General features: G+C 72.0%; 47 protein-coding genes, 1 tRNA gene and 1 pseudogene (1 of these 49 running past the window's edge). 27 read left to right on the top strand and 22 right to left on the bottom strand.

What is annotated here, in order from left to right; genetic code table 11:
- The 3 genes in view from ACFYWM_RS01975 to ACFYWM_RS01965 are tightly spaced (each overlapping or abutting the next) and all read right to left on the bottom strand, a layout consistent with a single transcriptional unit that may run on beyond the window.
- Positions 1–788 carry the 5' portion of an acyclic terpene utilization AtuA family protein gene (locus ACFYWM_RS01975; RefSeq protein WP_389907390.1) on the bottom strand. Its footprint begins 598 nt before the window's first position, so the window shows 788 of its 1,386 coding nt (coding positions 1–788); it begins with the start codon at positions 786–788; the stop codon falls past the left edge of the window.
- Complete coding sequence (locus ACFYWM_RS01970) at positions 785–1,822, bottom strand: phosphoglycerate dehydrogenase (RefSeq protein WP_389907388.1); 1,038 nt, start codon at positions 1,820–1,822, stop codon at positions 785–787. The genes ACFYWM_RS01975 and ACFYWM_RS01970 overlap by 4 nt, the downstream gene beginning before the upstream one ends.
- Complete coding sequence (locus ACFYWM_RS01965) at positions 1,819–3,246, bottom strand: MFS transporter (protein ID WP_389907386.1); 1,428 nt, start codon at positions 3,244–3,246, stop codon at positions 1,819–1,821. The genes ACFYWM_RS01970 and ACFYWM_RS01965 overlap by 4 nt, the downstream gene beginning before the upstream one ends.
- Before the next feature lie 99 nt (positions 3,247–3,345).
- On the opposite strand from ACFYWM_RS01965, the gene ACFYWM_RS01960 reads away from it, so the two are divergent.
- From ACFYWM_RS01960 to ACFYWM_RS01950, 3 genes are all read left to right on the top strand, one after another.
- Positions 3,346–4,080 carry a GntR family transcriptional regulator gene (locus tag ACFYWM_RS01960; protein WP_389907384.1) on the top strand — a complete coding sequence of 245 codons (735 nt, stop codon included), beginning with the start codon at positions 3,346–3,348 and terminating at the stop codon, positions 4,078–4,080.
- Complete coding sequence (locus ACFYWM_RS01955) at positions 4,077–5,168, top strand: tartrate dehydrogenase (protein WP_389907382.1); 1,092 nt, start codon at positions 4,077–4,079, stop codon at positions 5,166–5,168. Before ACFYWM_RS01960 ends, ACFYWM_RS01955 begins: the two co-directional genes overlap by 4 nt.
- A gap of 92 nt (positions 5,169–5,260) precedes the next feature.
- Positions 5,261–6,934 carry an FAD-binding dehydrogenase gene (locus ACFYWM_RS01950; protein ID WP_389907380.1) on the top strand — a complete coding sequence of 558 codons (1,674 nt, stop codon included), beginning with the start codon at positions 5,261–5,263 and terminating at the stop codon, positions 6,932–6,934.
- Positions 6,935–7,465: 531 nt separating this feature from the next.
- Here the strand turns inward: ACFYWM_RS01950 and ACFYWM_RS01945 are convergent.
- Complete coding sequence (locus ACFYWM_RS01945; RefSeq protein ID WP_389907378.1) at positions 7,466–7,834, bottom strand: hypothetical protein; 369 nt, start codon at positions 7,832–7,834, stop codon at positions 7,466–7,468.
- Positions 7,835–8,238: 404 nt separating this feature from the next.
- Here ACFYWM_RS01945 and ACFYWM_RS01940 point away from each other — a divergent pair, with 404 nt between their 5' ends.
- Positions 8,239–8,916, top strand: a complete 678-nt coding sequence (locus tag ACFYWM_RS01940) for a sulfotransferase domain-containing protein (RefSeq protein WP_389907376.1) — start codon at positions 8,239–8,241, stop codon at positions 8,914–8,916.
- An 8-nt stretch (positions 8,917–8,924) separates the two neighbouring features.
- On the opposite strand, the pseudogene ACFYWM_RS01935 reads toward ACFYWM_RS01940, so the two are convergent.
- A pseudogene (locus tag ACFYWM_RS01935) lies at positions 8,925–9,161 on the bottom strand (transposase family protein); the annotation flags it as partial.
- Between the two features lie 218 nt (positions 9,162–9,379).
- Between ACFYWM_RS01935 and ACFYWM_RS01930 the strand changes: the two are divergent.
- Positions 9,380–9,814, top strand: a complete 435-nt coding sequence (locus ACFYWM_RS01930; RefSeq protein WP_389907374.1) for a lamin tail domain-containing protein — start codon at positions 9,380–9,382, stop codon at positions 9,812–9,814.
- Between the two features lie 69 nt (positions 9,815–9,883).
- Here ACFYWM_RS01930 and ACFYWM_RS01925 read toward each other — a convergent pair whose 3' ends face one another.
- Entirely contained in the window at positions 9,884–13,342 is a 3,459-nt protein-coding gene (locus ACFYWM_RS01925; RefSeq protein ID WP_389907372.1) for a hypothetical protein, read from the bottom strand.
- Positions 13,343–13,598: 256 nt separating this feature from the next.
- Here ACFYWM_RS01925 and ACFYWM_RS01920 point away from each other — a divergent pair, with 256 nt between their 5' ends.
- Both ACFYWM_RS01920 and ACFYWM_RS01915 read left to right on the top strand, forming a co-directional pair.
- Complete coding sequence (locus ACFYWM_RS01920; protein ID WP_389907370.1) at positions 13,599–14,216, top strand: DUF6461 domain-containing protein; 618 nt, start codon at positions 13,599–13,601, stop codon at positions 14,214–14,216.
- A 456-nt stretch (positions 14,217–14,672) separates the two neighbouring features.
- A complete protein-coding gene (locus ACFYWM_RS01915; RefSeq protein ID WP_389907368.1) occupies positions 14,673–15,047 on the top strand; it encodes a hypothetical protein in 375 nt (124 codons plus the stop codon).
- Positions 15,048–15,407: 360 nt separating this feature from the next.
- On the opposite strand, the gene ACFYWM_RS01910 is transcribed toward ACFYWM_RS01915, so the two are convergent.
- Positions 15,408–15,484, bottom strand: a tRNA-Pro gene (locus ACFYWM_RS01910).
- A gap of 111 nt (positions 15,485–15,595) precedes the next feature.
- Between ACFYWM_RS01910 and ACFYWM_RS01905 the strand changes: the two genes are divergently transcribed.
- From ACFYWM_RS01905 to ACFYWM_RS01890, 4 genes are all read left to right on the top strand, one after another.
- Positions 15,596–16,099, top strand: coding sequence for a hypothetical protein (locus ACFYWM_RS01905; RefSeq protein WP_389907366.1), 504 nt, complete (start codon positions 15,596–15,598; stop codon positions 16,097–16,099).
- A gap of 202 nt (positions 16,100–16,301) precedes the next feature.
- A complete protein-coding gene (locus ACFYWM_RS01900; protein ID WP_389907364.1) occupies positions 16,302–17,009 on the top strand; it encodes a hypothetical protein in 708 nt (235 codons plus the stop codon).
- 6 nt (positions 17,010–17,015) lie between these two features.
- Positions 17,016–17,867, top strand: coding sequence for a hypothetical protein (locus ACFYWM_RS01895; RefSeq protein WP_389907362.1), 852 nt, complete (start codon positions 17,016–17,018; stop codon positions 17,865–17,867).
- Between the two features lie 2 nt (positions 17,868–17,869).
- Positions 17,870–18,067, top strand: a complete 198-nt coding sequence (locus tag ACFYWM_RS01890; RefSeq protein WP_362870854.1) for a hypothetical protein — start codon at positions 17,870–17,872, stop codon at positions 18,065–18,067.
- A gap of 469 nt (positions 18,068–18,536) precedes the next feature.
- Here the strand turns inward: ACFYWM_RS01890 and ACFYWM_RS01885 are convergent, their stop codons facing one another.
- On the bottom strand, positions 18,537–19,037 hold the full coding sequence (locus ACFYWM_RS01885; protein ID WP_389907360.1) for an ATP-binding protein: 501 nt from the start codon (positions 19,035–19,037) through the stop codon (positions 18,537–18,539).
- 74 nt (positions 19,038–19,111) lie between these two features.
- Complete coding sequence (locus ACFYWM_RS01880; protein ID WP_389907358.1) at positions 19,112–19,888, bottom strand: SigB/SigF/SigG family RNA polymerase sigma factor; 777 nt, start codon at positions 19,886–19,888, stop codon at positions 19,112–19,114.
- A 195-nt stretch (positions 19,889–20,083) separates the two neighbouring features.
- Between ACFYWM_RS01880 and ACFYWM_RS01875 the strand changes: the two genes are divergently transcribed.
- The gene (locus ACFYWM_RS01875) at positions 20,084–20,455 is read left to right on the top strand and encodes an STAS domain-containing protein (RefSeq protein ID WP_329093567.1); all 372 of its coding nucleotides are present in this window, start codon (positions 20,084–20,086) and stop codon (positions 20,453–20,455) included.
- A 110-nt stretch (positions 20,456–20,565) separates the two neighbouring features.
- On the opposite strand, the gene ACFYWM_RS01870 is transcribed toward ACFYWM_RS01875, so the two are convergent.
- Positions 20,566–21,285, bottom strand: a complete 720-nt coding sequence (locus ACFYWM_RS01870) for an ANTAR domain-containing response regulator (RefSeq protein WP_389907356.1) — start codon at positions 21,283–21,285, stop codon at positions 20,566–20,568.
- Between the two features lie 125 nt (positions 21,286–21,410).
- Between ACFYWM_RS01870 and ACFYWM_RS01865 the strand changes: the two genes are divergently transcribed.
- From ACFYWM_RS01865 to ACFYWM_RS01855, 3 genes are all read left to right on the top strand, one after another.
- Positions 21,411–23,270 (top strand): SpoIIE family protein phosphatase, encoded by a 1,860-nt coding sequence (locus ACFYWM_RS01865; RefSeq protein ID WP_389907354.1) that lies wholly within the window; start codon positions 21,411–21,413, stop codon positions 23,268–23,270.
- A gap of 93 nt (positions 23,271–23,363) precedes the next feature.
- Positions 23,364–24,317, top strand: a complete 954-nt coding sequence (locus tag ACFYWM_RS01860; RefSeq protein WP_389907352.1) for an anti-sigma factor RsbA family regulatory protein — start codon at positions 23,364–23,366, stop codon at positions 24,315–24,317.
- Between the two features lie 140 nt (positions 24,318–24,457).
- Positions 24,458–25,615 (top strand): glycosyltransferase, encoded by a 1,158-nt coding sequence (locus ACFYWM_RS01855; RefSeq protein WP_389907350.1) that lies wholly within the window; start codon positions 24,458–24,460, stop codon positions 25,613–25,615.
- A 232-nt stretch (positions 25,616–25,847) separates the two neighbouring features.
- On the opposite strand, the gene ACFYWM_RS01850 is transcribed toward ACFYWM_RS01855, so the two are convergent.
- Positions 25,848–26,798 carry a hypothetical protein gene (locus tag ACFYWM_RS01850; RefSeq protein ID WP_389907348.1) on the bottom strand — a complete coding sequence of 317 codons (951 nt, stop codon included), beginning with the start codon at positions 26,796–26,798 and terminating at the stop codon, positions 25,848–25,850.
- Positions 26,799–26,909: 111 nt separating this feature from the next.
- Between ACFYWM_RS01850 and ACFYWM_RS01845 the strand changes: the two genes are divergently transcribed.
- Positions 26,910–27,659 carry a glycoside hydrolase family 16 protein gene (locus ACFYWM_RS01845; protein WP_389907346.1) on the top strand — a complete coding sequence of 250 codons (750 nt, stop codon included), beginning with the start codon at positions 26,910–26,912 and terminating at the stop codon, positions 27,657–27,659.
- Between the two features lie 7 nt (positions 27,660–27,666).
- Here ACFYWM_RS01845 and ACFYWM_RS01840 read toward each other — a convergent pair whose 3' ends face one another.
- Positions 27,667–28,737: a PucR family transcriptional regulator gene (locus ACFYWM_RS01840; protein WP_389907344.1), complete on the bottom strand. Its 1,071-nt coding sequence runs from the start codon at positions 28,735–28,737 to the stop codon at positions 27,667–27,669.
- A gap of 93 nt (positions 28,738–28,830) precedes the next feature.
- Between ACFYWM_RS01840 and ACFYWM_RS01835 the strand changes: the two genes are divergently transcribed.
- The 5 genes from ACFYWM_RS01835 (at position 28,831) to ACFYWM_RS01815 (ending at position 33,427) form a co-directional block, all read left to right on the top strand.
- A complete protein-coding gene (locus tag ACFYWM_RS01835) occupies positions 28,831–29,757 on the top strand; it encodes a proline dehydrogenase family protein (RefSeq protein ID WP_389907342.1) in 927 nt (308 codons plus the stop codon).
- A complete protein-coding gene (gene pruA, locus ACFYWM_RS01830) occupies positions 29,757–31,382 on the top strand; it encodes an L-glutamate gamma-semialdehyde dehydrogenase (RefSeq protein WP_389907340.1) in 1,626 nt (541 codons plus the stop codon). Before ACFYWM_RS01835 ends, pruA begins: the two co-directional genes overlap by 1 nt.
- A 251-nt stretch (positions 31,383–31,633) precedes the next feature.
- Positions 31,634–32,203 (top strand): NAD(P)H-dependent oxidoreductase, encoded by a 570-nt coding sequence (locus tag ACFYWM_RS01825; RefSeq protein WP_389907338.1) that lies wholly within the window; start codon positions 31,634–31,636, stop codon positions 32,201–32,203.
- On the top strand, positions 32,200–32,640 hold the full coding sequence (locus ACFYWM_RS01820; protein WP_389907336.1) for a MarR family winged helix-turn-helix transcriptional regulator: 441 nt from the start codon (positions 32,200–32,202) through the stop codon (positions 32,638–32,640). Before ACFYWM_RS01825 ends, ACFYWM_RS01820 begins: the two co-directional genes overlap by 4 nt.
- Before the next feature lie 22 nt (positions 32,641–32,662).
- Positions 32,663–33,427 (top strand): SDR family NAD(P)-dependent oxidoreductase, encoded by a 765-nt coding sequence (locus tag ACFYWM_RS01815; protein WP_389907334.1) that lies wholly within the window; start codon positions 32,663–32,665, stop codon positions 33,425–33,427.
- Positions 33,428–33,527: 100 nt separating this feature from the next.
- On the opposite strand, the gene ACFYWM_RS01810 is transcribed toward ACFYWM_RS01815, so the two are convergent.
- Positions 33,528–33,776, bottom strand: coding sequence for a hypothetical protein (locus tag ACFYWM_RS01810; protein ID WP_389907332.1), 249 nt, complete (start codon positions 33,774–33,776; stop codon positions 33,528–33,530).
- Positions 33,777–34,097: 321 nt separating this feature from the next.
- Between ACFYWM_RS01810 and ACFYWM_RS01805 the strand changes: the two genes are divergently transcribed.
- Entirely contained in the window at positions 34,098–34,859 is a 762-nt protein-coding gene (locus ACFYWM_RS01805; protein ID WP_389907330.1) for an MFS transporter, read from the top strand.
- 228 nt (positions 34,860–35,087) lie between these two features.
- On the opposite strand, the gene ACFYWM_RS01800 is transcribed toward ACFYWM_RS01805, so the two are convergent.
- From ACFYWM_RS01800 to ACFYWM_RS01760, 9 genes are all read right to left on the bottom strand, one after another.
- Positions 35,088–35,264, bottom strand: coding sequence for a hypothetical protein (locus tag ACFYWM_RS01800; protein WP_389907328.1), 177 nt, complete (start codon positions 35,262–35,264; stop codon positions 35,088–35,090).
- Between the two features lie 46 nt (positions 35,265–35,310).
- Positions 35,311–35,478, bottom strand: coding sequence for a hypothetical protein (locus tag ACFYWM_RS01795; protein ID WP_389907326.1), 168 nt, complete (start codon positions 35,476–35,478; stop codon positions 35,311–35,313).
- Positions 35,479–35,509: 31 nt separating this feature from the next.
- Positions 35,510–35,683 (bottom strand): hypothetical protein, encoded by a 174-nt coding sequence (locus ACFYWM_RS01790; protein ID WP_389907324.1) that lies wholly within the window; start codon positions 35,681–35,683, stop codon positions 35,510–35,512.
- A 90-nt stretch (positions 35,684–35,773) separates the two neighbouring features.
- Positions 35,774–35,950 (bottom strand): hypothetical protein, encoded by a 177-nt coding sequence (locus ACFYWM_RS01785; RefSeq protein WP_389907322.1) that lies wholly within the window; start codon positions 35,948–35,950, stop codon positions 35,774–35,776.
- A gap of 64 nt (positions 35,951–36,014) precedes the next feature.
- Positions 36,015–38,180: a peptidase domain-containing ABC transporter gene (locus ACFYWM_RS01780; protein ID WP_389907320.1), complete on the bottom strand. Its 2,166-nt coding sequence runs from the start codon at positions 38,178–38,180 to the stop codon at positions 36,015–36,017.
- Positions 38,180–41,605, bottom strand: a complete 3,426-nt coding sequence (locus ACFYWM_RS01775; protein ID WP_389907318.1) for a type 2 lanthipeptide synthetase LanM family protein — start codon at positions 41,603–41,605, stop codon at positions 38,180–38,182. The genes ACFYWM_RS01780 and ACFYWM_RS01775 overlap by 1 nt, the downstream gene beginning before the upstream one ends.
- Before the next feature lie 197 nt (positions 41,606–41,802).
- Positions 41,803–44,736 carry an AAA family ATPase gene (locus ACFYWM_RS01770; protein ID WP_389907316.1) on the bottom strand — a complete coding sequence of 978 codons (2,934 nt, stop codon included), beginning with the start codon at positions 44,734–44,736 and terminating at the stop codon, positions 41,803–41,805.
- Positions 44,737–44,776: 40 nt separating this feature from the next.
- Complete coding sequence (locus tag ACFYWM_RS01765; RefSeq protein WP_389907314.1) at positions 44,777–45,022, bottom strand: hypothetical protein; 246 nt, start codon at positions 45,020–45,022, stop codon at positions 44,777–44,779.
- On the bottom strand, positions 45,012–48,191 hold the full coding sequence (locus tag ACFYWM_RS01760) for a type 2 lanthipeptide synthetase LanM family protein (protein WP_389907312.1): 3,180 nt from the start codon (positions 48,189–48,191) through the stop codon (positions 45,012–45,014). Before ACFYWM_RS01760 ends, ACFYWM_RS01765 begins: the two co-directional genes overlap by 11 nt.
- A 261-nt stretch (positions 48,192–48,452) precedes the next feature.
- Between ACFYWM_RS01760 and ACFYWM_RS01755 the strand changes: the two genes are divergently transcribed.
- The 5 genes from ACFYWM_RS01755 to ACFYWM_RS01735 all read left to right on the top strand — a co-directional run bounded on the left by ACFYWM_RS01755 (position 48,453) and on the right by ACFYWM_RS01735 (position 56,534).
- Positions 48,453–51,509: a pyridoxal-dependent decarboxylase gene (locus tag ACFYWM_RS01755; protein WP_389907310.1), complete on the top strand. Its 3,057-nt coding sequence runs from the start codon at positions 48,453–48,455 to the stop codon at positions 51,507–51,509.
- Positions 51,510–51,516: 7 nt separating this feature from the next.
- Positions 51,517–52,833: a cytochrome P450 gene (locus tag ACFYWM_RS01750; protein ID WP_389907308.1), complete on the top strand. Its 1,317-nt coding sequence runs from the start codon at positions 51,517–51,519 to the stop codon at positions 52,831–52,833.
- Between the two features lie 6 nt (positions 52,834–52,839).
- The gene (locus tag ACFYWM_RS01745; protein WP_389907306.1) at positions 52,840–54,399 is read left to right on the top strand and encodes an anthranilate synthase component I family protein; all 1,560 of its coding nucleotides are present in this window, start codon (positions 52,840–52,842) and stop codon (positions 54,397–54,399) included.
- Positions 54,396–54,968 (top strand): anthranilate synthase component II, encoded by a 573-nt coding sequence (locus ACFYWM_RS01740; RefSeq protein WP_389907304.1) that lies wholly within the window; start codon positions 54,396–54,398, stop codon positions 54,966–54,968. Before ACFYWM_RS01745 ends, ACFYWM_RS01740 begins: the two co-directional genes overlap by 4 nt.
- Positions 54,969–55,112: 144 nt before the next feature.
- Positions 55,113–56,534: a class II 3-deoxy-7-phosphoheptulonate synthase gene (locus tag ACFYWM_RS01735; RefSeq protein ID WP_389907302.1), complete on the top strand. Its 1,422-nt coding sequence runs from the start codon at positions 55,113–55,115 to the stop codon at positions 56,532–56,534.
- The last annotated feature ends 115 nt before the right edge of the window (positions 56,535–56,649 follow it).

The raw sequence follows: 56,649 nt of genomic DNA, 5'->3' as shown, positions 1-56,649 counted from the left end.
ATCTCGAACGGGTTGACCGTCTCGTAGAGCATGTGCGCCGCCACCGACGTCGTCGTGCACGCGGCGGCCGGGTCGAGCGGCTCGATGGTGAAGCCGTCCCGGTCGACGGTCGCGAGGACACCGCCGGTGCGCGGGTTGGTGGTGCACTGCCCGCCGCATTCGATGATCTTGGACGCGTGCCAGGTGGGACCGGCCGGCATGCCCTTCATCAGCGGGTACGCGGCGGCGACGGCGGTGTCGGTGGCCCGGCCGGCGAGCACCACGTCGGCCCCGGCCTCCAGGGCCGCCACGATGGGTTCGTGGCCCATCATCCCGACGATGTGGCTGCAGCCCTCCAGTGTGGCGGCGTCCAGGTCGCCCATCGGCGCCAGCGGGTGGATCCGTCCCTCGTCGAGCCTCTCCTTCAGGACGGCGGCCGTCTGCTCGCTGTAGACGCGGGCGACCCTCAGGTCCAGGCCCTCCTCCCGCAGGATCCCGCCGACGATCCCGGCGACCCAGTCGACGCCGGAGTCGGTGCCGCTCGTGCCGCACGAGCCGACGATCAGCGGGATGCCCGCGCCGGCCGCGGCCCGCAACAGGATCCGCAGGTCACGGGCGACCGCCGCGGCGGTCGTCTTCGCCGTCCCCGAGCCCAGGTAGTACGGCCCGGAGTCGGTGGAACCGCCGTCGACGGCGATCACGTCGGCCCCGAGCCCGATCCCCCGATCGACCGTCTCCGGCGGGAACCCCGCCCCGAGCATCCCGCTGGGGACCAGGATCCTGACCTCGGTCCCGGGCGTACCCGTCATGTCGTCCTCATCTCTGTCTCTTCGGTGATCACTGGTCGTACGGGCGGGAGTGCGGGCGGGAGTGCGGGCGGGAGCAGGTGGGCGTTGAGCGAGGACCGGGGACGTCCCCGCAGGGCGGCCACCAGCTCGCGGGCGCCGTCGAGACCGGCGGCCCGCCGGGCCTCGGCGGTCTGCCCGGCCAGGTGGGAGTAGACCGTGATGCCCGGCACGTCGCGCAGCGGGCTGTCCGCCGGGAGCGGTTCGGTGCCGGTGACGTCGAGGGCGGCACCGGCGAGCCTGCCCGCGCGCACCGCGTCGGCCAGTGCCGTCTCGTCGACGACGGCACCGCGGGCGGTGTTGATCAGGTGCGCCGTCGGTCTCATCCGCGCGAGCGCGGACGCGCCGATCAGGTGCCGGGTGGCCGGGGTGAGCGCCGTGTGCAGGGAGAGGAAGTCCGACGCGGCCAGCAGTTCGGGAAGGTCCACGAACCGTACGGAGGCGTCGTGGCGCCCGCTCTCCGGCACGCCGGTCGTGCAGAGCACCGACAGCCCGAACGCCTGGGCGAGAGGCACCACGGCCCGCGCCGTCGCGCCGTACCCGAGGAGCCCGAGCGTCCTGCCGCGAAGCTCGTGGCCGTCCTCGCGCGGCCAGTGACCGGCCCGGACACCGGCGGCGACGGGCACCAGCCGCCGGGCCTGGGCCAGCAGCAGGGCCATCGTGTACTCGGCCACGGCGTTGGCGTTGACGCCGGGCAGGTTGCTCACCGAGACGCCCGCGCGGGTCGCGGCCTCGACGTCGACGGAGTCGTGTCCCACGCCGGTGCGTACCACCGCGCGCAGGGCCGGGACGCGCGCGAACACCTCGGCCGTCATCGGCTCGTGGGCGATCAGCGCGCCCACGCAGCCGTCCAGGATCGCGACGAGCTCGTCGCGCTCGCGGGCTCCCCGCAGCGGGCGGTGCCGGGTGGCGAGGCCGGCCTCGCGCAGGAGGCCGTCCACCTCGTCGCCGGGTACCAGGTAGTCGGTGGTGACGAGGACGGTGGGCGGGGTGCTCATCGGGCGCCCTCCCCCGCCACGCCCGCGCGCCGGAGCCGGTCGACCCGGACGACCAGCAGTACGGCGACGGCGGCCAGGACGGCGATGTGCAGGAGCATCAGGTGCCATCCCGTGACGTCGACCGCCAGGCCGACGAGGGCCGGTCCGGCGAATCCCCCGCCGGCCCAGCCGACCGTGTACAGGCCGGTGTACGTGCCCAGGACGCGGCTCGACGGGGCGAGGTTCCACAGCACGACGACCGCGTTGATCATGAACCCGGCGGCGCCGGCCGTCGCGAGGCACAGCGCCACGACGGTGGTCGTCGGGGTCTGGAGGACGGCCCCGAGGATCGCCCCCGCGCAGAAGACCGTTATCCCGGCGAACATGACCCGCAGCCGCCCGAAACGCTCGGCGAGCAGCGCGGCGGGGAAGGCGGCGAGGATGAAGACGATCCCGCTCGGCAGCGTCAGCCCGCCCGCCTCGCCGTCGGACAGGCCGAGGACCTCCACGCCGTAGGGGGTCATCAGGGAACGCGAGGCGAACCACGCTCCCCCGAAGACGAACACGGCGACGATCAGCAGCAGCCGGCTCCGGTCGGGAGCGAGCACCAGGTCGCGGACGACGGCCCCCAGCCCGACCTTGACGTCCGCATCGCGCGCCCCGCCGCCCTCCGGCGACGCCCCGCCCCCGGATGCCCGGTCCCCCGAAGCCTTCGAGTCCCCCGAAGCCTTCGAAGCCTTGCCCGCCGACGCTTCGTCCCCTGCCGCTTCGTCCTCTGACGCTCTGTCCCCTGACGTTTTGCCCGCCGACGCCGCGTCCTCCGCGAGGGCGGCCTTGTACGCCGGCGACCGGCTGTCGCGTACCCGCCAGACGAGCACCGCCGCCGCCACCAGCATGAGGCCGGACGGAACGGCGAAGGCCAGCTCCGGGTGGTCGTCGACCAGCAGCAGGCTGACCAGCGCGGCCACGATGGTCGTCAGCGCCGACGCGATCTTCACCACGGCGTTCGCCCGGCTCCGGCGCGCGGGCTCGATGAAGTCGGGCATGAGCGATTCGCTGACCGGCTTGAAGCTGTTCATCACCAGCGCGTAGAGGAAGATCACCAGGATCAGCCAGGTCAGCGACGTCGCGTACGGGATGAGCAGGAACAGCACGGCGCCCAGCGGCATCATGACCGCCAGGTACGGGATCCGGCGCCCCCAGGCGGTCCGGGTGTTGTCCGAGCGGTTGCCCATGTAGGGCTGGATGAAGATTCCCAGCAGGTTGTCCATGCCCATGAGCAGGCCGATCACGGCGACGCTGGCGACGTGGTCCCGCAGCAGTTCGGGCACCCGGTTGTCGTAGAAGTTCCAGGTCGACTCCTGGGCGAACACCGCCAGGGCCACGTAGAACGTGATCCTCCCGGTGCCCGCCGAACGGCTTTCGGCTCGCGTCGCGCTGGCCATGGCGTCCTCCTCGGTGTGGCAGCAGTCACACTATTTGCCATAGCAAAAATGTCAATACATAGCATCGAAATGTGCCATTGCGACTGTTATCGTGAGCCCATGACGGTCAAGTCGACGACGGACCAACCCCACGCGCGCGGCGAGACCCGGGCCGACCTCGCCTACCAGACCCTCCGGGAGGCGATCGGGACCGGCACGCTGCGCCCGGGCCAGAAGGTGACCGAGCGGGGCCTGGCCGAGCGGCTCATGGTCAGCCCGACACCGGTGCGCGAGGCGCTGCTCCGGCTCGAACACGACGGGCTCATCCAGCGCACCGGGCCCCGGACGGTCGTCGTGGCCGACATCGCCGAGCGCGCCATCGACGACCTCGCCGAGGTCGAGATAGGCCTGCGGGGCCTGGTGGCCCGGTTCGCGGCCCGCAACGCCACCCCCGAACAGCTGGACGTCCTCGACGCGATCCTCGACGCCGCCGATGACCTGCTGATCGTCCTCATCACCCGGCACCGCAACGGCGAGAGCGTCGACCGGCACCTCACCGCGCTGCTCGACCGGATGCAGGAGTTCAACGAGGCGGTGAACGCGTGCGCGGCCAACCCGGTGCTGATCCGGCTCCTCGAACAGTCCCAGGTCTTCTCCCAGCCCGAGCGCCGGGCCCTGCGTCTTGAGAAGATCGCCATGGACGACCGCTTCGGGCTGGACCGCTACGCCGGTCACCGCGCGCTGGTGCGCGCCCTGCGGCAGGGCGACTCCGCGACCGCGGAACGGCTGGTCATCGAGGACGCCCAGGGCGGTCTGGACGCGTTGAGAGCACACCCCCGCGGGAGGAACCGATGACAGCACCCTCGTACCGGATCGCCGTGATCCCCGGCGACGGGATCGGCACGGAGGTCGTCCCGGAGGGGCTCCGGGCCCTGGAGGCGACCGCCGAGGTGTTCGGCCTCGACCTGCGGTTCGACCACTTCGACTTCGCCAGCGCCGCGTACTGGCAGCGCCACGGGACGATGCTGCCGCCCGGCTGGCAGGAGATCCTCGGCTCCTACGACGCCATCTTCTTCGGCGCCGTGGGCTGGCCGGAGGTCGTGCCCGACCACGTCTCGCTGTGGGGCAGCCTCCTGCAGTTCCGGCGCACGTTCGACCAGTACGTCAACCTGCGCCCCTGCCGGCTGATGCCGGGTGTCCGCAGCCCCCTGGCGGGCCGCGAGCCCGGCGACGTCGACTTCGTCGTCGTCCGGGAGAACACCGAGGGCGAGTACTCCAGCATCGGCGGCCGGATCTTCGAGGGCACCGAGCGCGAGACCGTCCTGCAGGAGACGGTGATGACCCGCGTGGGCGTCGACCGCGTGCTGCGCTACGCCTTCGAGCTCGCCGGACGGCGGCCGGCCCGGCACCTCACCTCGGCGACGAAGAGCAACGGCATCTCGATCTCGATGCCCTACTGGGACGAGCGGGTCGAGGAGATGGCGAAGCGGTTCCCCGATGTCACCTACGACAAGAGCCACATCGACGCGCTGGCGGCGAACTTCGTCCTGCACCCCGACCGGTTCGACGTCGTCGTGGCCAGCAACCTGTTCGGCGACATCCTCTCCGACCTGGGCCCCGCCTGCACCGGCACGATCGGCATCGCCCCGAGCGCGAACATCAACCCCGACCGGACCCACCCGAGCCTCTTCGAACCGGTGCACGGCTCCGCGCCCGACATCGCCGGCCGGGGCGTCGCCAACCCGATCGGGCAGATCTGGTGCGCCTCGATGATGCTCGACCACCTCGGCCACCCCGACGCCGGCGCGCACCTGCTGGCCGCGATCGAGGACGTCCTCGCGGCGGGCCCGGAAGAGGCCCCGCTCACCCCCGACCTCCACGGCCGCGGCACCACCCTGGAACTGGGCCGGGCGATCGCCGCCCAGGTCGCCGCCGCGCGGTGATCAGGCCGGTTACGTGGTGATCAAGCGGTCGCCTTACCATCGACACGCCCCCTGACGGGACCGACGGGGTGCTTGAGCAAGGGAGTACCGCCATGGACGCGGACGTCATCATCGTGGGCGCGGGCCTGTCCGGACTGGTCGCGGCGCAACAGCTGACCGCCCAGGGCCGGAAGGTGGCGCTGGTGGACCAGGAGAACGCCGCCAACCTGGGCGGGCAGGCGTACTGGTCGTTCGGCGGGCTCTTCCTCGTCAACTCGCCCGAGCAGCGCCGCCTGCGGGTCAAGGACTCCTTCGAGCTGGCGTGGAGCGACTGGCGGGCGAGCGCCGGGTTCGACCGCCTGGAGGACGAGGACGTCTGGGCGGAACGCTGGGCCCGCGCGTACGTCGAGTTCGCCGCGGGTGAGAAGCGGTCCTGGATAGACGCCCACGGCATCAAGCTGACGCCCGTCGTGGGCTGGGCGGAGCGCGGTGGCCTGCGCGCCGACGGCCACGGCAACTCCGTGCCCCGCTTCCACGTGGCCTGGGGTACGGGAACGGGCGTGGTGGGCCCGTTCATGCGGGCCGCCGAGCAGGCGGCCGAGGCGGGACTGCTGACGTTCCACCACCGTCACCGGGTCGACGAGCTCGTCGTCCAGGACGGCGCGGTCACCGGGGTACGCGGAAGCGTGCTGAAGGACGACCCCTCGCCGCGCGGGGTGGCCTCCAACCGCGAGGTGACGGGCTCCTTCGAGCTGACGGCGCAGGCGGTCATCGTCACCAGCGGCGGGATCGGCGCCGACCACGACCTGGTGCGCCGCTACTGGCCCCAGCGGCTGGGCACCGCCCCGCAGAACATGATCACGGGTGTGCCGGCCCACGTGGACGGCCGGATGCTGGCCATCAGCGCCGCGGCGGGGGCCCGGCTGGTCAACGAGGACCGGATGTGGCACTACACCGAGGGCGTGCAGAACTGGGACCCCGTCTGGCCAGGACACGCGATCCGGATCCTGCCGGGGCCGTCGTCGATGTGGTTCGACGCGCTGGGCCGCCGCCTGCCGGCCCCGTACCTGCCCGGTTACGACACCCTCGGCACCCTCAAGTACCTGCGCACCACCCCCGACATCGCCGGGTACGACCACTCGTGGTTCATCCTCACGCAGAGGATGCTCGAGAAGGAGTTCGCGCTGTCGGGCTCGGAGCAGAACCCCGACATCACCAGCGGCGACCGGAAGGCGGTACTGCGCAACCGGCTCCTCGGCAAGGGTGCGCCCGCTCCGGTGGACGCCTTCAAACGGCGCGGCGCGGACTTCGTCGTCGCCACCACGCTGGAGGAGCTGGTGGCGAAGATGAACGGCCTGACCGACGAACCCCTGCTCGACGCCGCCGAGCTGCGCCGCCAGATCGTGGCCCGCGACCTGCAGATCGGCAACCCGTACAGCAAGGACGCCCAGGTGCAGGGCATCCACAACTCACGACGTTTCCTCGGCGACCGGCTCAGCCGCACCGCCACCCCGCACCGTGTCCTGGACCCGCAGGCCGGCCCGCTGATCGGGGTCAAGCTCCACATCCTGACGCGTAAGAGCCTCGGCGGCATCCAGACCGACCTCGACTCCCGCGTCCTCGGCGCGGACGGCACCCCCATCGACGGCCTGTACGCGGCCGGGGAGGCCGCCGGGTTCGGAGGCGGCGGCGTCCACGGCTACAACGCCCTGGAGGGCACCTTCCTCGGCGGCTGCCTCTTCTCCGGCCGCGCCGCCGGCCGCGCCGCCGCCCGGGCGGTCGCGTAGGACGGTCAGGCGGGCGCGTGAGGCGACCAAGCGGGCGACAACGCCGGAAACAGGAGCGAGAGAACCGCCCCCTTCACCGTCACCACCTCCAGCGCGGCGACAGCCTCCGACAGCGGGCTGCCAGAGGCGCGCCAGCGCCATGTGCGGGCGATGCCGGCGGGCCGCGGCAGTCTGCGTGTCGAGGGCGGACCTGCCCGAATGGTCGCGTGCCTTCATACGCGTGCTGGAGGGCGTGAACGTGTCGTTGTGAGGTGGTTCGGTCCTGCCGACACCCACCTCCACCGTCGATCATCGTCTTCCGGCTCCGAGGGCTCCGAGGGCTCCGAGGGCTCCGAGGGCTCCGCCGGTTGCTCGTCGGTGAAGTTTGGCCGGCCCCGATGGCTCCATGGACGCCGGGGCGGCCCTGCCGCCTCGTTTCCGCAAAGGGTGCACTCGTAGGCGGATCCGCGGGTGACACCCGGCGACCGGGCAGAGGAGGGTGAACCCCTTCACCTCCTCGGGATTCCACCGCGTTTCAGGACCCGCCGGCTTTCAGGATCCGCCGGCTTTCAGGATCTCCGCGACAACCCAGAAACTGATTCCCATGATCCCGCTGACCGACGCGACGACGCCGACGGGCAGACCGTTTCTGATCGGCGTTTCCGAGTATCTCAGGATGGCCAACGCAACAAAGCAGACCAGCATCGCAGCCATGCCGGCCGCTGTCAGCCATTCGAATCCCGGCGCGACAAGAAGAACCACCCCCCAGATCGCGGCGACACCGGCCACGGTGTAGGGAGCGAACTTCAGGAACACGCCCTTGCCCACCGTGTTCCGCCGAGCCTGCGCCTTCATTTTCCGAAATCGCTGTGCCCGCAGCCGCTTTTCTCTCTTGTTCGATCGTTGTTTCGGCCTGTTCACTCTCTCTCCTCCGCGCCGCAGAGCCGCCCACCGTGAAACGGTCAACATCGGACTTTGGTTCCAATCATGTGGCGCTAAAAAATCCCGTACCGAGCGAGAAAACCGAGGGTTACATCAGGCCGGAGGTCATGGGTCCGGTCTGGCGACGAACCTGATCAGCGAGGCTTTTCATCCTCGGGTGATCCCGTGGTTTCGCAGGACGGCGATCACCCTGTAAAGCTCGCCCGCCTTACGGGGGCAGCAGAGCCGGCGGAGGATGCGTCGTCTCCCGAGCTGGACGTTGGTGCGTTCGCCGGGTCCGCGTAGCCGAGCATGGGAGCGATCGGCCGCCTCCTTGGAGGCTTGCGGTCACGAACGGACCAATCCATGCGCACGCGATATGCGAAGACATTACCGTTAAGGGCATGATCATCTGGGTCGCTTCATTCCCCCGATCAGGCAACACCTTTTTCCGCATCATCCTCAAGCAGGTGTACGGCGTGTACACCTCAACCGTCTACGACGTGGATGGCGTGGCCGCGCGACTTGGTCCTGACCTGATCGGCTTCGAGGAGCGTCCTTCCTCGATCGAGGAGATGCGCGCCTCCGAGAAGCTGCATTTCGTCAAGACGCACCGGCAGCGTGCCGGAGAAGAGGATCGCGCGATCTGTCTCGTTCGAGACGGCCGCGACTCCATAACCTCATGGGCCCACCTGACCGGTGCGCCTGATGTCGAGGCGGAACTCCGCACGATTGTCAACCGCCGTGACGAGGCGGGAACCGGCAGTTGGGGCCGGAACGTACTGAGCTGGCTACGCCCGCCCGCGCCCCATCGCGTGATGCTCCGCTACGAGGAGCTGATTCGCGAGCCGCGACAGACCGTCGAGAAGGTGCTGGCCACGCTGGCACCGACCTTATGGCCACTGCCTGATGCCCGCATTCCCACCTTCGCAGAGCTCCACCGGGTCGATGGCGGCTTCTTCCGGAGAGGACACACAGGCACACACTCGGACGAGCTGTCAGAGGAACTGCGCCAGCTCTTCTGGTCCCGCCCCGATAACGTCACAGCTATGGAGCTGCTTGGGTATTCACGCGATACGTGAAGGTCGCCGCCCGCTCCTTGACAGCCCCTGTCCCCGAAGGTCTTCACGCCGGTGCCGGTCAGGGCGTCGATCAGGCCGGCCGTCCGTGCGGCGGTGATGTCGCGGACGGTGCCCGGCAACGCAGGTAGGACCCACACCAGCCGACCTGCGGGATCGGCCGGTAGTTGCACGTTCATCCCGTGTCGCCGGTGTTTGCCGCTGCAGTACGGTCGCTCGCCGGCAAGGCGTCCGATGGGGATGAGGTTGCGCACCGCCACGCGGTGGCCGTACCTCCGGACCTACCCCGACGCCCTCACTCCTCGATCGGGTAGGGGCGCCGTCATGTTCAGGCGCCCCAAAGAATCTGAATTAACGTGCCAACCTGCACCACGGGCTGACCGTCTACATTCGCCCCATATTTCACATGCTGGAGGATGCACCGGTGCGTTCTTTCCCCCTGGTTTTGTCCGCTGCCGCTTTGGCCATGGCGCTTGTTCCCGTCGCGCCGGCGCAGGCCGCCGCACTCCCCGCGGTCCAATTCGCGAAGATTTATTACAATTCGCCCGGTTCGCCGGACAATGGGGCGAACAGCAGCCTGAACGGCGAGTGGGCACAACTCAGGAACACCACCCGAAAGGCGATCAACCTCAAGGGGTGGACCCTCCGCGACAAGACGTCCGCGCCGGATCACGTCTACACGTTCGGCACGTTCACCCTCGGCGCCGGGAAGACGGTCACGGTACGGACCGGCAAGGGGACGAACACCTCGACCATCCGCTACTGGGGCCGGGCCGGGGGGACGTTCGCCTACATCTGGAACCAGGCCTCGGACACGGGGTACGTCCGCGACCCGTCCGGAAAGCTCGTCGACTCCTGCTCCTACAACAGTTCCCGGGTCGAGTCGGTCAACTGCCTGTAGCCGCTCTCCGCCTTCACTCCCCCGTACGGCGGCCTGCGACAGAGGTTCACCTCATGGCCGGAGTGACGCCTACGGGACGAAGGTGTCCCAGGCCCCCTGCCGTACCTCCAGGTGCGGGGCGTCGCGCAGGTCGCGGAGGAGCTCGCGCCACGGGTCGGCCCAGTCGGTCTGTTCCCCGACGACGCGGGTGAGCTCGAGGGCGAACAGGCCCGCGGCGAGGTCGTCCCGGCTCGCCAGGCGCCGTGCCACCGGCAGCACGGTATCGGGTCCGATGTCGCGCACGGCTCTATACCCGAAATGGCCTGATATCGCGCTGTCCGCGGTCGCCGCCGCGAGGAGGGGCCGGTCGCGAAGCAGGTCGGCCAGAAGGCACAGGTCATCCCCGAGTTCCACAGGCCCGCGCTCGGCGGATCCCCTGAGCAGGGCCGTGCCGAGCCGGACGGCCTGGGAGAGCAGGAGCGGCTCGGCGGCCAGAACGCCCACGGCGTCGCGGACAAACCCGTCCCGCCAGGAGCCGCCGTCGGAGTACTGGATGGAGACCAGCTCCTCGACCATGGCGGTCACCCGGTCTCGTGAGGGGGTCCTCAGGGATCCGTCCTGGCCCTCGCCGGGTACGGCTGCGACCAGCCGGGTGAGGACGTCGAGCGCCTGCGACCGGATGGCCCCGGTCCGCAGCAGAGCGAGGAACATCGGCAGGACGGACTCGCCGCCTTCCGCCCGAGGGTCGCCCACGGCCGTCGTGATCGGCTCCACGTCACCCCGGTACCAGTGCGCCCAGGCCGCGAACGCCTTCGATCCCCGGAACCGCACGCCGGGAAGAGTGGCCGCCGAGAGGAGCCGGCCCATCAGATCCGCGTAACCGGGGCGGACGGGGGGCGCGTACTCCAGCGGGCCGGCCTGGAAGAGCATGCGAAACATCGATTCGTCGGCGTACCGCCCGGCCTCGGCCCCGAGCGCGTCCAGGGTCCGTGCGTCCTCCGGCATCCGGAGCAGCGCCGAGGCCACCGCCGCTCGCACGTCGCGGTGCAGGCCGGCGTCCGCCCACACCCGCAGGAGCAGGTCGGCCGCTCCCGGCGGACGGTTCCGCTCCACCTGGCGCGCGACGTGCTTGCGCAGGGTCACCTTGCCGCCGGGGTCCGTCAACGCCTGTTCCAGGAGGGGGCCGAGCCGGGACGGGGTGACCGAGCGGCAGCACCGCGCCAGGGCGGCCACCGCCACCCGGGAGGCGGCTCCCCGAGCGTGCTCCAGCAGTACGGGCAGCGCCCGGGCGGGCGAGTCCGTGCTCGCCATCGCCGCGATGGCCGCTTCGGCCGGCACCGTCTCCTCCCGGGCCGCCCACTCCCTCAGAAGCTCCAGGCCACCGCCGAGCCGGCCCGCCGCCTGGATGGCGGCCAGCCGATCGGTAATGGGCAGCCCGCCGTCGCCGACGACGGACACGAGCCGCGCGCGCACGTGGTCGCGTTGACCGGGGGTCCACCTGCCCGCGACGACACCGTCGGCGGGAGGTACCCACGTCCCCTCGGTGAACCGGCCCCGATGGACTCCGTCCAGCGACGGCAGGAGCAGGTCGGTACGCCGTCCGGCCACCGTGCGCCAGACGGCGGGCAACCTCATGGCGGACGGGTCCTCCCGCACGAGCTCGGCGACCCGTTCCTCCCGCTCCGACGGGCGTGCCAGCCACAGGCCGGCCGCCTGGCGGGCGATCGGCTCCGGTGCCGCGCGCACCGCGGCCCGAAGGTCGTCCTGGAGTTCGTCCAGTGCCCACGACCTCCGGCCGAGCGCCCGGGCCAGTGCCACCGCCAGGGTGAAATCCCCCCGGTCCCGTGCGGCGCGCAGCTCTGGGCCAAGCACCGCGAAAAGGTGGCGCTCCTGGCCGCGGCGTAGCACCCGGTCCAGGCCGTACGACGTCGCCACCGGCTCAGCCCTCCATCGGCGCCTGGGCGAGGGAGGGGACTGGGCCGACGGAGCGGAAAGCTCGCCGGCTCCGTGGCGCGCCACCAGCTTGGCGTACGTCCCCAACGCCCAGGCCGTCAAGGCGGGCGCCGTCACGGGATCGTGGTGTCGTACCACCCGTCCGGCCAGGAGCCGCAGCGCCTCCCGGGTGGCGAGGGAGGAATCCGGCGCGTCGACCGTGTCGGCGGCGACGCGCTCCAGGACATCGGCGAAGGAGTCGTCCAGCAGAGCCGGCGCGACGCCGCCGATCGCGGTCAGCAGGTCACGGCGGAGCGGGTCCTGTTCGTTGGCTGTGCGCCCGGCCAGCTCGGCGATGAGCCCGCGCAGCGTCGCACCGTCCCGAGCACGGGCCGCGCAGCGCAGCAGCAGGGACCGGCCCAGTCCCCGCCGTCGCGGATCACCGCCGAAGGCGGCTTCCCGCAACGGGCCCGCGGCCTCCGCGAGCGGCAGGTAGGAGGCGAGTTCCAGCGGGATGGAGGGATCGTCCAGGTGGGCTCGGGGAGACTTCCACACCGAGGCATGCCACGCGAGCATCCGCCGCGCCTCGGCCGCCGCGCGTCCGGAGGGGAGCGAGTCCAGCAGCGGCATCGCCCACAGGCCCGAGGAACCGCCCGTCCGCTCGGTGACGGCATCGAAGACCGCCTCCCTGCGTTCCGGCGGCAGCGACCGCAGTACGGTGACCAGCCGATGAGGGTTGTCGGAGACCACGGCCAGGATCTCCGCCTCCGGGCATGACCGCAGACGCTTGACCAGCGCTTTCGGCGGCCCGGACCAATCGGTCCTCGATCTGCGGGCGAGCACCCGCGTGGCACGGACGGCGTCGGCCTCGAACAGCGCGCTCAGGACCCCCGCCGGGAACGGGATGCGCGGGAACCACAGGTCGTGCCGCTCCAGCAGGTCCAGCATGCGCGTCGGCTCGGTGAGCGCCGCGAGTGCCGCTCCCGGGCCACGACGGCGCCACCAGCTCCACGCGTGGATTCCGGTGGACAGCTCCTGATCCGCGACCTCCAGCACGACTCCCGCGTGTCTTTTGCTCAGCGCGTGCCACGATGTCACCGCGTGAGCGAGGTTCGGCAGCCATCGCGAGACGGTCGGACCGCCGCACGCCGGCAGCAGTGCGGCCGCCTCGCGGTCCCCCCACCGGGCGTGGACGTCCGGCAGCAGCCTCTCCGCCGTCTCCCGGCGGCGGGCGATCACCAGCGTGCGGTACAGCGCGAGACGCAGCTCGGCGGGGGCGTCGTGCAGAGCGGCGGTGACAGCCTGGTCCCCGATGGGAAGGGTCCGTACCGCTCGCAGGGCCGCGCGGCGCAGATCCATGTCCGGCCCGGCGAGGACCGCTTCGACGAAACCGAGTTCCCGGGCCGCCATGGCCATGTGGAGTGCCGTACGTCGCTCGTCCCGGCCCTGTCGATGTAGATCGGCCAGAAGGTCGCGCAGCTGAGAGGTGCCGGTCATGCGGCGGGCGAGCAGTGCCAGCTCCCGCATGCGCCGCGGGTACGGCAGCGGGTCGAGGTGCTTCAGCGATTCGGCGGTGACGTGATCGGCCGGTCCCTGGACCGGCTCGTGAGGCCTCAACGGCCTGGGCGGAGATCGCCCTTTCTCTTGGTCATGCCATCATGATGATCTATCGCTTCCATGCACGCAACCCGGCCGGCGTCGGGCCGGTGTGGCTGATAACCCGCCCTCACCTACGTATACAGTCCACCCTTGTCCGGGGTCGTCGTCACCCGGCTGGTCACTCGGGAACATCACCCGGCGTTCTTTCGCCGACCGGGAGCCGAACCTTTTTGTCGGTGACCGCTGCGATCATGCCGCTCACTCGATCAAAGGAATGGCGATGACAGAGACCCCCGAAGAATTCCCCTGGCTCTCCGGACACGGAGCAATGGGGGAAATCTACTGCGTGTCCTTCGTCCGGGATGTCTCCCCGGAGGAGGTCCTCCGCAGGTTCGGCGTGGACGAGAGCACCATGGAGGAGGTCACGTTCGACGAACTGGACGAACGCTCGGCGGAGAGCATGATGGACGACGCGGCCGGTTACATCGGCGCCGTGAAGGTCGGTGACTGGACCCTGGTCATCGAACCGGGAGGATGGAAGATCGCCGTCGACTCCGAGATCATGGCTCGGGTCTCGCGGGGAACCGAGGTCGTGTCGGTCTGCCGTCATGACTACGCCTCGGACACTTTCGCCTACATCGTCGACGGACAGCCGGTCGTCTGGTTCGACCCGATGCTTCCGGACGCGCGGTCGGGCAACGATCCAGACCGCTTCGTCAAGGAAATGCGCGAAGTCGGCCTGGACCCCGAGTACGACATCGACAGCGACGACTCCCACATCGACTCCCCGATAGAGCGCTCGTTCGCCCTGGCGAGCAGGATCACCACCCTTCCCTTCTCTCCAGAGATGTTGGAGCTGCGATTCCTCGGTGCGGAACCCTTGGAAGACTGACCGGCATCCCATACGGAGACCTGCCTTTCAGCAAGCTCAGGCGCTCATGGGGCGGCGGGTCAGCAGCTCTCGCACCCGGGAACGTCGGCGTAGGGCTTGAGCCGTGCCAGGACCACGCGGGCGCGCCGGGTGACGCGGTCGCCGGTGAGGTCGGCGGACATGCCCAGTGTCCACGACACCGCGCGCGCCGTCTCCTCGGGCTGTTCGCCGACAGTGTGGCCACCTGGCCAGACCAGCCGCCTCCCCGGCCGTGGATGGAGCGGCATCCGCCGGAACTGACCGTGAAGGGTCCGCAGGGCCGGCGCGTAGCCACGGTGACCAGGGCGGCACGCTCGGAACCAGTGAAGAACTCCGAGCACCCCATGACCGGTGTGCCGTTGACTCTCAAGCCGGATTGGCGATATCGGCTTGGCCTCATTCGCCGGCCCGCTTTTCGATGATCAGTAGTGTGGAGCCATGCCGGACGAGGAGACACAGCCGCCAAGGGTCAAGCCTCCGTCTGAGTCGCGAGATATGTACGGCCTCCTCGACGAGGTTCGACGTCGGCCAGGGATGTGGATTCGCAACGGTTCCCTCCGGGACCTGGAAATGATGCTGGTCGGATATCGGCTCGCGCTGGATGTTCACGGCGTCGAGGAACGGTTCGACCTGTGGCCGGATGGGCCGTTCTCCGAATGGCTGGCCCGCTATGGCCGGTCGAGCGCGGTGGGCTGGGCAGCCGAGATCGAACGTCAGGTGGAACCGGGGACCACACCGCTGGAGTCGTTCTTCGCCTTCTTGGACGAATACCGAGCTGAGCACCGTGAGGACGACGGCTCCGAGATGGAATAGCGGCTCCGTCAGGAGGTCCTCTCCCGGTGTTGCGCCAGATCATGAGGGCGATGTCGTTGTCGGCGAGTTCTTCGGAAGTGAATACCGCACTGGTGTCGTCGGCCGGTTCGGCGCTGTCGCCGATCTCGTAGCGGTTGTTCGGCGTACCCCTGGAGGATCATCGCAAGACTCGTCGGCCACAGCGGGACCGCCGTGACGGAGGCGGTCTACCGCAAGCAGATCCGCCCGATCTTGCTCGGCGGGGCGGAGGCGATGGACCGGATCTTCACGTGACGGGAGCCGTAGTCACTCAGTTAGTCACCCAGAACGAAGAAAGGGTGCCTCCCTTTCGGGTGACACCCTTGCCGACCAGCTAAAACCTGGTCGGGACGACAGGATTTGAACCTGCGACCCCTTGACCCCCAGTCAAGTGCGCTACCAAGCTGCGCTACGTCCCGGTTGTTCGTCGCCCTCGCGGGCTGAACGGTCTTAACCTTAGCGCAGATCGAGGGGGCTTCGCACACGGCGACGCCCGTGAGAGCAGGCAATCGTGTGAAGGGCGGGAGTACGTGGGGCGTAAGGCGTTGATCGACCAGGAGGAGCTGCGGCGACTGGCCGGGCAGGGGCTGTCGAACGCGGAGCTGGCCGCGCGGTTCGGGGTGAGCGAGTCCGGGATCTTGCAGGCGAAGCGGGCGGCCGGGCTCTCGAAGCCGATGCTCGATCACTCGCGGGCCATCCCGTGGAAGCTGGACCGCGCGCACAACCAGTCAGGGCCCGCGACGAACCTGCGGAACCTCTCGTCGGTGGCGCAGGGACGGGCGATCCCCACCGAGAAGCTGAACACGGCGCTGCGGTGGGCCGGGCGGCTGGTCGCCTCCGGCATGGACGTCTCGTACGAGCCCGGCCGGGGGTTCCTGGAGGTTCCCGCCGCTCCCGAGGACTGGCTGGTCGAGAGGATGCTGAACGACGCCCGGAAGGCCGTCGACGCCGATCATAAGGATCACGCGGAAGCCTCCGGCAGGGTCGCCGAGGGGCGCGCGGAGAAAGCCGTCGAGGATCACTCGGAGAGGTGAGCGCGAGCCCGAGGGCCGCCTCCGCGAGGCTGAGGGCCGCCATCGAAGGCGCGGGCAAAGGGGTATCAAGTACCCGGAAAACCTTCGTAAAACATCAAATTCAGCCTGAGTAGTCGCACTTCACAGATGTCGGCAACCGGTTTCGAGCCTTGACCCCAGGGCAGCGCACGGGTACAAGCGCCTACACAAACCGGAGGCAGACATGTCCACCGTGATCTGGGTGGCCGTCGTCGTGGTCGCGGTGGTGGCGATCGTCGCAGTCGGCTATCTCGTGCTGCAGCAGCAGCGCCGACACCGACTTCGCGACCGCTTCGGCCCCGAATACGAACGTACCGTGCAGGAGCGCGAGAACAGGCGTGACGCCGAGCAGGAGCTCATCGCTCGCGAGCAGCGCTTCAGCTCCCTCGACATCCGTGCCCTGGACGCCGGGACGCGCGAGATCTACGCGAAGAAGTGGATGGAGGTCCAGGAGCGTTTCGTGGACGCTCCCGGTTTCGCGGTGACGGAGGCCGACCACCTGGTCACCTCCGTGATGGCGGAGCGGGGTTACCCGACCGAGAACTTCGAGCAGCGGCTCTCCGACCTGTCGGTCGCGCACGGCCGCACTCTCGACCACTACCGGCAGGCTCACGAGATCAGCACCCGGGCCGCCCACAAGGAGGCCTCCACCGAGGAGCTCCGGCAGGCCATGGTTCACTACCGCGCCCTGTTCGAGGAGCTGCTGGAGGCCCCCGGCAGCCCGGCCGACGACAACCGGGCCTCCCGGCGGACCGAGAGCGTCGACGGGGATCCCGGGCGGACGGGTGCCACGGTTCCCACCGACCGTAACGCCCCGCAGGCGGATTCCACCGCCCCTGAGACCACTGACGACGCCGAGCGAGCCTCCCGGCGCGACACCCAAGGACGGTGACCTGACATGAACGACCGATTCCCCCCGGACAAGGACCGGCTGGTCCACAAGACGGACGAGAACGACGACCGGACGGTCCGCAAGTTCGACGAGGACGACCTGAACGCGTCGCGGCACGACCAGGACGTGGCCCCCGGGCTCCGTGAGCCGCACCACGGCGACGCCGGCCGTACGGACACCCCGGACACCCCGGACACCGGTAAACGCGACCCTCTGGTCAGCGAGCGCGACGACATCCTCGTCGTCGAATCGAGTGACGACCGGCGCGTCTTCGGCACCACCACCGGTCCGGACGCCCCGCACGACGACGAGCGGCGCGACGTACCGGGTGATCTCGACGGCGACGGCAGGAACGACAGTCCGTTCGCCCACGCCCAGACTCCCGTCACTCCCCCGGGTACGCCGGTGGACGGCACCGCCGCGCCCGGCGCCCCGGTGGCCGGCAAGGACTCCCCGGTCACCCCCGGTTTCCCCGAGAACACCGCGGACCGGCCGGACGACGTCCTCGACGAGGACGCGGGCTTCACCCCCACCGAGCGGACCGGGCAGACGCCCACCCCCACCGCGCCCGCCACCGCCGGGGCCCTGTTCGATCAGGACTCCGACGACGTACGGCGGCGCTGGCAGGAGGTCCAGGCCGGTTTCGTGGACGACCCCCGTGACGCGGTGGAACGGGCCGACTCCCTGCTCGACGAGGTCACGAGCTCGCTGAGGAACGCGCTGGAGGCCCGGACCAACGAGCTCCAGGGACGTTGGAAGAACACCGAGAAGAACGACACCGAAGACCTCCGGACCGCCCTGCGCGACTACCGGGCCACGCTGGAACAGCTCCTGAACATCTCCGCTGGAACGAGGTAATCATGCTCGCAATCGCCGCCGCCGTCGTCTTCGGCCTCGGATTCCTGCTCGACCTGATCAACACCAGGCTCGGCCCGCTCACCGGGACCGGCTTCCTCCTCCTCGGACTCCTGCTCCTCGCGCTGCACCAGGCCGGGATCGGCTCGGCCGGCCCGCGGACCAGCACCGGGGGCGGGGGCGGCTGGCGCCGTAGGCGCTAGAACCTTCCTGAGGGGTTCTCGGCAGAGGAACCCGCTCCGGACACCTGTCGAAACGGGAAGGGCCCCGTCCATGTGGACGGGGCCCTTCCCGTTCGCGCTCCCGTTCCGTTCATCCGCCCTCAGAGGCCCCGGAAGCTCAAAGGCCCCGGAGACCCCGGAAGACCGGCGACCCGGAAGACCGGCGCCCTGGGGCCCACCGCACGAGGTGTCGGCACACCCGCGGGATCCTGCGTACTCGCGAGGTCCCCTGTCCATCGCAGGCAGCCCCGCCTTGAAGGCGTCCACACCCGCGAGGTACGCCCGTCCAGATACGGAGAACGCCCATGAAAAACCGGCGTCGATGGCGGCGTCGCGCGCCTCGCGCCGGTGAAGGGGGATCCAGCGGGGAAAAGCAGGAGGGCGGCGTACGTGGCCACGTAGCGCCGCCCTCGATCCCTGTGCGGGGCCTCCGGGTGGAACCCGAAGAAGATCAGACCTTGAACGACATGGTGATGAACGTTCCCGAGGCCCCGGTCTCGAACTTGATGTCGGAGCTGACCATCCGGGCCACCCACAGGCCCATGCCACTGGTCGCGTGCGGCCCGGGGGGCGTCTCCCCCGGGTTGGGGCCCGGGTCCCACCGGCCCTCGTCGTGGATCTCCACGACGAGGGTCCGGCCGACCGTCCACATCCGCAGCACGGCCTTGGCGGTGGTGTGACCGTGGGTGACCGCGTTGGTGGCCACCTCGTTCAGCGCCACCAGGAAGTCGGCGAGACCCTCCTGGGACATACCGCTCCGCACGGCCTGGGCCGCGGCGAAGTCGCGCACGTCGGGAAGGTCGGGAAGGCAGAAGGCGAGCTCGGCGACAGCGGCTCCGGCCGGGATCATCGGGGAACGGCCGCCACTCGCCGTGAAGCGGGCGGGACGAACACCGTCCTCGTTCACCCGAGATCCGCCTCCCCTGTCCCAGTCCGCCGTTGTCCTCAGCATCCGGGATCCATTCAAACGCACCTTACGCCACGTCCGTTGTCGCCGACTTGGGTGCCCGGTTACGAGCGGTGTATTCAGCATTCGGCGACAAGTTCCTCACGGAGCTGGTCAAGCACCTTCCGCAGGATACGGGAGACGTGCATCTGGGAGATCCCGAATTCGGCCGCTATCTCGGCCTGGGTCATGTTGCCGAAGAAACGCAGCAGGAGGATGTTCTTCTCCCGGTCCGGCAGCTTGTCGATCAGCGGCTTGATCGCCTCGCGGTCCACGAGCGTGCCCAGCGCGTCGTCCTCGTCGGGGATGACGTCGCCCAGCGCGGCGGCGTCGTCGTCGGCGCCGAGCGGGGCGTCCAGCGAGAGCGCGCTGTAGGCGGCGGAGGCGTCGAGGGTGAGCAGGACGTCCTCTTCGGAGATGTTCATCTTCTTGGCCAGCTCGGCGACCGTGGGGGCGCGGCCGAGGTCCTGGCTGAGGTCGGAGACCAGGCGGTTCAGCTCGGCCCTGCGCTCCTGGTAGACGCGGGGGACGCGGATGGCCCAGGTGCGGTCGCGGAAGTGGCGCTTGACCTCACCGGTCATGGTGACCACGGCGTAGCCGCGGAAGGGGTGCCCGAGGGACGGGTCGAAGCCGTTGATGGCCTTCATCAGCCCCACGTACGCGGCCTGCAGGAGGTCCTCCAGCGGCTCGCCGCGGTAGCGGTAGCGGCGGGCGATCTCCATGGCGAGGTGGCGGTGCATCTCGACGATGCGCTCGCGCAGACGCTCGGCGCGGTACTCGGAGATCTCAGGCAGGGACATCTCGGCGAGGAGGTCCTCAGCGGTCATGTCGGTGAGTGCGAGTGCCTGAACAGACATTGCTGCTCCCTGGTATTACTGTCGGGCGAGCCGACCACGGAAGCAACATCCGGGCAGACGGCATCGCCTCGACCAATTTTTCGAGGCGAGGCCCTCTGCTGGACCTCTGATTCCATTATTGCCCGGAATCCTGGAGTATTACTCGCCCCCAGGTAACAGTAAGGTTGCTAATCGAATGGCACGAGGAGGCCCGGAGTGACGGTGTCGGAGAACGGCGAGAGATCGGCAGCCCTGACTCTCACGTCGGCGCTCGTCAGTGGGATCAACGTGATCCGGGTGACGGGTCTGCTGGACGCGACGACGAGGGATCAGTTCGCCGACTACCTGGCGGCGGAGACCGGCGAGCACGGTCTCGACATGGCGCTGGATCTGAGCGGGGTGACCTTCATGGACTCGCGCGCGCTGGGACTGATCGTCCACCACTGGCAGGTCAGCACCACCGCGGGCGCCAAGTTCGCCCTCATCGGAGTGGAGTACGCCAAGACCAAGGTGATGTGGATCACCGGTCTGGCCCAGCGTCTGCCCCTGTACGACACGATCGACGACGCGATCGCCGCCTTCGGTTGACCCCGATCGCCTCGGCCGGCCGGGAACCGTCCACAGACCACCCCGGCCGGCCGGGGCGATCGTCAGGACAGGTCGTCGCAAGCGGCGGAGGGCGCGGGGGCGCAAAAAGCTCAGCCCTCCTTCTTCGCCTCGCGGTTGCGCTGGTGCTCCTCGACCAGCAGCTTCGCCAGGTCCGCGACCTTCACCTGGTGGTGCTGCGAGATGCGGCGCAGCTCGTCGAAGGCGGCCTCGGCCGAGCAGCCGCTTGACTTCATGATGATGCCCTTGGCCTGGTCGATGATCGCCCGGCCGGCGAGGGCCTCCTGCATCTGGGCCGCGTCGGTGCGGACCTCGTCGTAGTCCCACATGTTGGCCAGGGCCACCCCGACCTGCTCGGCGAGCATCTCCGCCAGCGGCGGGACGTTCCTGGCCGCGAAGACGCCGGGGCGCACCCCGTACATGCCGAGGACCAGGACGGCGTGCTCGATGACGATGGGCATCGCCAGGACCGAGCGGACGCCGCAGCGGACGGCCATGCCGGTGTACGACGGCCAGCGGGACTCGCGCAGGACGTCCTGGACGATCACGTGGCGCCCGGTGGCGCGGGCCTCCGACGAGGGGCCCTCGCCGATCTCCTCCTCGCTGTCGACGAGCACGATGAGCTCGCTGTGGGAAGCTGAGACGACCATGCGTTCTCCGCGCCAGAGTTCGGCCGAACCGCCCGCGCAACCGGGCACGCCGCCCGCGAGGGTGGCCGTGAGGCCGCGCAGCACGCTCTCGCTCGACGTTTCCTCGCTGACCCTGCCGAGGACCGCGAGATCCCGGGCGAGAACGGGGGTGACCATGTCCATCTCGCGACTCCCCTCACCTGTGTCGCTAACTTAACCAGTATCCGACCGCGCACCGATCCGGCCCACCGGGTGGCGTACCGTCTACGACGGGACCAGCCCACTCCGGCCCCTGACGAGGACGAGCATTGACCGACGCCATTGGCCTTCCGACCCTGGAGCAGGCGCTGACCGCGCTGACCGCCAGGGTCGCCTCCCTGCGCGAGGCGAAGTCCGCCTACCCCGCCGACCCCCGGTCCACACTCGACGCGGCGCTCGCGGAGCTCGACACCGCCCGCGAGCTGCTGGAAGCCTCGGTGCGCGAGCTGCGCAAGGCGCCCAAACGGTCGGGTGAGCGGGAGAGCGGGTCGCAGCGGGAGCTCAAGCTGCTGCGGCAGGTCTTCCGCACCTTCCCCATCCCGGTGGTGGTGCTGGACGCCTCGGGAGTGGTGCGGCGGATCAGCGCCGAGACCTCCCGGATGCTCGGCAGCCCCGCGGGATACCTGATCGGCCGCTCGTTCCCGCTGTTCGTCGACGTCTCGCGGCGGGCGGCGTTCCGCTCGCACCTGACGGCGGTCCAGCAGGGCGGCCAGACCGCGACCCTGCAGACGCGGCTGGCCCACCAGGGCCGCGCCCACACGGTGCAGCTGGCCGTCACCCGGCTCACGATGCCGGGTGAGCCGCAGGAGATGGTCGCGGTCATGATCCTGCCGCTGGAGGCGCAGGTGGCGGGGCCGCCGCACGGCCCGGCCGACCGCTCGGACGCCACCCTGGTGATGGCCGCGGCGCGCCGGCAGGAGCTCCTGTCCAGGATGACCCGCCTGCTGCTCGACGAGGAGAGCCTGCGCCAGCCGGTGACCGTCACCAGGGCCTCCCGGCTGCTGGCCGCCGAGTGGGCCGACTGGGTGATCGCCGACGTGGTCCGCGACGGCATGCCCAGGCGGGCGAGCGTGCTCGGCCCCAGCGACAAGCCGGTGACCCAGCTGGTCCGCCTCGCCGAGGGGATGAACCCGCTGACCGCGCCGGCCCTCGCGCATGTGCTGACCGGCGGCTCGGGCGTGGTGCACGAGATGCTGGAGGACGACGGGCTGCTCGGCGACGTCCCCGGCGGCCCGCCGCTGCTGCGGGTGATGGGGGCCGCCTCGGTGCTGATCGTGCCGATCGGCGGCGAGAACAACGTGCTGGGCTCGCTGACCCTGGTGCGGCTGCGCGACCGCGAGCCGTTCTCGCTGGCCGACCTGGGGCTGATGGAGGAGATCGGCGCCCATCTGGGGCTCGCGCTGCGCGCGCGGCGCAGCTTCCAGACCCGCTCGCGGGCGGCCGACGCGCTGCGTACCAGCGTGGTGCCCCGGAGCCTGCCGGACATCCCGGGGTTCGAGGCGGCGGCCATCTACAACGCGGGCTCCAGCCCGGTCGGCGCGGAGTTCTACGACGTCTTCCGGGCGGGCGAGGGGTGGGGGTTCGCCCTCGGGGGCGCCGCGGGCAAGGGCGAGGAGGCCGCGTCGGTCAGCGCCATGGTGCGCAACGGCCTGCGCGTGCTCAGCGTCTGGGAGACCGACCCCGGCGAGGTGATGCGCAAGCTGAACCAGGCCCTCACCGCCCAGCACAACGGCATGTTCGTGATGGCGGTGACCGGGTTCATCAAGGCGCGCAAGATCAGGCTGGCCAGCGCGGGGCACCACCCCGCCGCGCTGCTGAGCTCCGACGGCGGGGTGCGCTTCACCGCGGGGGGCGGCGTCCCGCTGGGCATCGCCCCCGAGGCGGAGATGTTCACCGAGGAGGTCGCGCTGACCTCCGGCCAGACCCTGGTCTTCTACTCCGACGGCCTGGTGGCCTCGCAGAACGAGCAGGGCGAGTCCTACGGCGAGATCAGGCTGGCCGACGTGCTGGCGCGCTGCGTGGCGCAGTCTCCGGCCGAGGTCGTCAAGACCGTGGAGGAGGATCGGCACGCTTTCTCCGGCGGGAGAGTTTGGGATGAGATCGTGATACTCGCCCTCCGTGTCGTATAAGTTGGCTGACTCGGGGTGACCTCTCGGTCTCACCGAGCGAGGAGGGGCCGCACCCGGCGGCACCCGTGTCCGACGGAGTGGGGGCGGTCTCGCATGACCTCGATCCACCAGGCCGCGGTGTACGGCTCCGACGGGCGCTTCCTGGCGATGGCGCTGCCGTTCGTCCGGGACGGCCTCGCCAAGGGCGACCCGGTGATGGTCGCGACCACCTCGGCCAACCTGGAGCTTCTCGGGGACGCCCTGGGCAGGGACGGCCGGCTGGTCGACTACGCGGAGACCGCGTTCCTGGGCCGCCGGACGGTGGAACGTGCCACCGCCTTCCACCGCTACTGGCAGCGGCGCGGGCCCGAGGCCCCGCGCGGCGGGCACGTGCGGATCCTCGCCGAGCCGGTGTGGGCCGGACGCGCGCCCGCCGACGTACGGGCCTGGCAGCGCATGGAGTCGGGCCTGAACCTGCTGCTGCGCGACACCAACGTGTGGATGATCTGCCCGTACGACGAGCGGACGGCGGATCCGGGGGTGGTGGCGGGCGCCCGGCGCACCCATCCCACCCTCTCCGAGGACGGCGTCTCGATGACGCCCTGCCCCGAGTACGCCGACCCCGCGGGCTTCATCGGCGAGTGCGACTCCTTCCCGCCCCTCGAACCGCCGGGCGACTCGGCGGTCGCGCACGTGGAAACGCTCCACGCCCTGCGGGTGTTCGTCACCGGCCACGCGTCCTTCATGGGGCTGAGCCACGACCGGGCGAAGCTGCTCTCGGTGGCCGCCTACGAGGTGGCCGCCCTGCTGGAGCCGCCCGTGACGGTGCGGCTGTGGGAGCGGCTGGGCGCGATCACCTGTCACGTCGACCGGCGGGGCGGGCGCGTCGCCGACCCGGTCGCCGGGTTCCTCCCACCGGGCTCGGTGGCCGCTCCCGGTGACGGCCTGTGGATCGCCCGGCAGCTGTGCGACCGCCTCGACATCCACAACGACCAGGGCGGATGCGTGATCCAGCTGCACGTTCCGAGCGCCAGGGCCGAGGAGTCCCGGCAGAGCCGGTCCTATTGAGAAGCTCCGCTCCGCGCCAAGGGTTTGGCTTTGGCGGAGATCGGGGTATGGTTGACCTCATACAGACGTGTGCCTAAGACGCAGGCACCCCTGAAGGAATCACAGGCTTCTCATGCCTAATCTCCTCCCAGAGGTGTGCCGTGAACATTGCATTCGTCTCCTCCGAGGCTCTCTCCTCCACCCAGGACGAGTCCGACCTCGCCGCCCAGCGCGCTCACCTGATGGCAGTCGCCCGTGAGCTCGGCCGCGAGCACAAGGTCACGATCTACACCCGCCGCAACTCCGACTCGGAGAAGGCCAAGGTCCGCGTGTCGCAGGGCGTCACGCTGGAGAACCTGACCGCCGGGCCCGCGCAGAACCTTCCCGAGGACAGCGTCCTGCCCTACCTTTCCGACCTCGGCGACCAGCTGATGCACCGCTGGGGGCAGGACCGCCCCGACGTCATCCACGCCCACTCCTGGACCGGCGGGCTCGCCGCCATCGCCGGGGCGAACGGCCTCAACGTGCCGTTCACCCAGACGTTCAGCAGCGAGAACAACCCCCGCGACGCCAAGAAGGTCCGGCTGCAGCGGGCCATCGGGCGCCGGGCCAGCGCGGTGATCGCCGGGTGCGGCGACGAGGAGAGCTCGCTGATCCGGCTGGGCGTGCCGCGCCGCAACATCTCGGTCATCCCGTGCGGCGTCGACGTCGAGCGGTTCCGCCGCCAGGGTCCGGCCGCCGCCCGCGGCACCCGGCCCCGCCTGCTGCACGTCGGCCCGCTCACCGCCGACAAGGGCGTGCACACCGCGATCCGCGCGCTGGAGGGCATCCCCGAGGCCGAGCTGGTCATCGCCGGTGGTCCCGAGTCCGTGGACCTGGAGCACGACGCCGACGCGCACCGCATGATGCTGCTGGCCAAGGAGATCGGCGTCGACGACCGGATCACCGTTCTCGGGCACGTCCCGCACGCCTCGATCGCCAAGCTGATGCGCAGCGCCGACGTGGTCGTCTCGCTGCCCAGGGAGGCCCCGGCCGGCGTCGTGGCGCTGGAGGCCATGGCCTGCGGCGTTCCCGTCATCGCCTCCGCCGTGGGAGCCCACCTCGACTCCGTGGTGGACGGGGTCACCGGCCTGCTGGTGCCCGCCGACCGCCCGGCGCAGACCTCCCGCCTCACCCGCGAGCTGCTCGCCGACCCGACCCGCCGCACCGCGCTCGGCTTCGCCGGTGCCGACCGCGCCCGGTCGCGTTACTCGTGGGAGCGGATCAGCCAGGAGCTCGTGCACGTCTACGAGACCGCGCTGTCCGGCTCCGCCCGCTGACCGCGCTCGCCGCGCCGGCCTGGCACGGCGGGCCGCGCGGGACACACCCCGAGACCGGGGGTCCTCCGGGACCCCCGGTCTCTCGCGTGCGGGGCCCTTTCGAACCAGGGCTTTTTGTGCCAGGGCTTTCTGTATCAGGGCTTCCTGCGCCTGGGCTTTCTGTGTCCGGGCTTCCGTTCCCGCGGTTCCGTCCCCGGGGCCTTCGCGTGCGGGCTTTCGCGGCGCCTGTGTCTTAGGGCCGGGTCGCGCGGCGGTGCAGGACGACGCCCAGGCCGCTCGCGGCCAGCAGGACGGCGCCGGCCAGGACCAGGATCACCGCGCCGCCCACGGCCCCGTCCGTCCAGTCCCAGACGGCCTCGGGGACGGCGAGCGTCAGGCCCGCCACGCCGCTGACGATCAGCACCCAGGTGCGGCGCCGGCCGTACAGCGCCAGGCAGGCCAGCGCGATCAGCGCGGTCAGCCAGTATCCCCAGGCGCCTCCGTCCCACAGGACGGGCCACTGGCCGCCGAAGATCGCGATGGCGGCGCCCATCCCCAGCCCCAGGTCGCGCGGGACGAGCAGCCCGGCCAGGGAGGCCAGCAGGATGAGCGCGCCCAGCGCGACGTAGGCCAGACCCCAGCCGGGGCCCTCCCCCGCCGAGGCGTCCATCAGGCCGGTCAGCGCGACCAGGGCGAATCCGCCGCAGGCCAGCAGGCCGATCGCGGTGGGCAGCAGCGCGTAGGCCGCCGCCGCGACCACCAGCCCGGCCACCCCGGCGACGAGCACCTCCTGGCGGTCGACCGCCACCCCGGCGCACAGGGCCGCCGTGCCCGAGCCCAGCGCGGCGAGCGTGGCGGCGACCCTGCCCTGCACGGCGGCCGTCCTGCCGGTCGCCGAGCGCGCCGCCCGGCCGAGCCCGGCGGCCACCGCCAGCAGGACGAGCGTGACCGCGGCGAGGACCGTGATCCTCGCCGGCTCGGTCATCCGGTCCCAGCCCAGAGAGACGAAGGCCGCGGCACCGGCCAGGACGAGCCCCCCGCCGACGTAGGCGAGGATCTCGCTCCACCTGACCCGCTCTCCGGCCCGCGGCTCGCGCAGCGCCTCGCCGACGGCGAGGGCGACCGGCTCCACCTGCTCGGCGCGGAGCTCACCGGACTCCACCAGCCGGGCCAGCGCCCGTCGTACGGCGTCAACGTCGTTCATGTGCGGAATCGTGACACAGCCGGGCCGGGACGGCACCCCCCGCGTTCGTGGGACGTATGCGAAAACGGGATACCCCTGTTACTGGAGTGCGATCGTTGCTTTGATGTTCCCATGTCGATTCGTGGCACGTTCCTCGGCGTCCTGGCCGCCTCCCTCGCCCTCTCGTCGCTCACCGCGCCGGGCGCGTCCGCGCAGGCGAGCCCGTCCGCCGCGCCCGGCTGGGGCGCCCCGGTGCTGGTGGAGAACTTCGACGGCACCCGCGTCGACGGCCGCAAGTGGGTCGTCTACCACTCCCCCGGCGCCGAGACCAACCCGCGCACCGGGCGGGCCACGAGCGTGGGCGGCGGCGTGCTGCGGCTCAAGGGCGGCATCGTAGGCGGCAGGGACCTGTCGGGGGGCATAGCGACGCGGAGCGCGCAGCGGTACGGACGCTGGGAGGTGCGGCTGCGGGCCGAGCGCGGCGCGGGCTACACCCCGGTCGCCCTGCTCTGGCCCTCCGACCAGGGTGGCGGCGAGTACGCGGAGGTCGACTTCGCCGAGATCATCGACCCGAGTCGCAGGTCGGGCGGGATCTTCGTGCACCGGGGCGACCGGCCCCAGGCCCAGCGGCAGATGAGGGCCGACTTCACCCGGTGGCACACCGTCGCGGTCGACTGGCTGCCCGGACGGCTCACGTTCTGGCTGGACGGCAGGAAGGTGTGGGACTACCGGGGGCCCAACGTGCCGAGGAGCCGTTCCATGCACCTGACGCTGCAGAACGACGTGACGTGCAACGAGTGGTCGCCGTGCCGCAACCGCTCCACTCCCCCGACGGTGAGCATGTACGTCGACTGGGTGAAGGTCTACCGGGCTCCCGTCTGAGCGCGGGTCAGAGCAGGTGGGCGGCCTTGAGGGCGAGGTGGACCAGCAGGCGGTCCTCGCCGTCGGCCAGGTCCCTGCCGGTGAGCCGTTCCGCCTTGGCGAGGCGGTAGTAGAGCGTCTGGCGGTGCACGCCGAGCGCGCCGGCGGTCTCCTGGACGTGACCGGCGCGGTCGAGGTAGCCCTCCACGGTCCTGGCCAGCTCCGGTTCCTCGGCCAGCCCGGCGACCTCCTCCGCCAGCTCCCGCAACCCCGCCGGGGACATCCGGGCGAGCAGCCGGTAGACGCCCAGCCCCGGCCAGGTGGCGACGGGGGCGAGCGCGGGCACCCGGCCCGCGACGCCGAGCGCGTGCACGGCCTCCCGCCAGCTGCGCCAGGCCTGCGCGGGCTCCTCCCTGGGGGCGCCGACGCCCACCACGGTCCCGTACATGCCCTGGATCCGGTCGGCCAGCTCCGCCGCCTGGCCCGCCGGGACCAGGAGGGCGACCAGCGGCTCGCCCCGCACCGGGAAGGCGGGGTCGGCGAGCGCGGCGCGCGGGAGCGTCCAGAGGGCGGCGACCCGGCCGGGTGAGGTCCGGGCGGCGATCGCCGCCACCGGGCCGCTCACGTCGTCCAGCCGCGACAGCGCCCGGGAGCGTTCCTCGGCGTCGGAGGAGAACAGCTCCCGCAGGTTCGCGCCCAGGTCCTGGCGGCTGCGGGCCTCCTGGGCCAGGGCGGTGGCGGCCCGGGAGACCAGGTCGCCGACCGAGGCGAGGGCGTCGTCGCCGAGCGTGCCGTCGTCGAGGAGCCACAGGTAGCCGTAGGTCACCTCGTGGTGCCGCAGCGGCACGCACACCCGCGCGAGCACGCCCAGGTCGGCGTCGGCGGGGATGCGGACCGGGCCGCGGGCCCCGGCGATGCCGTACCCCTCGAAGTAGGCGCGCACCTGGTCCGTCGCGCGGCGGCGCAGGATCGACTCCTGGCGCACCACGTCGATGTCGCCGCTCTGCGCGGCGTAGGCCAGGAGCTGGAAGGCCCGGTCCTCCAGGGTGGCCGAGGCGCCCAGCCTGGCGGCGATCTCGTCTACCGTCTCCTGCAACACCTCACCATTGTCGTACATATGTATGAAGCCCTCGCCCGTTGATCGTGGCAGATGCACATGATGCCGGTCGAGCAGGAGATTTAGGGTGGATACATGGTCGGTTCTCTCCTTCTTGGCGCATCCCGGTTGCCGCTGGTGCGGCGCGCGGTCTCCGGCGTGCCGCTGACACGCAAGGTCGTCGATCGCTTCGTCGCGGGCGAGACGCCCGAGGAGGCGGTCGAGGCGATCCGCAAGCTCGCCGCCGCCGGGCTCGCCGTCACCGTCGACCACCTGGGCGAGGAGACGAGAGACTCCGCCGCCGCCACCCAGACGGCCAAGGCGTACGTCACGCTGCTGGGCGCGCTGAGCGGGCTGGGGCTCGGCGACCGGGCCGAGGTGTCGGTGAAGCTCTCCGCGGTCGGCCAGGCGCTCGGCGCCGACGGCGACAAGATCGCTCTGGAGAACGCGCTGCGGATCAGCGAGGCGGCCCGCGCCTCCGGGGCGAACGTGACCCTCGACATGGAGGACCACACCACGGTCGACTCCACGCTCGCGATCCTGCGGGCGCTGCGCGCGGACTTCCCCTCCACCGGGGTCGCCGTGCAGTCCTACCTCTTCCGCACCGAGGCCGACTGCCGCGACCTGGCCTACGAGGGGTCGCGGGTGCGCCTGGTCAAGGGCGCCTACGCCGAGCCCGCCTCGGTGGCGCACCAGAACAAGACCGACGTCGACAAGGCCTACGTGCGCTGCCTGCGCATCCTCATGTCGGGCGCGGGCTACCCGATGGTGGCGACGCACGACGACCGGCTGATCGCGATCACCGAGACGCTCGCCGACCGGTTCGCCAGGTCCCGGGGCGAGTACGAGTACCAGATGCTCTACGGGATCAGGGCCGACAAGCAGCAGGCCCTGGCCGGGGCGGGTCACACCGTGCGCGTCTACATCCCGTACGGGGACGACTGGTACGGCTACTTCATGCGCCGGCTGGCCGAGCGCCCGGCGAACGTCGCCTTCTTCCTTCGTGCCCTTGGAGGCAAGTAATGGATGCCATCTTCAACGTTCCCGCCCCCTCCAACGAGCCGGTGCTCGGCTACGCGCCCGGCAGCGCCGAGCGCACGGCGCTGGAGAACCGCGTCAAGGAACTGGCCGGGGCCCAGCTGGACCTGACGATGACGATCGGCGGCGAGCAGCGGATGGGCGGCGGCGCCTCGATCGAGGTGGTCCAGCCGCACAACCACGCCTCGGTGCTGGGCCGCACGGCGGACGCGACCGCCGACGACGTGCGCTCGGCGATCGACGCCGCGCTGGCGGCGGCGCCCGCGTGGCGCGCCCTGTCGTTCGACGAGCGGGCCGCGATCTTCCTGCGGGCCGCCGACCTGCTGTCCGGCCCGTACCGGCAGACGCTGAACGGCGCGACGATCCTGGGCCAGTCCAAGTCCGCGCAGCAGGCGGAGATCGACGCCGCCTGCGAGCTGATCGACTTCCTGCGTTTCAACGTCGACTTCGCGCGCCGGCTGCTCGCCGACCAGCCGGTCTCCTCGCCCGGCGTGTGGAACCGGATGGAGTACCGGCCGCTGGAGGGCTTCGTCCTGGCGATCACGCCGTTCAACTTCACCGCCATCGCCGCGAACCTGCCGTCGGCGCCGGCCCTGATGGGCAATGTCGTCGTCTGGAAGCCCTCCCCCACCCAGCAGTTCTCCGCGCACTTCACCATGCGCCTGCTGGAGGAGGCGGGGCTGCCGCCGGGCGTCATCAACATGGTGACCGGCAACGGCGCGGGCGTCTCCGAGGTCGCGACGACGCACCCGGAGCTGGCTGCCATCCACTTCACCGGCTCCACGCCGACCTTCCAGCACCTGTGGTCCACGGTCGGGGCCAACATCGCCTCGTACCGGTCCTACCCGCGCCTGGTCGGCGAGACCGGCGGCAAGGACTTCGTGCTCGCCCACCCCTCGGCCGACCCCGCCGTGCTCACCACCGCGCTGGTCCGCGGCGCGTTCGAGTACCAGGGGCAGAAGTGCTCGGCCGCCTCCCGCGCGTACGTGCCGCGCTCGGTCTGGTCGGTGATCCGTGACGAGCTCGTGGGCACCGCCGAGTCGCTGACCGTCGGCGACGTGGCCGCGGACCTGTCGACCTTCATGGGCGCGGTCATCGACGGGCGGGCGTTCGCCAAGAACAGGGCCGCGATCGACCGGGCCCGCTCGCTCGACTCGATCAACGTGCTGACCGGCTCGTACGACGACTCGACCGGCTACTTCGTGCGGCCGACCATCCTGGAGTCGGCCGACCCGACCGACGAGATCTTCGTCAAGGAGTACTTCGGGCCGATCCTCGGCGTGCACGTCTACGACGACGCGGACTTCGACACGGTCCTGGACCAGATGGAGAGCGTCTCGCCGTACGCGCTGACCGGCTCGATCATCGCCCAGGACCGTTACGCGATCGCCTCGGCGTCGGAGCGGCTGCGCTTCGCGGCGGGCAACTTCTATATCAACGACAAGCCGACCGGCGCGGTCGTCGGCCAGCAGCCGTTCGGCGGGGGCCGGGCGTCGGGGACCAACGACAAGGCCGGGTCGATCCTCAACCTGACCCGCTGGGTGAGCGCCAGGACCGTCAAGGAGACCTTCGTGCCTCCGGTCGACCACCGCTACCCGCACATGGGCTGATATTTCGCACGCCGCCGGATTTTTCCGGTAATCGTCACACGGCGGAGCGATGCCCGGGTCTCGAATCGGAGACCCGGGCATCGGTCTTGCCGGCGACGACGGCGCACTTCCACGATCGGTCCTCGACGCGTCGGGCTCGGGGACGATCTCACATGCGCACCTCTGATCCGCCGGTGGTCACGGCGGGCGTACCACCGAAGCGATCCCCGACGGTTGCGGCATTTGTATAGCCGACTATAAGATAGCCGACTATGGAAATAGTCGACGTGCTGGCGATCTGCGGGAGCACCCGCGAGGGATCGCACAACCGGTCGCTCCTCCGCGCCGCGCAACGGCTGGCGGAGCCCCCGTTGCGGGTGGAGGTGTGGGACGACCACGCCCGGGTTCCCCGCCTGGACGCCACCCGCGGCCGGCCCTTCCCCCCGGCCGTCGGCGCGCTGCGCGAGCGCGTGGCGGCGGCCGACGTGCTGCTGCTCGTGACACCGGAGCTGGGCCGCGGCATCCCGGGGCAGCTGAAGGACCTCGTCGACTGGCTGTCGATCCTCGCGCCGCCGCGCCCGCTGGTGGGCAAGCCGGTGGCGCTGATGAGCGCGTCCCCCAACCGGTTCGGCGGGGTCTTCGCCCAGTTGCAGCTCGGCGACATGCTGCGGCGGGTCGGCGCCGAGGTGCTCTCCGACTTCGACGTGGCGGTCGGCTTCGCCCACCGTCACATCGACGCCGAGGGAGTCCTGACAGAGGAGGAGGCACGGCGCGACATCACCCTGCTGTGGCGGCGCGTCCTCACCCGCGTCGCGGACGACCGCCCGGCGGTGCCCGCGTGACCGCCGGGCGGCAGGTCGCGGCCGAACAGGGACCGATCGGTTACGCCCTCGCCGAGGTCGCCAGGGCGCACCACGCCGAGATGCAGCGCCGGATGGCCGAGCTCGGCCTGCATCTGGGCCAGGAGCTTCTCGTCGTCGACCTTCACCACAATCCCGGGACCACCCAGGCGGACCTCGTCCAGCGCATCGGCGTCGAACAGCCCACCATCGCCAAGGCGATCACCCGCATGGAACGGGCCGGGTTCGTCGAGCGCGCCCCGGACCCCGGCGACCGCCGGGTGACCCGGTTGCGGCTGACCGAGCGCGGCGAGGCCGTGGTCGACGCGGTCGTGGCCGCGTGGGCTCAGGTGGAGAGCCGGGCGAGCGCCGGGCTCTCCCCCGACGACGCCGCACGTCTCATCCGGCTGCTGCGCGCCGTCCGCGACAACCTCACCTGACCACCACTCCCAGGAGGAGCGCATGGAACTCGGACTCGCAGGAAAGGTCGTTCTGGTGACCGGCGCGAGCACGGCCATCGGCAGGGCCACCGCACTGGCCTTCGCCGAGGAGAAGGCGCACGTCGCCGTCGGCTACCACACCAACCTCCGGGCCGCGGAGGAGACCGTCGCCCTGGCCGAACGGCGCGGAGCCCAGGCGATCGCCTGGCGACTCGACCTCGGCAGTCCCGACTCGCTGCAGGCGGCGGTCGCGCACGCCCGCGACCGGCTCGGGCCGGTCGACGTCCTGGTCAACAACGCCGTCCGCTGGCCGGACTGGCCGGAGCCGGGCGAGCTGTTCGAGACCGCGCCGCCCGAGCGGTTCACCACGTCGGTGACCGCGAACCTGGTCGGTCCCTACCTGCTCGCCCGTGCCGTGCTGGCCGACATGCGGGCGAACGGGTGGGGCCGCATCGTCAACGTCTCCACGGGGCTGGTCGAGGACGGCTTCCCCGGCAACGTCTCCTACGTGGCCGCCAAGGCGGGCCTGCACGGCCTGACCCGCGTGATGTCCAGGGAGCTCGCCTCCGCCGGCATCCTCACCAACGTCGTCATGCCGGGCTTCACCCCCGCGGACAAGCCCATGCCGCAGCACCTGCTCGACAAGGCGGGCGAGGCCGCCGCGACCAAGCGCGTCAGCCACCCCGACGACGCCGCGCGCATGATCGTCTATCTGTGCTCGGCCGCCAACACCAACACCACCGGCGAGGCCGTCAGGACCGACGGCCACTTCCTCACCCCGGGCTGACCCTTCGCCCCCGGCCCCGTGGAGGAGGCGGCCGCCCCTCCGGCTGTCGGGGGACCATACAGGGGTGACATCCCTCGGAGTGGCTGGACCCGGCCCAGCCTCACGTCGCCGGGTTTCCATCGCTGGTCACCGCCTCCGATGAGAGCCGGGTCATCGACGACGCGCGGATGCCCTCCAGCGGCGCCCGGCGACCGTCCACCACCGCAACGGCACCTCCTGTCGCGAGGCGATGGACGAAGAAGTAGAGGAATTCGCCTCCCCGATAATCACCGGGACACGGAATCGGGCCTTTCTGCAAGGAGGCTTCAATCACCGGAAAGGATCCACGCGACGGGATCGCGGCGCTCATCCCAGATGGTGACGGCTCTCTGAATCCGGCCACCCCCGACCACGATTCCAGCGACGTATCACTCCTCACCGACAAGGGTGCGAGCAGCGATGTACAACACCATCAAAACGAAAGGGAGTCGAGCCGCTTATCGAAGACGAGGATCCCTGTAAAGTCGTGGTCGGCCATGAAGGCCGGTATTCCGGCCTGCCACAGGATCGTGACAGCCCGCCCGGACAGAACGACGCGGAAAAGAAAACACCGAGTGCGAATGCCCGGCCTGGTCCGACGAGCACCGGACCGATAAGCGCTCGTTGAGCCCGCGTCGGCTCAATCGCGGCGGTGCTGTTCCCCTTCATCGGCGTCCGCGGCGTTCTCCTGGTCGACGCGGCCTCCTTCCTGCTGGCGGGGGCGCTCCTGCTCCGGCTGAGATCCCCCCCCCCGATCCCCGCCGAGGGCGGCGAGGGGTCCTCACTCCTGCAGGACGCGAAGTCCGGGCTGGGCTACATCTGGTCGGCCAAGGTGGTGCGGATCATCGCCCTGGGTTTCTGTGCCGTCGTCGCGTTCAACGGAGTCGATGACGTCGCGTTGGTGCTCCTGGCCAAGGTGAACTTCGCCGCCGGCGACTCGGCGGTGGGATTGCTTCTGGGGGCGGTCGGCATAGGGCTGCTCCTCGGATACGCCCTGATGACCCGTTACAGCACCCGCGTGCCGCTGGTGGTCCTGCTGATCGCCGGCTTCGCGGTGAGCGGCGTGGGCAACCTGCTCACCGGACTGGCCTGGGCCGTCGCGGCCGCGTTCGCCACCCAGTTCGTCCGTGGATTCGGCATCGCGGCGATGGACGTGGCCACCAACACCATGCTGCAGCGGCTGGTTCCGCCGAGGATGCTCGGCAGGGTCTTCGGCAACCTCTACGGAGCCGTCGGGGTGGCCGCCGCGCTGTCCTACGTCGCCGGTGGTTTCCTGCTCGACGCCACCTCCGCGCCGGTGACCCTCATCATCGCGGGCGGCGGCACGCTCGCCACCGTAGTCGTCGCGCTGACCCTGCCGGGAGTGCTGCGCGGGAACACCTCCGGCCGGGGTACGGAGAACATCGAGGGCTGACCCAGGCGTGCGGCGGTCTGATCTCAAGAAGTTCGACTGTTCCGGACGGGCCGTGAAAAGAGGTGACGCCTGGGTCTCGCGCGAAACCCAGGCGTCACTCGTTTCCGGTGGTTCACGGCGTTTCCGGCTGTGGTCAGGGTGTCGGCCCCGACCGCGACACGCCGCCGCTCACGTCCGGCCAGTACCGGTGCGGCCCGTACGCCGGGCCGCTACCGGGGCCGGGCGGGACTACACCGGGCAGGCGAGCGTCCTGGTGCTGCAGCAGCCGATGCTGAGGTAGTGCTCCGTCCGCGGCTCGCGGCCGCCGACCAGCTCGTCCAGGTTGATCTCCCCGGCGGGGTGGGCCAGGTCCGCGGTGCGGGCCTGCGGGTTCTTCCACTGACGGATCAGCTCGTTGTCGGACATCGCATGTCTCCTCGGTCGGGATTGGTCGGGATCGGTGATGCGTAATTCAGCAGTAGGGGCCGGTGCGGCAGCAGCCCCAGGAGGTGAGCCCCTCGGTGGCGGGCTCACGGCCGCCGACCAGCTCGTCCAGGCTGATCTCCCCGGCGGGGTGGACCAGACCGTCGGTGCGGGCCTGCGGGTTCTTCCACTGACGGATCAGCTCGTTGTCGGACATCACATGACTCCTTGGTACGGGCGGACGAGGATCAGCAGAAGATGCCGGTGGGGCAGCAGCCCACGGAGAAGAGGAACTCGGTCACCGGAGGGCGTCCGCCGACCACGCGGGCGTCGTCCAGGGCGATGTCCCCGGCGGGGTGGGCCAGGCCGTCGGTGCGGGTCTGCGGGTTCTTCCACTGACGGATCAGCTCGTTATCTGACATTTCATGACTCCTTTGCGGGATTCGATACTTCGGGAAGCTCCGGCTGGACCGGCGCGGAGGTAGGTCTGGGACCCTTCGCGGTGGAGCGGATCAGCCGCACCACATGCCGGTGGGGCAGCAGCCGTAGGAGATGGCGTACTCGGTACGCGGCTCGCGGCCGCCGACCACGCGGGTGTCGTCCAGGCTGATGTCCCCGGCCGGGTGGGCCAGGTCGGCCGCGCGGGCCTGCGGGTTCTTCCACTGACGGATCAGCTCGTTGTCGGGCATGACGTGCCCTCCTTCTGGGTCGGGATTTCGTGCGTCGGGATCGGTCCACGGGACCGGGCGCGCCTCACGCGTTCAGCGCCCCGGCGCGCTGCCGGGGGGCCGCGTCGTGCGCGAACAGCTCTCGGTAGGTCCCCTCTCGTGCGACGAGGTCCTCGTGCGTGCCCCGCTCGACGATGCGGCCGCGGTCGAGCACGAGGATCCTGTGGGCGTCGCGGATCGCGCTCAGCCGGTGTGAGATGACGATCCGCGTGACCTCGAGCCCGGACAGCGCCGCGTCGACGCGGCGTTCGGTCTCGGGGTCGAGGTGGCTGGTGGCCTCGTCCAGGATGAGCAGGCGAGGCTTGTGGACGAGGGCGCGGGCCAGGGCGACCCGCTGGCGCTGCCCGGCCGAGAGCGCGGCTCCGGCCTCGCCGACGAGGGTGCCGTACCCCATGGGCATGGCCTTCACGTCGTCGTGCAGCCCGGCGATGCGGGCGGCGCGCACCACCTCCTCCTCGGTGGCGTCCTCGCGGCCGAGGGTGAGGTTGTCCATGATCGTGCCGTTGAACAGGTTGAGGTCCTGCAGCACGGCACCGCAGCGGGATCGCAGGTCGTGGACGTCGAGGTCGTCCAGCTCGTGCCCGTCGTGGCGCACCACGCCGGTGGTGGGGCGCAGCAGGCCGAGGACCAGCAGGGCGATGGTGCTCTTGCCGGAGCCGGTACGGCCGACGATGCCGAGCTTGGTGCCGGGCGGGACGGTGAAGGTGAGATCCCTGAGTACCGGCGGGGCGTCGGCCTGGTAGTGGAAGACCAGGTCCTCGACCTCGACGCCGCTGGCGGTGTGCGCGGGCAGGCGTACGGGGCCGGTGGGCTCCTCGTCCGCGTCGACGATGTCGTAGACCCGCTCGATCTGGCTGCGCAGCATCGGGTAGCTCTGGCCCGCGCTGGCCAGCCCCTGGAGGGGGGCGAGCACGGCGAGGGCGACGGTGCTGGCGGCGAGCGCGGTGCCGATCGTCATGCCGCCGTTCAGGACGAGCCCGAGGCCGGTCAGCAGCAGGAGCAGCGGGGCGGCGACGGTGAGGGCCTGGTGAAAGGACTCCAGGCCGGCGGTGATCCGGCCGCGGGCGACCAGGGCGACGCGGTAGGTGTCGAAGAGGCGCGCCCAGTGCTGCTCGGCCCGTCCCTCCACGCCGTTGGCCTTGACCGGGACCACGGCCTCCAGGGTCTCGGTGAGGTAGCTCTGCTCCTCGGCCTTGGCCGACAGCTCCCGCTGGTAGACGGCCGCGACCCGGGAGGAGACCCGTACCACCAGCAGCACGTGGGCGGCGCCCAGGGCGAGGACGACGGGCACGTAGCCGGGGGCGAGGACGGCCAGGCCGATCAGGTAGCCCACCAGGAGCGCGGCGTCCAGCACGAGGATGAGCAGCCGTTGCGTGACGGTCTCGCGCGTGGTGGAGACGCTGCCGAGCCGGGCGAGCAGGTCTCCCCTGCGGCGCTGGATGAAGAACGACAGCGGCAGCCGCAGCATGTGGCGGATGAGCTGCCGTCCCAGCGTCGCCTCGGCGCGGACGCGCAGGGTGAGCACCGCCATCTCCCTCAGCAGGGTCGTCACCCCGGCCAGGACGGTGGTGCCGAGCACCACCATGGCGAAGAGCGGCAGGATGTCCGTCCGCCGGTCGGGGGCGAAGGTGTCGACGACCTGCTGGGTGGCGAGCGGCAGTACCAGGGCGAGCAGCTTCAGCACGGTCGCGCAGGCCAGCACGGCGGCGAGCAGGCTCCGGCTGCCGGGCATCGCCACGAAGTCGCGCAGGTAGCGCAGCATCAGCCACTCCCGCATGGGAGTGCGCCGCCGGACGAACTCCGGGCCAGGCGAGGCGTGGATCAGCACGCCGCCGAAGCGCCGGTCGAAGTCCTTCAGGCTCTGCCACTGGCGGCCACCGGCCGGGTCGGCCAGGCGGACGCGCCGCGCGGTGACCTTCTCCACGACGACGAAGTGGTGGTCGGACAGATAGGCGATGGCGGGCCGGTCGACGGGCCCGAGACGCTCCGTCCGCTCGCTTCGCGCGTGCAGGCCCATGCGGGGGGCGGCGGCGATCAGGTGGGCGGCGGACACGCCGTCGCGTCCGATGCCGAGCATCTCCCGGCACTCGGCGACCCGGGTGTCCCTGCCGTGGAAGCTGGCGATCATGGCCAGGCAGGCCGCGGCGCATTCGGTGGAGGTGAGCTGGTGGCGCAGCGGGACCCTGCCCATCAGCGCTCACCCCCGGCGGGCGCGTCGAGCGGCGGCACGGACGGGACGCGGTCAGGCCGCGCGGGCGCGTCGAGCAGCAGCACGGAGGGGACTCGGTCGGGCAGGGCGAGCCTCAGCAGGCCGTACCCGATGCCGGCCAGCCCGTTCATCAGGCCGGGGGTGGGGGCGGCGCCGGGCGCGCCGCAGCGGGGGCCCCGGCGGGCCAGGTCGTCGAGGAGGTGGGCCGTGCGGGTCGCCAGCAGCTCCGCCGCCTCCGGCCGGTGGCGCAGCTGGACGAGCAGTTCGAGGTTGCCCAGTTCGCCGTGGCAGAGGCTGTGGTTGGTCATCGGCCCGCGCGCCGCCTCGGCGGCGAGCGCGCGGTCGAGGTCCCGGTCGGGGTGCTGGTCGGGGGTCCGGTCGGGGTGCTGGTCGGGGGTCCGGTCGAGGTGCTCGGGCGCGGGGCCGCCGATGCGTGACAGGCCGATGCCGGGTGCTCCGTGGCACCAGGCGTGGAGCATGTCGTCGCCGCCCTGTCCCTGCCGGTAGTCGGGCCAGCCCCGCAGGTCCGGCCGGTAGTGCTCGCTCTCGTAGGCGAAGGCGGCCAGGGCGGTGTCACGGGCGCGCGGGTCGCCGCCCGCCTCGGCGTAGCGGCGCAGCGCCCAGCCGATGCCGCCGGCGCCGTGGGAGAAGCCGGTCAGCGGCCGTTCGCCGCTCATGGGCGTGTGCCAGGCCACTCCGGCCCCGGTGGGGACCGCGGTGGCCAGCAGGCGTTCGGCGCACGCCTCCGCGGCGCGCCAGGCCGCGGGTGACCCGGTGACCTGGTGGATCGCGAGCATCGTGGCCAGGGTTCCGGCGCCGCCGACGATGACGTCCAGCGCCTCGTCCTGGCCGGCCGCCTTCGCGCACGCCTCGACCAGGTCCTCGACCGGCCGCGCCAGCACCGGGTCGTCCAGCAGGGCGGCCAGGTGGGTCAGGGTGTACGCGACCCCGCCGAGGCCGGTGAAGGCGCCCATGACGCCCTCCTCCGGCGGGTCGTCGGCCAGCCTCGCGAGCGGGGCGACCGCGCGCCGGGCCAGGTCTGCGTACCGTTCCTCGCCGGTGACGGCGGCGCACTGCGCCAGGAACAGCGCCACGCCGGGGTAGCCGCCGTACAGGTCCCAGCTCAGCGGCTGCGACCTCCAGTACTTGTCCTCGATCAGCTCCAGCCCGAGCCAGTTGACGCGCCCACCGGGTCCGGAGGAGCAGGTGTGGCGGTCGATGAGGTCGGCGACGTCCCGGGCGGCGGCGATCAGGCGGGCCTCGTCCGGCGGGGCGGCCGGGGAAGCGGAGGTGGGGGCGGGTCCGGGGGGCGTCGCGCCTACCGCGAGGGCGGAGGGCGTCGTGCCGACGGCAGGGGCGGAGGTGGGAGCGGGGGGCGTCGTGCCGACGGCGAGGGTGGGAGTGGGGGTGGGGGGTGTCGTGCCGGTGGCCAGGGCGGCGAGGCCGGAGCGGTCCCGGGTGACCATGGACGCCCGGATGATCCATTCCTGGCGGGCGCGGTCCTCCCGGCCCATGCAGAGGACCTTCCGGACGGCGCGGCTCAGGCTGGGCTCGGGCAGGACGTCCGGGATCCGGACGCCGCCGGAGCTCCACAGGTCGCGGCTGCCCGGCCGGGTGGTGAAGATCGGGATGTCACCCGCCCAGAGGTCCTCCGCCTCGTGGGCGATCAGCCGCTCGCGGGTGCGGTCGCCGTAGGTGATCGCCCAGAGGTAGTCCAGCACGCGGTCGCGGTCGAGGCCGTGGCGGAGCACGTCCGGATGGGTGGACTCCATCATCAGCTTGCCGTACGTGCGGGTCGCCCTCGGGACGACGCGGACCTCGTCGCCGGAGAACGTGGTCAGCAGCCGGACCAGGGCGGGGGCGTCGGCCACGATGGCCTCGTAGCCGCGGCCGAACCCGGCCAGCAGGTCGTCCAGGTGGTCGGCGGGGTCCGCCTCGTCCTCGCCCAGGCGGGGGCGGTTGCGCACGCCGGGGAAGACCAGGTTCTCGCGGACCAGCCGCATCTCGTCGGTGCCCTGTCCGGCCCAGGTCGGCGTCTTCATCGGCAGCACGGCGTCCTTGTCGCCGCCCATGCCGGACAGGTCGATCACGCCGCTCTCACCGACCATCAGCTCGGGCAGCAGGCCGCTGCGGTTCACCGACGACTCCAGGGCCAGCGCCGCCGGGTCGTCCATGAGGCGCTCGATCCCCGCTCCGGGCACCAGCGGGTGCAGCAGGGCCTCCAGGTCGACCAGCACGGGCCGGTCGCCGCAGGCGATCAGGTTCTCGCAGTGGAAGTCGGCGCCGTCGAGGGCGTGCAGCAGCGCGAGCAGCGCGCCGAGCCGGTGGTAGTAGCGGGCGACCTCCTCCCGGTCCCGGCAGGGCAGGTGGGGCGCGAACTCCACCCAGCCGTACGGGCCGCGGTCCAGCACGGCCAGGCGGATGAGGTCCAGGCCCTCGACGCGCTCGTCGAGCCAGGCCAGGGCGTCGTTGAAGTGCCGGTGAACGGCCTGCGGGCGCGGCTTGTAGACCACCCGCGCGCCGCTCCCGAAGGTCAGCAGGCTCACCGCGCGGCCGCCCTGGTGGGTGTCGCCGCCGCCCTCGACCTCCATCAGCGGGCCGGGGTCGGCGCCGCCCAGCAGCGTCCGCACGATGTAGGGACGGTCCTCGGCGTAGCGGGCGAGCATCTCGATCCGGCCGGCCGCGAACCGGTCGGCCGTCTGGGCCAGCATCCGGGCCAGCACGGGGTACTCCTCGCACAGCGCGGCGAGCGCCTCGGGGCGCCCGAACCACCGGACGAAGTCCGCAAACCGCTCCTCGGGCGTCGCCCCCTCAAGCCTCCGCGAGACGCGCATGACGTTGAGCTCCAGCACCAGCGTCCGCGACGCCGGCGCCACGAGCAGCTGCCGCAGCTCGGTGCCCCAGGCCGCGAGCAGGGTGTCCGCCTGGACGGTCGGGCCGCACGCGTCCAGCGCGTCGCCCAGGCGCCGCAGCGCGCCCTCGGCGAACGGCGCCACGATCGCCGCGAACCCCTCGCCGGCGGGGATCCCGTCCGCGCCGGCGACTGCCTCGGCTCGCGGCGTCGCGCGCGCCGCGGCGATCGATTCGGCGGCCTGTACGGCCCAGTCCGGCCGGGCGGTACGGCCGGCCAGCGCGGCGGGCTCCTCGTCCAGCAACGCGGTCAGCTCCTCGACGGTGAGCCCGGCCGCGGCCAGCCGCCGGTCGAACTGCCCGCTCTCCAGCAGCCCGTGAGCGTTCCGCCACTCCCGCAGCCGCCAGCGCGCGGTCTCGCCGGCCGACTCGGGCGCCCGTCCGGCGGGGATGTCCCCGCCGGTCCGATCCAGCCGCTCGGCCAGCGTCAGCCCGTCCGCCCACCACGCGGCGCCGAGCTCGGGTGCCGCCCCCGGGGTGATTTCGTCTCCGCTCATGGCTGGCACTCTGCCGACGCGCGGCGCGGGCCACATGCGGGCGCCGCCCCCATATTCGCGCGGGCCCGCCGGGGGTCATGGGGGCGTCGGCCGCCTCAGGCGGGATCTCGGCACGTCAGCCCGGCCGCTTCAGGTGGGACCGTGGCGTGCCGGCCCGGCCGCGTGCTCGTACGTCGAGGCGTCACGGGAGCGCCGCGTCAGGTGGGGCGCATCAGCTCGGCCGCGTGGTCGTACATGGTGGCCCGGTCGGGCAGGCCCGTCTTCTGCAGCAGGCTCGCGACGTGCTTCTCCACGGTGCGGGGCGAGATGAACAGCCGCTTGCCGATGTCGACGTTGCCGCGCCGCTCGGCGAGCAGGGCGAGCACCTGGTACTCCCGCACGCTGACGCCCTGGGCGCGCAGCCCGCTCGGCACCTGTTCCCGTCCGGTACGGCGCTGCGCCACGGCCGCGCCGGCCCCGCGCAGCATCGCCCGGCAGGCCCCGGTGACCGCGGGGACGCCCGCCTGGTGGAAGTACTCCTCGGCGGTGCGCAGCCAGACCAGCGGCTCGCCCCAGCCGTCCGCCAGGGCGGCCTCGGCGACCAGCCGCAGCCCGAGGTGACGGGCGAGGGGGAAGGGCCGGGCGGTCTCGGCGGCCCTGCCGAACGCGGCGAGCGCGCCCTCGGGGTCGCCCCGGCGGCCCAGCAGCACGGCCCTGGCCAGGTGGAGGAAGGTGCGGTTCCAGGCCAGTTCGGCGGCCGAGGTGCTCTCCGCGGCGTCGCACTCGGCGTCGCCCGCCCGGCCGGCGAGCACCTCCGTGAGCACGCCGAGGCCGTACCTGCCGGTGAGGTAGTAGATGGTGGGGTTGTCGTCCTCCCACTTCCGCGCCCTGGTCAGCATCTCGCCGCAGAGGTCGCGGTCCTCCTCCAGCAGCGCGCACATCGCCTGGCACAGGCCGTGGACCACCGGCATGTGCAGGCTGCTCTCGCCGCCCCACTCGCGGAACCGCTCCAGCGCTCTCTCCATGTCGGCGCGCCTGGCCTGATGGGCCGCGAGCGTGGCCTGGGCGAGCAGGAGGTACTGGGTGTAGGCGGTGTGGCCGAGGCGGATGGTGGACTCCACGCACGGGACGGCGAGCTCGTGGGCGTCGCCGTACTCGCCGCGCAGCACTCCCGTCATCACCAGGGACGCACGGGCGGTGTGGACCAGGCTGATCGCGCCCGCCCTGGCCGCCGCCCTGTCGGCCTCCTCCAGCGGCTCCCGCTCGCCGGTGCGCAGGGCGTGGTTGGCGGCCAGGCGCAGCGTCGCCCGCAGCTTCCACAGCCTCAGGCCGTGGGCGTCGGCGATGGACACCACCCGCGTCAGGCATCGGTCGGGCTCGTCGAACCCGCGGGTCCGGGAGAACATCGCCATCCGCTCCCACGCCTGGCAGGCCACCTCGGGGAGCGGGACGCGTTCGGCGACCTCCACGGCCCGCCGCACGAGGGCCTCGGCGGCGGCCATCCGCTGGGGGCTCTGCTGGAGGACCCCGTGGTCGGGGACGATGAGCTGGGCCTCGATCACGTCGATGGCCGCCGTACGGGCCTCGTCCGGGTTGACCTCGAGGAGCCTGCGGAGCGCCGCGACGTGCGCCAGGCCGCCGGCGGTCTCGCCGATCTCGGCGGCGACCCAGGCCAGCTTGGTGCGCAGGTCCATCTCGTGCGAGAGGGTCATCGCCGGGTCGCCTCCGATCGGGAGGTCCTTGGCGAGGGCGAAGGCGCGGTCGGCCTGTCCGCTCTCGGTCAGCGCGTGCAACAACCCCTGCAGGACGCGTGTCCGCAGGTCGGCGGGGGCGGGGCCGAGCATGGCGTAGGCGCGGTCGAGCAGCGTGACGGCCAGGTCGGCGGCGCCGTCGTCCAGCAGGCGGTGGCCCGCGTCGGCGAGCAGGCCGGCCGCGCCGAGGGGGTCGCCGGCGGTCAGGCGCAGGCCGGCCGCGATCTGGCACCACTCGCCGGGCAGCCCGGGGTGCAGGCGCTCCAGCGCGTCGGCGGCGCGGCGCGCGATCGAGGCCCGCTCGGCGGGGATCAGCGAGGAGCGCAGGGCCTCGGCCGTCAGCGCGTGCCGGAAGGCGTACCAGTCGCCCGCGGAGTCGTCCGGCGTGATGAGCCGCGCCCCCGTCCCGGCGCGCAGGAACTCCATCACCTCGCGCTCGGCCAGGCCGGTGGCCTCCTGGATCATCGGGACCGGGAAGCGGGAGCCGAAGACCGCCGCCGCGTGCAGCAGTTCCCGGGCGGAGGGGCTCAGCTGGGCGGCGCGCAGGGCGATGCTGCGCACCAGCGTGGTCGGCACGTCGATCGCGGGGTCGCCGTTCAGCCGCCACCGCCGCCCGTCGCGTTCCAGGGCGCCGACGTCGGCCATCGCGGCGAGCAGTTCCTCGACGACGAACGGGACGCCCGCCGTGTCACGTTCCAGGCGGGTGAGGAGCTGCCCGGGCAGGTCGCCGGGCGCGACCTCCAGGCAGGCGGCGGTCAGCCGGGCGAGCTGTTCCGGCGGCAGGGGCGCGAGCTCGACGAGGGCCGCGGTCCGCCGCTGGGCGCAGGCCTCGGCGACCGACCGGGCCGGCCCGGCGTGGCTGCGCGTGCCTGCCAGCAGGAGGGCGGGCACCCCGGCGAGGTTGTCGGCCAGGTACTCGACGACCGCGAGCGTGTCGGCGTCCGCGTCGTGCAGGTCCTCCAGGACGAGCAGGCAGCCGCCGTCGCGCCCGATGACGGCCAGCAGCCGCAGGACCGCCTCGGCCAGCACCATCACCGACTCCAGGTGGTCGGTGACCCCCGCCCCGCGCCACTCGGGGACCAGCTTGGTGAGCGCCGGCAGGTAGGGCATCAGGGCCGGGTCGTCCGGCGGCTCCTTGGTCCTGGTGTAGGAGAGCAGCGCCTCGCACAACGGCTTGAAGGGAATGTCCGCGCTGACACCTCCGCCCCGTCCTCGCAGCACGGTCATTCCTGTGTCGAACGCCTGGTACGCGCATTCCGTGGAAAGGCGGGATTTGCCTATTCCGGGATCGCCGAGCAGGAAGACCGCGCCACCCCGGCCGTCTCGCGCGGCGGCCAGGCGCCGTTCGAGCTGCTCGATCTCCCTTTCGCGTCCGACCAGAATGGGGGAGGTAAATGACATGACGACAGGTTAACTGCCGCCATGTCACGAAATATGCTATTTAGCGGGCACTCATGGAGATGGGGTCGACGGTCTCGTCCCCGCCCATGGCCAGCACCGTGTGCGCCGCGGTGTCCGGCGAGCCGAAGGCGATCGTCGTCCCCGCCGTCAGGCCGGCCAGCACCAGCGCGCGGGTCACCGGGGACACCCCGGCCAGCCTGACCACGATCGACCCGACCGGGTCACCCAGCCGGTCCTGCCACGGCGCGCCCTGCTCCCCGGCGGTCGAACGGTTCTCAGAGTCCACGGATCTCTCCTTCATCAGTCGGCCGCAACAGCAGCACCGACGGTGTCATCTCGGGAAGGGCCAGCCTGAGCAGGCCGTGGCCGATACCGGCCAGGCCGTCCAGCAGGCCCGGGGTCGACGCGTGGCGGGGAGTACCGCACCGCGCCCCGTAGGTGTCCAGCGAGGCCAGCAGCCTGCCGGTGTGGCGGTGCAGTGACCGCCGCGCCGCGGGGTCGCCTCGCCGGGCGAGGGCGCTCAGCGTCTCCAGACGCCCCGCCTCGCCGTGGCACAGGCCGTGTCCCCCCAGCGGGACGTCGGAGATCGGGGACGCCGCCGGGTCACCAGGGAGGACGGAGCCGTCACCCGGGGCGCCATCACCCTGGACGTCGTACCTCCGGGCGTCATAGCCCTGGATGTTATAACCCGAGAGGGCGGCGCCATCGCCCGGGAGGGTGGCGTCGGACAGGGCCAGACGCACTCCCGCCCGGCCGTGGCACCAGGTGTCCTCCCCCGCCACCCTCGCGGCGGCACGGGTGAGCAGGCGGGCGCCGTCCGCGCTCGGCCCCCGCCGGAGGAGCGCCCACCCCACGCCCGCGGCGCCGAAGGCGAAACCCGGCGGCAGATCCGCCGCCGGGAACGCCGAGAACGCCGAGGACCCCGAGGACCCTGAGGACCCTGAGGACCCTGAGGACCCCGAGGACACTGAAAGCGCCGGGGGCACCGAGGACACCGCGGCCGCCAGGCGTTCCGCGCACGCCGCCGCCACCCGGCCCGCCGCGACCGACCCCGTGTCGTGCCGGACGGCGAGCATCGCGGCCAGGCACCCGGCCAGGCCGTCGTGGACGTCCAGCGGCGCCTCGTCGGTGACCGCCGCGCCGGCCGCCTCCACCGCGGGCTCCACCCAGCTCGCCACCTCGGCGTCGCCGAGCAGGACGCCGAGCCGCGACAGGCCGTACGCGATGCCGCCGAGGCCGCCGAACCCCCCGCAGCCCACGGTCCGCAGCAGGGCCTCGTGCGCGGCGATCCGCTCCAGCAGCCGCGGCAGGGGCCGTACCGCCATCAGGGCGAAGTCCATGTAGCGGGAGATCCCGGTGGCGCGACTCGCCTGCGCCAGGAACAGGGCGACACCGAGGTACCCGCCGGCCAGCCCCGCGCCCAGCGGCATGATCGTCCACCGGCCGTCCTCCACCGGCTCCAGGCCCAGCCAGTTGACGGTACGGCCGTCGCGGTGCGCGGTCGCGCACAGGCGGTCCGCGATGCCCCGCGCGGCGGCCACGAGCGCCGCCGGATGGGGCACCGTGGCCGGTAGCGGCGCCTCTGACGGCTCGCCCGGCGCGTGCCGCCCCCCCGTCACCCGGGCGGCCATCGACGCCTGGATGATCCACTCCTGGTTCTCCCGGTCGGCGGCGCCCAGCCGGGCCAGCTTCGCGGCCACGAGGTCCAGCCCGCTCTCCTCCGGGCGCCACGGCAGCGCCCTGCCCAGGCCGTCGCGGATCTCCCGCTCGCCGGGGGACGCGCCGAAGTAGGGGATGTCCCCCGCCCACAGGTCGGCCCGCTCGGACGGCACCGCGGCCGACCGCGCGGGGTCGCCCGCCGACACGGCGTCGAGCAGGTCGAACACCCCGTCCCGGCCGGCGGTGGAGCGCATCACGTCCGGATGCGTCGACTCGGTCAGCAACTCGCCGTAGAAGCGGGTGGGCCGCAGCAGCACGCGGACCTCGGCCTCGCCGAACCGCGCCAGCGGCCCGCGCAGCAGCTCGTCGCGTCCCGCCGCGATGGCGTCGTAGGCACGCCGGAAACCGGCCAGCAGGCTCGGCACGTGGTCGGCCGGGTCGGCGTCCACCCCGTCCAGCGTGGGGCGGTTGGCCGCTCCGGCGAAACGGGTGACACCGCGCACCAGCCGCATGGTGTCCGTCCCCGCCCCCTCCCACTGGGCGGACAGGAAGGGGTACGTCCCGTCCTTGTCGCCGCCCAGGCCGGAGACGTCCAGCGCGCCCCGCTCGCCGACCAGCATCCTCGGCAGCAGCGCGGTGCGCTGGACGGAGTCCCACAGGGCGTGCAGCGCCGGGTCGGCGGACGCCTCCGCGGGCAGCGCCGGGTGGAACAGCGTCTCGACGTCGACCAGCACCGGCTGCCCGCCGCGGGCGACGAGGTTCTCGTAGTGCACGTCGATGGCGTTCAGCGCGTACAGCAGGGCGAGCAGCGCACCGGCGCGCGTGTAGAACCGCTCCACCTCGGCCGCGTCCGCGCACGGCCCGGCGGGCACGAACTCGGTCCAGCCGTAGCCCTCCCTCGGCACCGCGCGCGGGACGCGCAGGCCGAGGCCGGGGAGCCGTCCGTTGAGCCAGCCGAGCACCTCGGCGAAGCGCGGGTACGCCTGGACCGGGCGCGGCCGGTAGACGACCCTCGCCCCGCCGGTCAGGGTCACCACGGTGACGGAACGCCCCCCGAGATGGCTGTCACCGGTGGCGGAGAACTCCACCATGCCCCCGGGCTCGTCCCCCAGCAGTTCCCGCAGGTGCTCGCGGTCCGCCGCGAAGCGCGTCAGGAGTTCCAGCCCCGCCTCCACCGCCTGGTCGGCGGCCTGGCTCAGCAGGCGGGCGAGTACGGGGTACTCCCCCAGCAGCCCGGCGAGCCCCCTGTCGCCGCCCACCCTGCCCACGAAATCGGCGAACCGCTCGGCCGGCGTGGCTCCCGACAGCTCTCCCCGCACCCGCCGCGCGTTCAGCTCGAACACCAGGACCCGGGAGGCGATCCGCGTGAGCCGGGCCGTGAGGTCCGCCGCGAACCGCTCCCGTACCGAGGCGGGCCCGGCCCCGCCCTCCAGCCCTGCCGCACCGGCGACCAGCCGCTCCACCGCCTGCCGGACGAGCGGACGCACCGCGTCCGACAGCGTCGCCTCCCGCCCCGCCGGAACATCCGTGACGTCCGGAACATCCGTGACGTCCGGAACATCCGTGACGTCCGGAACATCCGTGACGTCCGCGTTGGCCTCCGGCGCGCCGGTCCTGCCGGTCCTGTCGACGAGACGCCCCGCTTCGGGAGCCGCAGGAGCGGCGGGCACAGCGGGCACGGCGGTCCTGTCGACGGGACGCCTCTCAGGAGCGGCGGGAGCGGCGGGACGCGCCGCGTCGTGAGCGGCGGCCCGGCCTCGGGGCGGCACGGCGACGGGCGGGCTCGCGGGGTTCACAGCCGCCAAGTATGACGATCCCCCCGCCCCGCGACATGGGGGCGACGCCCCCATATTTCCGCGAGCCCTCCCCCGTCCGCGCCCTTCCCTCATCCATGGCACACGGGCCGACGTATCCCGCCATACGCCGCCGTGCTCTCGTTCGTCTCTCGTTCCGCTCCGCGCCGGTACGGAGAGTAAGGCGAGAGGACGGCGAGAGATGCCGCTCATAGCGTCGGTCCCAGGCTTTGACAGGACTCCATCGAACGGGGAGGAGACGCGATGCTGGCAGCCCGGGATGTGCGGGTGACGATCGTCGGCGCCGGACCGGTCGCTTGTCTGGTGGCGATCGAACTTCGGAAACGATCATTCGAGGTGAGTCTCTACGAGCGCGGTTCGGACGTGCGCCTGGCCACCGGAGCCCGAGGGCACTCCTTCAACCTGACCCTGACCAGACGTGGCCTGACCTCGCTGGACGAACACATCGTGGACATGCTCTACCGCAACGGGGTCGTGCTGCCGCAGCGGGTCATCCACCATGTGGACGGGACGACGTCCTGCCAGCCCTACGGCACCGACCCCGACCTGCACCACCTGTTGTCGATCCCGCGGAGCCTGCTGCACGAGATGCTGCTCGACGAGGCCGAGAAGGCCGGGGCGCGGCTGAACTTCGGGTTCGAGTGCATCGGCGTCGAGCCCGCGTCGGGGTCGGCGACCTTCGTGGACGGCGGGGCGGGGATCGTACGGACGAGCGCGGACCTGCTGATCGGCTGTGACGGCGCGAACAGCATCGTCCGTCACGAGATGTTCCGGCGCGGGGCGCAGATGCGGATCTCCCAGGACTACGTCGCCGACGGCTTCGTGGAGATCCGCATCCCCGCTCTCACCGGCGGCGGCCACGCGCTGCTGGACGCGGCGCGTGACCCCGAGCGGCCGCGCCACCCCCGGCACGGGCTGCACATCTGGCCCCGCGGCGAGTTCATGTTGCTCGCCCAGCCGAACGTGGACGGTTCGTACACCGCGGGCCTGTGGATGCCGATGGTCGGCGGGGACGACGGCGAGGGCGGCGAGCGGCTCGGCTGGGACCGGGTGCGCACGCCTCAGGACGTGCGCGCGCTGTTCGAGGAGCACTTCCCCGACGTGGTGGACCTGGCCTCCTCCTACGCCGACGACGTGCTGCAGTGGTCGCCGGCGCCGCTGAAGACCGTGCGCTGCGATCCCTACCACCACGGCCGGACCGTGCTCATCGGCGACTCGGCGCACACCCTGGTGCCGTTCTTCGGCCAGGGCATCAACTGCAGCTTCGAGGACGTGCGGACCTTCTTCGCCCTCTTCGACCGCAACCTCGCCGAGACCGGGAGCGGAACCGGGAGCGAGACCGGGACCGGGACCGGGCACGACGCCGCGGCCGCGCTCGCCGCCACGCTGCCCGCCTACACCGAGTGGCGCAGGCCCGCGGGCGACACCATCGCCGACCTGTCGCTCGCGATGGCCTCGGAGCTCAAGGACCGCAGCGGGGACGTCGCGTTCCAGACCCGCAAGAAGCTGGAGAAGGAGCTGCACCTGCGGCACCCCAGGCTGTACGTGCCGCTGTACCACGCCGTGGCGTTCACCGACACCCCCTACCAGGACGCGGTGGCCCGCCACGAGCGGCACCGGGCGGTGCTCGACGAGCTGTGCGCGCGCCACGACCCCGCCGGCGAGGCGGAACTGATCATCGCGGCGTACGCGGAGGCGATCGGCCGCGCCGACCCCGGCTCCGGTCCCGTTCCTGCCCCTGCCCCTGACTCCGGTTCCGGCCGGTCGGACGGGCGGGCGGCGGGGATCGGCCACCTCGTCCCCGCTCCTCGGGCGGAACAGCGGCCCGGGGGGATACACGGCACGACGGGGACGGGCCTGCACCTGGACCCAGCGCAGCAGAAGGAACTGCTCGACGTCGTGACGTCCCGGCTCATGGACTTCCACGAGGACCTGAGCAAGGGCAACCACCCCGCCTGGTACCGGGTCGCCGCCGCGGAGCCGCCACGGGCCGAGCAGCGGGCCCCGCGTACCGGGACGGCCGTCGCCACCCTGCTCGACGAGATCTTCGACTCCGCGCTCCCCGACGGGATGATGCACCCCCACCCCGGGTTCATGGCCCACGTGCCCTCGGGCGGGCTGTTCCAGGGGGCCGTCGGCGAGTTCGTGGCCCGCAGCCTCAACCGGTTCGCGGGCGCCTGGGCCGCCGCGCCGGGTTTCGCCCGGCTGGAGGCGAACGTCATCGACTGGTTCTGCTCGCTGATGGGGTACGGCGAGGGCTCGTTCGGCTACCTGACCACGGGCGGGTCGATCGCGAACTTCATGGCGCTGCGGTGCGCGCTGGAACGCCTCCCCGAGCACCAGCACCACCGGGCGGCCGTGTACGTCTCCGAGCAGGGGCACTTCTCGGTGGCCAAGGCCGAGCGGCTGGCGGGCATCGGGGCCGGTGGACACCGGTCCGTGCCCACCGACGGCGCGTACCGCATGGACCTCGTCGCGCTGCGCGAGACGATCGAGCGGGACCTGCGCTACGGCACGCCGCCCGCCTGCGTCGTGGCCACCGCGGGCACCACGAACACCGGCGCGGTGGACGACCTGCGCGCCGTCGCCGAGCTGTGCCGCGAGTACGGCGTCTGGTTCCACGTCGACGCCTGCTTCGGCGGTTTCTTCCGCCTGACCCGGCGCGGGCGGGTGCTGCTGGACGGCATCGAGGAGGCCGACTCGATCGCGGTCGACGCGCACAAGTCGCTGTTCCTGCCGCACGGCAGCTCCGCGTTGCTGGTCCGGGACAAGGGCACGCTCAAGCAGGCGTTCGCCATCCCCGACGCGGCCTACATCCCGGAGCTGTCGCAGGACGACGACCGCCCCGACTTCATGGACTACGGCCCCGAGCTGACCCGCGAGTTCCGCGGCCTGACCGCGTGGCTGCCGATCAAGATGCACGGCATCAACGCCTTCGAGCGCTGCCTCGACGACAAGCTCGACCTCGCCGAGGACCTGGCCGTGCGGCTGGCCGGGGTGGAGGGGATCGACATCGTCTCGCGGGGAGAGCCGCACCTGCCCACCGTGGCGTTCAGGGTGCGCGCGAACAACGTCAGCGACACCGACGACACCGACGACGCAGCCGAGGCCGCCCGGCTCACCGAGCGGGCCTGCGAGCTGATCTGCTCCCGGGGCAACATCTACGTGGCCACCTCGGAGCTGCCGCGCGAAGGACATGTGATCCGCGCGTGCATCATGCACCACCAGACCGACGCGGGGGTCATCGACCAGTTCGTCGAGGACGTCCGCTGGGCCCTGCACAGGCTCGGAGAGGAGTGACAGGACGATGTTGACCACCACCCCCGTACGGCGGCTTCCCCCAGGCCCTGACGGGCCGGTCGTCGAGCAGCTCGCCGCGTTCGAACGGGACCCCTTCGGGTGCGTCGAGCGGGCGGCCCGGCGATACGGCGACATGTTCACCCTGCGCCTGGGCGCGCTGGGCAACGAGGACCTCACCGCGGTCGAGCACCGCGACGACTGGGTGTTCCTGACCCGGCCGGACCAGCTCAAGGTGATGTACGGCTCGGACGACCGCACCAGCGGCGCCCTGGCCAACAAGGTGTTCTTCGGCACCGAGGAGGAGTCCGTCGGCTACATCGACGGCACCATGCACCGCAGGCGCCGCGCCCAGCTGCACCCCGCCTTCAGCGGCAGCCGCGACTACGCCGCGATCACCGCGAACGCGGTCGACGCGCACGTGGCGCGCTGGCCGCGCGGGGTGCCGTTCGACCTGTTCACCGCGCTGCAGGCACTGACGAGCGACATCATCGTCGAGGTGGTCTGCGGGGGGATGGACGCCGAGGACAAGGCCGTCCTCGCGGCGATGCTGCTCCCCATGGAGAACGCCGAGTGCGGCCGCGAGGAGATCCTGGCGGCCGACCGGGCCGTCCGCGCCTTCCTCGACGAGCGCCTGCCCGGCCACCTGGACCGCTGCGCGGAGGCGGGCGTGGACGACGTCTTCGCCGCCCTGCTGCGCCACGCCGCCGAAGGCGACGGCACCCTGACCGACGAGGTGGTACGGGACGAGGTGTTCAGCCTGCTGTACACCGGTTTCTCCACCACGGCCAACACCCTGTCGTGGACGTTCCTGCACGTGCTCGACGACGACCGGGTGCGGGCGGAGCTGGGCCGCGAGCTCGGCGACCGCTTCCGCTCCCGCCCGGTGCGCGCCCAGGACTTCCGCGGGCTCGACTACCTCGACGCCACGCTCATGGAGGCGTTGCGGCTGCACCCGGTCTCGGCGCTCAACGGGGTGCGCATGGTCGTCTCGCCGATGCGGATCGACGGCTACGAGCTGCCGCCGGGGACGTTCCTGGTCCACTGCGCGTACCTGCTGCAGCGCGACCCGGAGCACTACCCCGACCCCTCGCTGTTCCGGCCCGAGCGGTTCGTGGACGCCTCCGTCGACCCCTACGTGTGGGGCGCGTTCGGCGGGGGCTCGCGCACCTGCGTGGGGCGCGGGTACGCCCGCGCGGAGATGCGCATGATCCTGGCGATGGTGCTGTCGTCGGTCCGCATGCGCGCGACCGGGCCGATCCCCCCCGCCCGGCAGCAGGGGATCTTCATGGCGCCCGAGCGGACCCGATGCGTTGTCGAGGAGTAGGCCCTGATGACCCTTTCACCCGTGCGCGCCGTCGTCGACCTGGACACCGTACCCGGTTGTGCCGAGGCCGCGGCCCTGGCGCGCGACTACGCCGTCATCCCGGTGTACCGGGAGTTCCTGGCCGACGCGCTGACCCCGATCACCGTGTTCAACCGGCTCTGCGGGCCGGACGACACCGGATTCCTGCTGGAGAGCGTGCCCGTCGGCGGTGACGTCGGCAGGTACTCCTACGTCGGGCACCGGCCCCGGCTGCTGGAGCAGCCGGCGGGTGACCCGCTGGCCGCGCTGCGCGAGATCGCCGCGACGCGGGCCGCCCCGGTGCCCGGGGCGCCGCCGTTCCACGGCGGGGTCGTCGGCTATCTCGGCTATGAGGCCGCGAGCCGTTTCGAGCGCCTGCCGGTTCCCGACGGGCCGGCGCCGGGGGTGCCGGAGTCGGCGTTCATGACCGCGGAGGACCTGGTGGTCTTCGACCACGCCACCCGCAAGCTGCTGACGCTGACGCTGTTCCGGCCCGACCGCGAGTCCTACGGGGACGCCGTGGAGAGGCTGGACCGCATGGGCCTGTGCCTGCGGTCCGCGCCCTGGGCCCCCGAGCTCGTCGGCCGGGCCGCGCGGCCGGTTCCCGACGGGCCGCGCACCGCGCCGGACGTCGAGGGGTGGCGCTCCAACGTCACCCGCGAGGAGTTCGAGCGGCGGGTCGTGCGGGCGCGCGAGTACATCGCCGCGGGCGACGCGTTCCAGATCGTGCTCTCGCAGCGCTTCTCCCGGCCGCTGCGCGTCACCCCGCTGGACCTGTACCGGCACCTGCGCGCGGTGAACCCGTCGCCGTACATGTACCACCTGAGCCTCGGCGGGGGGCGTCACGTCGTGGGCGCCTCCCCCGAGCTGCTGGTGCGCACCGACGGCCGCACCGCCCGCACCAAGCCGCTGGCCGGGTCCCGGCCCCGCGGCGCGACCCCGAACGACGACCTGGCGATGGAGCGGGACCTGCGCGACGACGCCAAGGAGTGCGCCGAGCACGTCATGCTGGTGGACCTGGGCAGGCACGACATCGGCCGGGTGTGCGCCCCCGGCACCGTGCGCGTGGAGCGCCTGATGGAGGTCGAGCGCTTCTCGCACGTGATGCACCTGTCCTCGACGGTCGCCGGAGAGCTGCTGCCGGAGGCGACCTGCCTGGACGCGCTGCGCTGGGCCTTCCCCGCCGGGACGCTGAGCGGCGCGCCGAAGATCCGCGCGATGGAGATCATCGCCGGGCTGGAGGAGGATCGCCGCGGCGTGTACGGCGGCGCGATCGGTTTCGTCGGCGTCGGCGACAAGGCCGACCTCGCCATCGGCCTGCGGACCATGGTGATCGCCGACGACACGGTGTACGTCCAGGCGGGTGCCGGGGTCGTGGCCGAGTCGGACCCGGCCGCGGAGTACCTGGAGACCCTGCACAAGGCCGGCGCGCTGTTCAGCGCGGTACGCGAGGCGGAGGCCACGAACGCACCGCCCGGCGCGACCGGCCGGACAGAGGCCACGAACGCGCTGTTCGGCGCGGCAGGCGAGATGGAGGCCGGGAGATGAGCGCGACCCCCAAGGTGGCGGTGATCGACAACTACGACTCCTTCACCTACAACCTGGTCCACTACCTCGCCGAGCTCGGCGCCGCGGTGTCGGTGTTCCGCAACGACGAGACGACGATCGGCGGGCTGGCCCGCCACGACATGCTGGTGATCTCCCCCGGCCCCCGTACCCCCGCCGAGGCCGGCCTGTCGGCCCCGGCCGCGCGGGCGCTCACCGGCCGGATGCCGGTGCTGGGCGTGTGCCTGGGCCACCAGGGCATCGCCGCGGCGTACGGCGCCGAGGTGGTGCGGACGACGCCGATGCACGGCAAGGCCTCGACGATCAGGCACGACGGCACGGGCATCCTGGCCGGGCTGCCCAACCCGTTCACCGCCACGCGGTACCACTCGCTGGTGGTGGACCACGCGAGCCTGCCCGACGAGCTCGTACCCACGGCGTGGACCGACGACGGCGTGCTGATGGGGCTGCGCCACCGGTCGCACCCGACCTTCGGCGTGCAGTTCCACCCGGAGTCCGTGCTCACCCCCATGGGCAAGCGGCTCATGGCGAACTTCCTGAAGAGCGGTTGACCGGCCCGCCGGTGAGGCGGGCGCGCGACGGAAGCCCCCCGGCTCCCATGGCCTTCGCGGTTCCCGCGGCCGGGAACGGCGACCGCGACGCGTCACCCCAGGTCGGGTGCGACGCGCAGATCTGGTGAAGGAGTTGTCAGCGGCATGCAGACTATCGATGTTCCGACCCGTGGTGCCCCCGCCCCGCCGTCGGCCCGTACCGGCGCGCACCTGCCGCCGGCCGGCTGGCGTCCGGACTCCTGGCGCGGGCTGCCCATCTCCCAGCAACCCGACTGGGCCGACCCCGGCGGGCTGTGCCGCGTCCTCGACGAGATCTCCCAGCTCCCGCCGCTGGTACTGCCCGGCGAGATCGAGGACCTGCGCGCGGAACTGGCCCGCGTCGCGGACGGCCGCGCCTTCTTCCTCCAGGCCGGCGACTGCGCGGAGCGGTTCGGCTCCTGCATCGAGAACGGGGTACGCGGCAAGCTCAGGCTGATCCTGCAGCTGGCGATCCTGCTGTCCTACGGCTCCGGCCTGCCGGTGGTCAAGGTCGGCCGGATCGCCGGGCAGTTCGGCAAGCCGCGCAGCAGCCCGACCGAGATCGTCGACGGTGTCGAGCTGCCCGTGTACCGGGGCGACATCGTCAACGACACGGCGCCCACCCGCGCCGCCCGCACCCCCGACGTCGAGCGGCTGCGCGGCGCCTACAACCACGCGTCGGCGACCCTGAACGTGCTGCGCGCGCTCCTGCAGGACGGCTTCGCCGACCTGGAGCAGGTGCACGCCTGGAACCAGGAGTTCGTCCGGCGCACCCCCGCGGCCCGGCAGCACGAGGACGTCGCGGCCGACATCGCGTGGGCGCTGCGTTTCATGTCCGCGTGCGGCGCGGAGCGGCCGGACCGGAGCACCCCGCAGGAGTACCTCTACACCTCGCACGAGGCGCTGCTGCCCGGCTGGGAGGAGGCGCTGACCCGGCGGGACGAGGAGACCGGGGCCTGGTACGGCACCAGCGCCCACATGCTGTGGGTGGGCGACAGGACCCGGGGGCGCGACGCCGCGCACATCGAGTACCTGTCCGGGATCGCGAACCCGGTCGGGGTGAAGATCGGGCCGGACGTCACGCCCGCCGAGCTGCGGCTGCTGTGCGAGCGGCTGGACCCCGGCCACACGCCCGGCAGGCTGGTGCTGATCAGCAGGCTGGGCGCCGACCGGGTGCTCGACCTGCTCCCGCCGCTGGTCGACGAGATCCGCGCCACCGGGCGGCCGGTGGTGTGGGCCTGCGACCCCATGCACGCCAACACCTTCCGCTCGCAGAGCGGTTACAAGACCAGGCGGCTGTCGGACATCACCCGCGAGGTCGCGGGGTTCTTCGCCGTGCACCGGGCCGCGGGCACCTTCCCCGGCGGCATCCACCTCGAACTGAGCGGCGACGACGTCACCGAGTGCCTCGGCGGGGTGGAGGAGGTGCTCGACGTCGACCTCGGGCACCGGTACGAGACCGCGTGCGACCCGCGGCTGAACGCCGGCCAGTCCATCGAGCTGGCCTTCGCGGTGGCGCGGCTGCTGCGGCGGCACTGCGCGGCGTGACCCCGGCCCGTCCTGGCTCCGGCCCCCTCCGGAGCCAGGACGCATCGGGGAACGCCGGGCCGGAGGCTCAGGACCGGCCACGGGGGCGGCGGGAAGATCGGGACGACTCGGGGGC

It is taken from the genome of Streptosporangium sp. NPDC002721 (assembly GCF_042888905.1).
In the GTDB taxonomy this organism is placed as follows: Bacteria; Actinomycetota; Actinomycetes; order Streptosporangiales; family Streptosporangiaceae; genus Streptosporangium.
Note: the sequence above shows the minus strand (reverse complement) of the source record. Positions and strands in the feature narration are given on the sequence as shown.

What these genes read in the sequence shown, in the direction of transcription:
- ACFYWM_RS01970 (WP_389907388.1), bottom strand. Translation starts at nt 1,822, where the DNA reads ATGAGCACCCCGCCCACCGTCCTCGTCACCACCGACTACCTGGTACCC.
- ACFYWM_RS01965 (WP_389907386.1), bottom strand. Translation starts at nt 3,246, where the DNA reads ATGGCCAGCGCGACGCGAGCCGAAAGCCGTTCGGCGGGCACCGGGAGG.
- ACFYWM_RS01960 (WP_389907384.1), top strand. Translation starts at nt 3,346, where the DNA reads ATGACGGTCAAGTCGACGACGGACCAACCCCACGCGCGCGGCGAGACC.
- ACFYWM_RS01955 (WP_389907382.1), top strand. Translation starts at nt 4,077, where the DNA reads ATGACAGCACCCTCGTACCGGATCGCCGTGATCCCCGGCGACGGGATC.
- ACFYWM_RS01950 (WP_389907380.1), top strand. Translation starts at nt 5,261, where the DNA reads ATGGACGCGGACGTCATCATCGTGGGCGCGGGCCTGTCCGGACTGGTC.
- ACFYWM_RS01940 (WP_389907376.1), top strand. Translation starts at nt 8,239, where the DNA reads ATGATCATCTGGGTCGCTTCATTCCCCCGATCAGGCAACACCTTTTTC.
- ACFYWM_RS01930 (WP_389907374.1), top strand. Translation starts at nt 9,380, where the DNA reads ATGGCGCTTGTTCCCGTCGCGCCGGCGCAGGCCGCCGCACTCCCCGCG.
- ACFYWM_RS01920 (WP_389907370.1), top strand. Translation starts at nt 13,599, where the DNA reads ATGGCGATGACAGAGACCCCCGAAGAATTCCCCTGGCTCTCCGGACAC.
- ACFYWM_RS01915 (WP_389907368.1), top strand. Translation starts at nt 14,673, where the DNA reads ATGCCGGACGAGGAGACACAGCCGCCAAGGGTCAAGCCTCCGTCTGAG.
- ACFYWM_RS01900 (WP_389907364.1), top strand. Translation starts at nt 16,302, where the DNA reads ATGTCCACCGTGATCTGGGTGGCCGTCGTCGTGGTCGCGGTGGTGGCG.
- ACFYWM_RS01895 (WP_389907362.1), top strand. Translation starts at nt 17,016, where the DNA reads ATGAACGACCGATTCCCCCCGGACAAGGACCGGCTGGTCCACAAGACG.
- ACFYWM_RS01890 (WP_362870854.1), top strand. Translation starts at nt 17,870, where the DNA reads ATGCTCGCAATCGCCGCCGCCGTCGTCTTCGGCCTCGGATTCCTGCTC.
- ACFYWM_RS01885 (WP_389907360.1), bottom strand. Translation starts at nt 19,037, where the DNA reads ATGCTGAGGACAACGGCGGACTGGGACAGGGGAGGCGGATCTCGGGTG.
- ACFYWM_RS01880 (WP_389907358.1), bottom strand. Translation starts at nt 19,888, where the DNA reads ATGTCTGTTCAGGCACTCGCACTCACCGACATGACCGCTGAGGACCTC.
- ACFYWM_RS01870 (WP_389907356.1), bottom strand. Translation starts at nt 21,285, where the DNA reads ATGGACATGGTCACCCCCGTTCTCGCCCGGGATCTCGCGGTCCTCGGC.
- ACFYWM_RS01860 (WP_389907352.1), top strand. Translation starts at nt 23,364, where the DNA reads ATGACCTCGATCCACCAGGCCGCGGTGTACGGCTCCGACGGGCGCTTC.
- ACFYWM_RS01850 (WP_389907348.1), bottom strand. Translation starts at nt 26,798, where the DNA reads ATGAACGACGTTGACGCCGTACGACGGGCGCTGGCCCGGCTGGTGGAG.
- ACFYWM_RS01845 (WP_389907346.1), top strand. Translation starts at nt 26,910, where the DNA reads ATGTCGATTCGTGGCACGTTCCTCGGCGTCCTGGCCGCCTCCCTCGCC.
- ACFYWM_RS01835 (WP_389907342.1), top strand. Translation starts at nt 28,831, where the DNA reads ATGGTCGGTTCTCTCCTTCTTGGCGCATCCCGGTTGCCGCTGGTGCGG.
- pruA (WP_389907340.1), top strand. Translation starts at nt 29,757, where the DNA reads ATGGATGCCATCTTCAACGTTCCCGCCCCCTCCAACGAGCCGGTGCTC.
- ACFYWM_RS01825 (WP_389907338.1), top strand. Translation starts at nt 31,634, where the DNA reads ATGGAAATAGTCGACGTGCTGGCGATCTGCGGGAGCACCCGCGAGGGA.
- ACFYWM_RS01815 (WP_389907334.1), top strand. Translation starts at nt 32,663, where the DNA reads ATGGAACTCGGACTCGCAGGAAAGGTCGTTCTGGTGACCGGCGCGAGC.
- ACFYWM_RS01810 (WP_389907332.1), bottom strand. Translation starts at nt 33,776, where the DNA reads ATGAGCGCCGCGATCCCGTCGCGTGGATCCTTTCCGGTGATTGAAGCC.
- ACFYWM_RS01800 (WP_389907328.1), bottom strand. Translation starts at nt 35,264, where the DNA reads ATGTCCGACAACGAGCTGATCCGTCAGTGGAAGAACCCGCAGGCCCGC.
- ACFYWM_RS01795 (WP_389907326.1), bottom strand. Translation starts at nt 35,478, where the DNA reads ATGTCCGACAACGAGCTGATCCGTCAGTGGAAGAACCCGCAGGCCCGC.
- ACFYWM_RS01790 (WP_389907324.1), bottom strand. Translation starts at nt 35,683, where the DNA reads ATGTCAGATAACGAGCTGATCCGTCAGTGGAAGAACCCGCAGACCCGC.
- ACFYWM_RS01785 (WP_389907322.1), bottom strand. Translation starts at nt 35,950, where the DNA reads ATGCCCGACAACGAGCTGATCCGTCAGTGGAAGAACCCGCAGGCCCGC.
- ACFYWM_RS01780 (WP_389907320.1), bottom strand. Translation starts at nt 38,180, where the DNA reads ATGGGCAGGGTCCCGCTGCGCCACCAGCTCACCTCCACCGAATGCGCC.
- ACFYWM_RS01775 (WP_389907318.1), bottom strand. Translation starts at nt 41,605, where the DNA reads ATGAGCGGAGACGAAATCACCCCGGGGGCGGCACCCGAGCTCGGCGCC.
- ACFYWM_RS01770 (WP_389907316.1), bottom strand. Translation starts at nt 44,736, where the DNA reads ATGTCATTTACCTCCCCCATTCTGGTCGGACGCGAAAGGGAGATCGAG.
- ACFYWM_RS01755 (WP_389907310.1), top strand. Translation starts at nt 48,453, where the DNA reads ATGCTGGCAGCCCGGGATGTGCGGGTGACGATCGTCGGCGCCGGACCG.
- ACFYWM_RS01750 (WP_389907308.1), top strand. Translation starts at nt 51,517, where the DNA reads ATGTTGACCACCACCCCCGTACGGCGGCTTCCCCCAGGCCCTGACGGG.
- ACFYWM_RS01745 (WP_389907306.1), top strand. Translation starts at nt 52,840, where the DNA reads ATGACCCTTTCACCCGTGCGCGCCGTCGTCGACCTGGACACCGTACCC.
- ACFYWM_RS01740 (WP_389907304.1), top strand. Translation starts at nt 54,396, where the DNA reads ATGAGCGCGACCCCCAAGGTGGCGGTGATCGACAACTACGACTCCTTC.
- ACFYWM_RS01735 (WP_389907302.1), top strand. Translation starts at nt 55,113, where the DNA reads ATGCAGACTATCGATGTTCCGACCCGTGGTGCCCCCGCCCCGCCGTCG.